This is a genomic window from Amycolatopsis sp. WAC 04197 (assembly GCF_003947475.1).
GTDB lineage: Bacteria > Actinomycetota > Actinomycetes > Mycobacteriales > Pseudonocardiaceae > Amycolatopsis > Amycolatopsis japonica.
Map to the genome: position 1 here is coordinate 57,407 of NZ_QHJK01000004.1, position 54,827 is coordinate 112,233.

The 54,827-nt window shown below is 68.8% G+C and carries 57 protein-coding genes (2 of these 57 running past the window's edge); 25 read left to right on the forward strand and 32 right to left on the reverse strand.

Features of this window, described 5'->3' with window-relative positions:
• Positions 1-331 carry the 5' end (the start) of a BTAD domain-containing putative transcriptional regulator gene (locus DMC64_RS17020; RefSeq protein ID WP_125734807.1) on the reverse strand. Its footprint begins 2,633 nt before the window's first position, so 331 of the gene's 2,964 nt are visible here — the first part of the coding sequence; the start codon lies at positions 329-331; the stop codon falls past the left edge of the window.
• A gap of 173 nt (positions 332-504) precedes the next feature.
• On the opposite strand from DMC64_RS17020, the gene DMC64_RS17025 reads away from it, so the two are divergent.
• Positions 505-1,491 (forward strand): hypothetical protein, encoded by a 987-nt coding sequence (locus DMC64_RS17025; RefSeq protein ID WP_125734329.1) that lies wholly within the window; start codon positions 505-507, stop codon positions 1,489-1,491.
• A gap of 59 nt (positions 1,492-1,550) precedes the next feature.
• Here DMC64_RS17025 and DMC64_RS17030 read toward each other — a convergent pair whose 3' ends face one another.
• Together DMC64_RS17030 and DMC64_RS17035 are read right to left on the reverse strand one after the other, a co-directional pair.
• Complete coding sequence (locus DMC64_RS17030) at positions 1,551-2,048, reverse strand: DUF3830 family protein (protein WP_007033814.1); 498 nt, start codon at positions 2,046-2,048, stop codon at positions 1,551-1,553.
• Positions 2,048-3,298, reverse strand: coding sequence for an aspartate aminotransferase family protein (locus DMC64_RS17035; RefSeq protein ID WP_125734330.1), 1,251 nt, complete (start codon positions 3,296-3,298; stop codon positions 2,048-2,050). Before DMC64_RS17035 ends, DMC64_RS17030 begins: the two co-directional genes overlap by 1 nt.
• A gap of 88 nt (positions 3,299-3,386) precedes the next feature.
• On the opposite strand from DMC64_RS17035, the gene DMC64_RS17040 reads away from it, so the two are divergent.
• The 3 genes from DMC64_RS17040 (at position 3,387) to DMC64_RS17050 (ending at position 6,816) form a co-directional block, all read left to right on the forward strand.
• A complete protein-coding gene (locus tag DMC64_RS17040) occupies positions 3,387-4,850 on the forward strand; it encodes an NAD-dependent succinate-semialdehyde dehydrogenase (RefSeq protein WP_125734331.1) in 1,464 nt (487 codons plus the stop codon).
• On the forward strand, positions 4,847-5,908 hold the full coding sequence (locus DMC64_RS17045) for a tartrate dehydrogenase (RefSeq protein WP_037341203.1): 1,062 nt from the start codon (positions 4,847-4,849) through the stop codon (positions 5,906-5,908). The genes DMC64_RS17040 and DMC64_RS17045 overlap by 4 nt, the downstream gene beginning before the upstream one ends.
• Before the next feature lie 431 nt (positions 5,909-6,339).
• Positions 6,340-6,816: a DUF4262 domain-containing protein gene (locus tag DMC64_RS17050; protein ID WP_037341205.1), complete on the forward strand. Its 477-nt coding sequence runs from the start codon at positions 6,340-6,342 to the stop codon at positions 6,814-6,816.
• 4 nt (positions 6,817-6,820) lie between these two features.
• Here the strand turns inward: DMC64_RS17050 and DMC64_RS17055 are convergent, their stop codons facing one another.
• From DMC64_RS17055 to DMC64_RS17065, 3 genes are read right to left on the reverse strand one after another with little or no spacing between them, the layout of a single operon-like run.
• Positions 6,821-7,513: a GntR family transcriptional regulator gene (locus DMC64_RS17055; RefSeq protein WP_125734332.1), complete on the reverse strand. Its 693-nt coding sequence runs from the start codon at positions 7,511-7,513 to the stop codon at positions 6,821-6,823.
• A 3-nt stretch (positions 7,514-7,516) separates the two neighbouring features.
• Entirely contained in the window at positions 7,517-8,287 is a 771-nt protein-coding gene (locus tag DMC64_RS17060) for a maleate cis-trans isomerase (protein WP_051972349.1), read from the reverse strand.
• A gap of 44 nt (positions 8,288-8,331) precedes the next feature.
• Positions 8,332-9,072: a maleate isomerase gene (locus DMC64_RS17065; protein ID WP_016336992.1), complete on the reverse strand. Its 741-nt coding sequence runs from the start codon at positions 9,070-9,072 to the stop codon at positions 8,332-8,334.
• 100 nt (positions 9,073-9,172) lie between these two features.
• Here DMC64_RS17065 and DMC64_RS17070 point away from each other — a divergent pair, with 100 nt between their 5' ends.
• Together DMC64_RS17070 and DMC64_RS17075 are read left to right on the forward strand one after the other, a co-directional pair.
• Positions 9,173-10,162 carry a D-2-hydroxyacid dehydrogenase gene (locus DMC64_RS17070; protein WP_125734333.1) on the forward strand — a complete coding sequence of 330 codons (990 nt, stop codon included), beginning with the start codon at positions 9,173-9,175 and terminating at the stop codon, positions 10,160-10,162.
• 8 nt (positions 10,163-10,170) lie between these two features.
• Entirely contained in the window at positions 10,171-11,547 is a 1,377-nt protein-coding gene (locus DMC64_RS17075) for an amidase (protein ID WP_073848335.1), read from the forward strand.
• A gap of 48 nt (positions 11,548-11,595) precedes the next feature.
• On the opposite strand, the gene DMC64_RS17080 is transcribed toward DMC64_RS17075, so the two are convergent.
• The gene (locus DMC64_RS17080; protein WP_125734334.1) at positions 11,596-12,816 is read right to left on the reverse strand and encodes an MFS transporter; all 1,221 of its coding nucleotides are present in this window, start codon (positions 12,814-12,816) and stop codon (positions 11,596-11,598) included.
• The gene (locus DMC64_RS17085; RefSeq protein WP_125734335.1) at positions 12,813-13,331 is read right to left on the reverse strand and encodes a helix-turn-helix domain-containing protein; all 519 of its coding nucleotides are present in this window, start codon (positions 13,329-13,331) and stop codon (positions 12,813-12,815) included. Before DMC64_RS17085 ends, DMC64_RS17080 begins: the two co-directional genes overlap by 4 nt.
• A gap of 107 nt (positions 13,332-13,438) precedes the next feature.
• On the opposite strand from DMC64_RS17085, the gene DMC64_RS17090 reads away from it, so the two are divergent.
• Positions 13,439-14,413: an aldo/keto reductase gene (locus tag DMC64_RS17090; protein WP_199755002.1), complete on the forward strand. Its 975-nt coding sequence runs from the start codon at positions 13,439-13,441 to the stop codon at positions 14,411-14,413.
• Here the strand turns inward: DMC64_RS17090 and pqqB are convergent.
• From pqqB to pqqA, 5 genes are all read right to left on the reverse strand, one after another.
• On the reverse strand, positions 14,410-15,273 hold the full coding sequence (pqqB, locus tag DMC64_RS17095) for a pyrroloquinoline quinone biosynthesis protein PqqB (protein WP_125734336.1): 864 nt from the start codon (positions 15,271-15,273) through the stop codon (positions 14,410-14,412). The genes DMC64_RS17090 and pqqB overlap by 4 nt on opposite strands.
• Positions 15,270-16,349 carry a pyrroloquinoline quinone biosynthesis protein PqqE gene (gene pqqE, locus DMC64_RS17100; RefSeq protein ID WP_199755003.1) on the reverse strand — a complete coding sequence of 360 codons (1,080 nt, stop codon included), beginning with the start codon at positions 16,347-16,349 and terminating at the stop codon, positions 15,270-15,272. The genes pqqB and pqqE overlap by 4 nt, the downstream gene beginning before the upstream one ends.
• Positions 16,340-16,612, reverse strand: a complete 273-nt coding sequence (gene pqqD / locus DMC64_RS17105; protein ID WP_125734337.1) for a pyrroloquinoline quinone biosynthesis peptide chaperone PqqD — start codon at positions 16,610-16,612, stop codon at positions 16,340-16,342. The genes pqqE and pqqD overlap by 10 nt, the downstream gene beginning before the upstream one ends.
• Positions 16,613-16,614: 2 nt before the next feature.
• A complete protein-coding gene (gene pqqC, locus DMC64_RS17110) occupies positions 16,615-17,295 on the reverse strand; it encodes a pyrroloquinoline-quinone synthase PqqC (RefSeq protein ID WP_125734810.1) in 681 nt (226 codons plus the stop codon).
• Positions 17,296-17,379: 84 nt separating this feature from the next.
• Positions 17,380-17,475, reverse strand: a complete 96-nt coding sequence (gene pqqA / locus DMC64_RS17115; protein ID WP_007033797.1) for a pyrroloquinoline quinone precursor peptide PqqA — start codon at positions 17,473-17,475, stop codon at positions 17,380-17,382.
• 253 nt (positions 17,476-17,728) lie between these two features.
• Here pqqA and DMC64_RS17120 point away from each other — a divergent pair, with 253 nt between their 5' ends.
• Positions 17,729-18,715, forward strand: a complete 987-nt coding sequence (locus tag DMC64_RS17120) for a sorbosone dehydrogenase family protein (RefSeq protein WP_125734338.1) — start codon at positions 17,729-17,731, stop codon at positions 18,713-18,715.
• 51 nt (positions 18,716-18,766) lie between these two features.
• Here DMC64_RS17120 and DMC64_RS17125 read toward each other — a convergent pair whose 3' ends face one another.
• Complete coding sequence (locus tag DMC64_RS17125; protein WP_037342488.1) at positions 18,767-20,143, reverse strand: wax ester/triacylglycerol synthase family O-acyltransferase; 1,377 nt, start codon at positions 20,141-20,143, stop codon at positions 18,767-18,769.
• A gap of 96 nt (positions 20,144-20,239) precedes the next feature.
• Here DMC64_RS17125 and DMC64_RS17130 point away from each other — a divergent pair, with 96 nt between their 5' ends.
• Genes DMC64_RS17130 through DMC64_RS17165 form a run of 8 tightly spaced genes read left to right on the forward strand, consistent with a single transcriptional unit; the run spans position 20,240 to position 29,919 of the window.
• The gene (locus DMC64_RS17130; protein ID WP_125734339.1) at positions 20,240-21,253 is read left to right on the forward strand and encodes a glutathione S-transferase family protein; all 1,014 of its coding nucleotides are present in this window, start codon (positions 20,240-20,242) and stop codon (positions 21,251-21,253) included.
• A complete protein-coding gene (locus DMC64_RS17135; RefSeq protein ID WP_125734340.1) occupies positions 21,237-22,394 on the forward strand; it encodes an FAD-binding oxidoreductase in 1,158 nt (385 codons plus the stop codon). Before DMC64_RS17130 ends, DMC64_RS17135 begins: the two co-directional genes overlap by 17 nt.
• A complete protein-coding gene (locus tag DMC64_RS17140; RefSeq protein ID WP_125734341.1) occupies positions 22,387-23,010 on the forward strand; it encodes a pyridoxamine 5'-phosphate oxidase family protein in 624 nt (207 codons plus the stop codon). Before DMC64_RS17135 ends, DMC64_RS17140 begins: the two co-directional genes overlap by 8 nt.
• Before the next feature lie 47 nt (positions 23,011-23,057).
• A complete protein-coding gene (locus DMC64_RS17145) occupies positions 23,058-24,689 on the forward strand; it encodes a thiamine pyrophosphate-binding protein (RefSeq protein ID WP_125734342.1) in 1,632 nt (543 codons plus the stop codon).
• Positions 24,686-26,740: a hydantoinase/oxoprolinase family protein gene (locus DMC64_RS17150; protein ID WP_125734343.1), complete on the forward strand. Its 2,055-nt coding sequence runs from the start codon at positions 24,686-24,688 to the stop codon at positions 26,738-26,740. Before DMC64_RS17145 ends, DMC64_RS17150 begins: the two co-directional genes overlap by 4 nt.
• On the forward strand, positions 26,737-28,434 hold the full coding sequence (locus DMC64_RS17155; protein ID WP_125734344.1) for a hydantoinase B/oxoprolinase family protein: 1,698 nt from the start codon (positions 26,737-26,739) through the stop codon (positions 28,432-28,434). The genes DMC64_RS17150 and DMC64_RS17155 overlap by 4 nt, the downstream gene beginning before the upstream one ends.
• Before the next feature lie 2 nt (positions 28,435-28,436).
• On the forward strand, positions 28,437-29,222 hold the full coding sequence (locus DMC64_RS17160; RefSeq protein ID WP_199755004.1) for an SDR family NAD(P)-dependent oxidoreductase: 786 nt from the start codon (positions 28,437-28,439) through the stop codon (positions 29,220-29,222).
• 4 nt (positions 29,223-29,226) lie between these two features.
• Entirely contained in the window at positions 29,227-29,919 is a 693-nt protein-coding gene (locus tag DMC64_RS17165) for a GntR family transcriptional regulator (protein WP_125734346.1), read from the forward strand.
• 192 nt (positions 29,920-30,111) lie between these two features.
• On the opposite strand, the gene DMC64_RS17170 is transcribed toward DMC64_RS17165, so the two are convergent.
• Complete coding sequence (locus DMC64_RS17170) at positions 30,112-32,064, reverse strand: NPCBM/NEW2 domain-containing protein (RefSeq protein ID WP_125734347.1); 1,953 nt, start codon at positions 32,062-32,064, stop codon at positions 30,112-30,114.
• 216 nt (positions 32,065-32,280) lie between these two features.
• Between DMC64_RS17170 and DMC64_RS17175 the strand changes: the two genes are divergently transcribed.
• Entirely contained in the window at positions 32,281-33,552 is a 1,272-nt protein-coding gene (locus DMC64_RS17175) for an aspartate aminotransferase family protein (RefSeq protein ID WP_125734348.1), read from the forward strand.
• Here the strand turns inward: DMC64_RS17175 and DMC64_RS17180 are convergent.
• Entirely contained in the window at positions 33,549-34,730 is a 1,182-nt protein-coding gene (locus DMC64_RS17180; protein ID WP_125734349.1) for an alpha/beta hydrolase fold domain-containing protein, read from the reverse strand. The genes DMC64_RS17175 and DMC64_RS17180 overlap by 4 nt on opposite strands.
• A gap of 107 nt (positions 34,731-34,837) precedes the next feature.
• Between DMC64_RS17180 and DMC64_RS17185 the strand changes: the two genes are divergently transcribed.
• From DMC64_RS17185 to DMC64_RS17195, 3 genes are read left to right on the forward strand one after another with little or no spacing between them, the layout of a single operon-like run.
• The gene (locus DMC64_RS17185) at positions 34,838-35,248 is read left to right on the forward strand and encodes an alpha/beta hydrolase fold domain-containing protein (RefSeq protein WP_233629686.1); all 411 of its coding nucleotides are present in this window, start codon (positions 34,838-34,840) and stop codon (positions 35,246-35,248) included.
• A gap of 1 nt (position 35,249) precedes the next feature.
• Complete coding sequence (locus tag DMC64_RS17190) at positions 35,250-35,855, forward strand: dihydrofolate reductase family protein (protein ID WP_125734350.1); 606 nt, start codon at positions 35,250-35,252, stop codon at positions 35,853-35,855.
• Positions 35,852-36,760, forward strand: coding sequence for an NAD(P)-dependent oxidoreductase (locus DMC64_RS17195; RefSeq protein WP_125734351.1), 909 nt, complete (start codon positions 35,852-35,854; stop codon positions 36,758-36,760). The genes DMC64_RS17190 and DMC64_RS17195 overlap by 4 nt, the downstream gene beginning before the upstream one ends.
• Positions 36,761-36,911: 151 nt before the next feature.
• Here the strand turns inward: DMC64_RS17195 and DMC64_RS17200 are convergent, their stop codons facing one another.
• The 4 genes from DMC64_RS17200 to DMC64_RS17215 form a co-directional block, all read right to left on the reverse strand.
• Positions 36,912-37,334: a VOC family protein gene (locus tag DMC64_RS17200; RefSeq protein ID WP_037341249.1), complete on the reverse strand. Its 423-nt coding sequence runs from the start codon at positions 37,332-37,334 to the stop codon at positions 36,912-36,914.
• Entirely contained in the window at positions 37,313-37,507 is a 195-nt protein-coding gene (locus DMC64_RS17205; protein ID WP_007028443.1) for a hypothetical protein, read from the reverse strand. The genes DMC64_RS17200 and DMC64_RS17205 overlap by 22 nt, the downstream gene beginning before the upstream one ends.
• A gap of 111 nt (positions 37,508-37,618) precedes the next feature.
• Positions 37,619-38,113, reverse strand: a complete 495-nt coding sequence (locus tag DMC64_RS17210; RefSeq protein ID WP_125734352.1) for a GNAT family N-acetyltransferase — start codon at positions 38,111-38,113, stop codon at positions 37,619-37,621.
• A 108-nt stretch (positions 38,114-38,221) separates the two neighbouring features.
• Positions 38,222-39,001 (reverse strand): IclR family transcriptional regulator, encoded by a 780-nt coding sequence (locus DMC64_RS17215; RefSeq protein ID WP_037341254.1) that lies wholly within the window; start codon positions 38,999-39,001, stop codon positions 38,222-38,224.
• 111 nt (positions 39,002-39,112) lie between these two features.
• Between DMC64_RS17215 and DMC64_RS17220 the strand changes: the two genes are divergently transcribed.
• Positions 39,113-40,021: an SDR family oxidoreductase gene (locus DMC64_RS17220; protein WP_125734353.1), complete on the forward strand. Its 909-nt coding sequence runs from the start codon at positions 39,113-39,115 to the stop codon at positions 40,019-40,021.
• On the opposite strand, the gene DMC64_RS17225 is transcribed toward DMC64_RS17220, so the two are convergent.
• Both DMC64_RS17225 and DMC64_RS17230 read right to left on the reverse strand, forming a co-directional pair.
• On the reverse strand, positions 40,012-41,532 hold the full coding sequence (locus DMC64_RS17225; RefSeq protein ID WP_125734354.1) for a PH domain-containing protein: 1,521 nt from the start codon (positions 41,530-41,532) through the stop codon (positions 40,012-40,014). The two genes, DMC64_RS17220 and DMC64_RS17225, sit on opposite strands and share 10 nt — an antisense overlap.
• Complete coding sequence (locus tag DMC64_RS17230) at positions 41,529-42,068, reverse strand: PH domain-containing protein (RefSeq protein ID WP_199755005.1); 540 nt, start codon at positions 42,066-42,068, stop codon at positions 41,529-41,531. The genes DMC64_RS17225 and DMC64_RS17230 overlap by 4 nt, the downstream gene beginning before the upstream one ends.
• Positions 42,069-42,173: 105 nt before the next feature.
• Here DMC64_RS17230 and DMC64_RS17235 point away from each other — a divergent pair, with 105 nt between their 5' ends.
• Positions 42,174-43,094 carry a proteasome assembly chaperone family protein gene (locus DMC64_RS17235; RefSeq protein WP_125734812.1) on the forward strand — a complete coding sequence of 307 codons (921 nt, stop codon included), beginning with the start codon at positions 42,174-42,176 and terminating at the stop codon, positions 43,092-43,094.
• Positions 43,095-43,176: 82 nt separating this feature from the next.
• On the opposite strand, the gene DMC64_RS17240 is transcribed toward DMC64_RS17235, so the two are convergent.
• Positions 43,177-43,830, reverse strand: coding sequence for an NAD(P)-dependent oxidoreductase (locus DMC64_RS17240; protein ID WP_125734356.1), 654 nt, complete (start codon positions 43,828-43,830; stop codon positions 43,177-43,179).
• A 141-nt stretch (positions 43,831-43,971) separates the two neighbouring features.
• On the opposite strand from DMC64_RS17240, the gene DMC64_RS17245 reads away from it, so the two are divergent.
• Positions 43,972-44,796 carry a class I SAM-dependent methyltransferase gene (locus tag DMC64_RS17245; protein WP_233629687.1) on the forward strand — a complete coding sequence of 275 codons (825 nt, stop codon included), beginning with the start codon at positions 43,972-43,974 and terminating at the stop codon, positions 44,794-44,796.
• Here the strand turns inward: DMC64_RS17245 and DMC64_RS17250 are convergent.
• Entirely contained in the window at positions 44,793-45,119 is a 327-nt protein-coding gene (locus DMC64_RS17250; RefSeq protein ID WP_125734357.1) for a YciI family protein, read from the reverse strand. The two genes, DMC64_RS17245 and DMC64_RS17250, sit on opposite strands and share 4 nt — an antisense overlap.
• Positions 45,120-45,127: 8 nt before the next feature.
• Complete coding sequence (locus tag DMC64_RS17255; RefSeq protein ID WP_038508825.1) at positions 45,128-45,562, reverse strand: MarR family winged helix-turn-helix transcriptional regulator; 435 nt, start codon at positions 45,560-45,562, stop codon at positions 45,128-45,130.
• Between the two features lie 110 nt (positions 45,563-45,672).
• Between DMC64_RS17255 and DMC64_RS17260 the strand changes: the two genes are divergently transcribed.
• Both DMC64_RS17260 and DMC64_RS17265 read left to right on the forward strand, forming a co-directional pair.
• Positions 45,673-46,338, forward strand: a complete 666-nt coding sequence (locus tag DMC64_RS17260; protein ID WP_125734358.1) for a nitroreductase/quinone reductase family protein — start codon at positions 45,673-45,675, stop codon at positions 46,336-46,338.
• A gap of 113 nt (positions 46,339-46,451) precedes the next feature.
• A complete protein-coding gene (locus DMC64_RS17265; protein ID WP_125734359.1) occupies positions 46,452-47,309 on the forward strand; it encodes a DUF11 domain-containing protein in 858 nt (285 codons plus the stop codon).
• A gap of 44 nt (positions 47,310-47,353) precedes the next feature.
• On the opposite strand, the gene DMC64_RS17270 is transcribed toward DMC64_RS17265, so the two are convergent.
• From DMC64_RS17270 to DMC64_RS17300, 7 genes are all read right to left on the reverse strand, one after another.
• Positions 47,354-48,550, reverse strand: a complete 1,197-nt coding sequence (locus DMC64_RS17270; RefSeq protein WP_125734360.1) for an RNA polymerase sigma factor — start codon at positions 48,548-48,550, stop codon at positions 47,354-47,356.
• Complete coding sequence (locus tag DMC64_RS17275) at positions 48,551-48,946, reverse strand: YciI family protein (RefSeq protein ID WP_233629737.1); 396 nt, start codon at positions 48,944-48,946, stop codon at positions 48,551-48,553.
• Positions 48,947-49,051: 105 nt separating this feature from the next.
• Positions 49,052-50,044 (reverse strand): isopenicillin N synthase family oxygenase, encoded by a 993-nt coding sequence (locus tag DMC64_RS17280; protein WP_125734362.1) that lies wholly within the window; start codon positions 50,042-50,044, stop codon positions 49,052-49,054.
• Between the two features lie 31 nt (positions 50,045-50,075).
• The gene (locus tag DMC64_RS17285; RefSeq protein ID WP_125734363.1) at positions 50,076-51,644 is read right to left on the reverse strand and encodes a DHA2 family efflux MFS transporter permease subunit; all 1,569 of its coding nucleotides are present in this window, start codon (positions 51,642-51,644) and stop codon (positions 50,076-50,078) included.
• Positions 51,645-51,713: 69 nt separating this feature from the next.
• The gene (locus DMC64_RS17290; RefSeq protein ID WP_125734364.1) at positions 51,714-53,063 is read right to left on the reverse strand and encodes a UDP-glucose/GDP-mannose dehydrogenase family protein; all 1,350 of its coding nucleotides are present in this window, start codon (positions 53,061-53,063) and stop codon (positions 51,714-51,716) included.
• A gap of 101 nt (positions 53,064-53,164) precedes the next feature.
• Positions 53,165-54,355 carry a hypothetical protein gene (locus tag DMC64_RS17295; RefSeq protein ID WP_125734365.1) on the reverse strand — a complete coding sequence of 397 codons (1,191 nt, stop codon included), beginning with the start codon at positions 54,353-54,355 and terminating at the stop codon, positions 53,165-53,167.
• Positions 54,352-54,827, reverse strand: partial view of a Gfo/Idh/MocA family oxidoreductase gene (locus tag DMC64_RS17300; RefSeq protein WP_125734366.1) — the end only. The gene runs 622 nt beyond the window's last position; only the last 476 of its 1,098 coding nucleotides appear in the window; its start codon lies off the right edge, out of view; its stop codon occupies positions 54,352-54,354. The genes DMC64_RS17295 and DMC64_RS17300 overlap by 4 nt, the downstream gene beginning before the upstream one ends.

Below are 54,827 nucleotides of genomic sequence, written 5' to 3' on the forward strand. Positions count from 1 at the left end.
GATTACTCCGCTTGGCGGCACGAAGTTCTTCCTCGAAGCGAAGAGCGTCGACAGAGGACGGTGCGACCGTCAGGACGTACCCGGGTTTGCGCGTCTGCAGGACCAGCGGGAACCCGCAGTCCTCCAATGCCTGCCGGATCCGTGCGACATGGCTGTGCAGGGTCTTCACCGCTGTGCGCGGCGGATCTTCACCCCAGAGCACATCGACCAGCCGGGGGATCGGGACGACCGAACCCGCGTGCAGGGCGAGAACGCCGAGCACGGCTCGCTGGCGGGCGCCGTGCAACTCCGCCCGCCCGGTGGGGCCGATCGCTTCGACCGGGCCCAGCACCCGCAATTCCCCTGGCCCGGGCACCCTGCTCCCTCCGGCATCTGACCTCGGTGAGCGTATCCGGGCGAAGACCCACCGAAATCGGCCAATTAGGGCACACGATCTCGACAACCCCGCCACAACCGGCCTGACCGACGGTCAACGGGTCGAACGTTTCGCCCTAGGAGGGGAACATGATCAGCAGGAATCCGCGGCGCGGGCGAGCACTGCTCGCCTCGGCCATCTTGGCCGCCGCGACGCTGTTCGCGGGGGTCACACCGGCGGTGCAGGCCGCACCAGGGGACCGGAGCGACGTCTTCATCCGCGACAACACGTCCGATGTCGGGTTCGAACCCTCGACCGGTTCGCTCTACTCCAGCCCCGACATCCGGGTGTGCGCCGGGCCCACCTACTGCCTCACCGACGACCCGGTCACCCAGGGAAGCACCGCCTACATCCACGTCACTCTGAACAACCCGGGCCCGTACGGGGACAAGCTCGAGAAGGGGACGCTGCAGGTCTACTACACGAAGCAAGGCACCGTGGCCCAATGGGCGAGCCAATGGAACTACATCGGCTCGCTCTCCAATGTGAGCGTGCCCTACGGCACCAAACGGGTCGTCATCCCGTGGAAGGTCCCGTTCGGCTCGCACTTCTGCCTGCTGGCACGGTGGCTTTCGCCGACCGACCTGCCGACCGAAGGCTTGAGCACGTCCACCAACGCGCGCAAGAACAACAACATCGGCTGGCACAACGTGAACGTCCTGCCGTTCAAGATCAAGGTCCCCGAGTACCGGCCGATCGTGTTCGGCTGGGACGGTCCCGACCCCACCGCGGTCGGCGACATCGTCTTCACCCAGCCGGGCAGGCCGTTCACCGGCCCGGGGCGGATCACCATCGACCTCGGTCCCGATCTCGCCGCACGCTGGCGGGCAGCCGGAGCGAAGGGTGAGGGTGTCGAACGGATCGGCGAGACCGAGCTGGCCATCGTGAACCCGCAGCGGGCCCGGATCAGTGGTCTGACGTTCAAGTCCGGCGAACAGGTGGACGCCAGGCTGAGCTTCACCGCCGGAGCGGAGGCGGCCGGGGGACAGCAGTACACCGTCCACGTGACTCAGGTCGACCAGCGCGGCGAAGAGGTCGGTGGCGTCGAGTACCGGCTCTCCGAAGCGCGACAGTAAGCCAGGAGGGGTGCCGGCCCGTGGGCGGTGAGGGTGGAAACCCGCACCGCCCACGGGTTTCACGCACGGGCGAACGAAAGCGTCTCGCCCTCGACACCGCGCAGCCACAGATCCTGCGCGGCTTCCGCCATTTCGGCCAGCCCCTCTTCGATCGTCGCGAACACGTTGCCGGGCACCCAGCCCGCGTCGCCGTTGATCAGCAGGTTGTTGCGGCCGTAGAAGATCGCGAGATCCGTCGCGCCCTGGTCACTGTGCGCCTCACTGCCCTCGTCGTAGCCGTACGCCGGGTTGCCGATCTCCCAGGCTTCGAACCCGAAGTACACGACATCCCCCGGAATCGGGGTCACCGTGGGGTTTTCGCGGCCCGGTTTCGGTTCGGCGAAGGGCGGCACGAGCGTGTAGACCTCGTTGCGCGCGTACTTCGCGTGGTAGGCCGAACCGCTCTGCGGCAACGCGTCCCACACCGCGCGGCAGGTCCGCGGGGCTTCGGCGTCGAGCAGCCGGGCGCGACAGGACACCCCGCGCTTGTCCAGGGTGATCGTGATGTAGCGGGCCATCACTCGACCCCCGCCACGACGTCGCCCCAGATCCGCAGTGCCTCGTCGACCTGTTCGGAGTCGACGATCAGCGGCGGCACCATCCGGACGACGTTCATGTACGCCCCGCAGGTCAGCAGCAGCAACCCGTTGGAGGACGCGGCTTTCTGCGCCGCCTGGGCCTTCGCCGTGTCCGGCTCGCCGTCCGGCGTGGTGAATTCGGATCCGACCAGCAGCCCCAGCCCCCGTACGTCACCGATCGACGGCGACTTGTCCGCGATCACCCGCGCGCCTTCCAGGAGCTGGCGTCCTCGTTCGGCGGCGTTCTCGACCAGACCTTCGCGCTGGATCACTTCGAGCGTGGCGATCGCCGCGGCGCAGGCCACCGCGTTGCCGCCGTAGGTGCCGCCCTGGGAGCCGGGGAGCGCCTTCGCCATCAGCTCCTCCGACGCGGCGATGCCCGAGATCGGGAAGCCGCTCGCGAGCCCCTTCGCGATGAGAACGATGTCCGGGCGCACCCCGAAGTGCTCGTGACCCCAGAACCGGCCCGTGCGGCCGAAACCGGTCTGGATCTCGTCCATCACCAGCAGGATCCCGTGCTTGTCGGCGCGCTCCCGCAGCCCGGCGAGGAACTCGGGGTTCGCCGGGACGTATCCGCCCTCGCCGAGTACCGGCTCGATGAAGAACGCGGCCGTCTCGTTCGGCGCGCAGACCGTCGCGAACAGGTAGTCGAGCTCGCGCAGGGCGAACTTCGTCGCCGTCTCCTCGTCCCAGCCGTAGTGGAAGGCGTACGGGAAGGGCGCGACGTGCACCCCGGACATGAGCGGCGAGATCCCGGCGCTGAACCGGGTGCCCGACGTCGTCATCGTCGCCGCCGCGACGGTCCGGCCGTGGAACCCGCCCTGGAAGACGATGACGTTGGGCCGCTTGGTCGCCTGCCGTGACAGCCGGAGCGCCGCCTCGACCGCCTCACTGCCGGAGTTCGCGTAGAAGAGTGAATCCAGCCCCTCCGGCAGGACACCGCCCAGCTTCTCGGTCAGCTCCAGCATCGGCTTGTGCATGACCGTCGTGTACTGCCCGTGGATGAGTTTGCCGATCTGCTCCTGCGCCGCGCTCACCACGTGCGGGTGGCAGTGGCCGGTGCTGGTCACGCCGATACCGGCGGTGAAATCCAGGTGACGTTTGCCATCGGTGTCGTAGAGGTAAACCCCTTCACCGTGGTCGACCACGACCGGCGTTGCCTGCTTGAGCAGCGGTGATAGCTGGGCCATGGGCTGCGCTCCTAGGTCGGCTGAGCTGTTGTCGATTGTTGACAATATCCATAGCATGGCGTTCGGGACAACATGGAGGAGCGTTGGGATGAGCTCGATCAGTGAGGCCGGCGTGGTCACGTCGGTCGACAAGGAACTGTTCATCGGCGGCAAGTGGGTGCCCGCCGCCGACGGGAAGACCTTCCCCGTTCTCGACCCCTCGACAGGCGAAGCCCTGTGCGAGGTGGCCGACGCGTCACCGGCGGACGGTGTCAGCGCACTCGACGCGGCCGTCGCCGCGCAGGCCGACTGGGCGAACGTCGCCCCGCGTGAACGCGGTGAGATCCTGCGCCGCGCCTACGAACTGCTGATCGAGCGCGCCGACGAGCTCGCCTTGCTGATGACCCTCGAGATGGGCAAGCCGCTCGCGGAGTCGAAGGGCGAGATCACCTACGCGGCCGAGTTCTTCCGCTGGTTCGCGGAGGAAGCTGTCCGGATCGACGGTGGCTACGCCGTCGCTCCCAACGGGACAGGCCGGTTCCTCGTGACCAAACAGCCGGTCGGCCCGTGTCTGCTGATCACGCCGTGGAACTTCCCCATGGCGATGGGCACCCGCAAGATCGGGCCCGCGGTCGCGGCAGGCTGCACGATGGTCATCAAGCCCGCTGCTCAGACCCCCCTTTCGATGTTGGCCCTCGCGGCCATCCTCGCCGAAGCGGGATTGCCGGAAGGCGTGCTGAACGTGCTGACGACGTCGGACTCCGGCGGCGTGATGGAGCCGTTGATCCGGGACGGTCGTGCCCGCAAGCTGTCCTTCACCGGCTCGACCGGCGTCGGCCGGAAACTGCTGGAACAGTGCGCGGACAAGGTGCTCCGCACCTCGATGGAACTCGGTGGCAACGCCCCCTTCCTCGTCTTCGAAGACGCCGACCTCGACGCGGCGGTCGAAGGCGCCATGACCGCGAAGATGCGCAACATCGGTGAGGCCTGCACGGCCGCGAACCGCTTCTACGTCCAGCGGGGCATCGTCGACGAGTTCTCCCGGCGCCTCACCGAGCGCATGGAGGCCCTGCCCATGGGGCGCGGTACCGAGGAGGGTGTCGTGGTCGGCCCCCTCATCGACGAAGCCGCCGTCGAGAAGGTCAGTGGCCTGGTCTCCGACGCCACCGAGCGAGGAGCGCGCGTCCTCACCGGTGGATCCACTGTGGACGGTCCGGGTAACTTCTATCAGGCCACGGTGCTCACCGACGTGCCCAAGGACGCCCGGCTAGCGTCGGAAGAGATCTTCGGGCCGGTCGCCCCGATCACCCCGTTCGACAGCGAGGACGAGGCCATCGCGGCGGCGAACGACACCGAATTCGGTCTCGTGTCCTATGTGTACACCTCCGATCTCAAGCGGGCATTGCGGGTTTCGGAACGACTGGAGGCCGGCATGATCGGTCTCAACCAAGGGCTGGTTTCGAATCCGGCGGCGCCGTTCGGCGGGATCAAGCAATCCGGCCTCGGCCGCGAAGGCGGCACCGTCGGCATCGACGAGTTCCTCGAGACCAAGTACATCGCGGTGGCTCTGTGACTTCTTCGTATCGGATCGCGAGCATCCCCGGCGACGGGATCGGTGTCGACGTGACGGTCGAGGCCCGCAAGGTCCTCGACCGCGCGGCGGCGTCGCACGGCTTTTCCTTGTCATGGCAGGAGTTCGACTGGAGTTGTGAGCGGTACACCAAGACCGGCTCGATGATGCCGGACGACGGTATCGAGCAACTCTCCCGGTTCGACGGGATCTTTCTCGGTGCCGTCGGCTTCCCTGGCGTCCCGGATCATGTTTCCCTGTGGGGCCTCCTCATTCCGGTTCGGCGTGCGTTCGGGCAGTACGTCAATCTCCGGCCGGTCCGGCTGCTGCCGGGGACGACGTCGGCACTGGCCGGCCGGAGCGCCGACGAACTGGAGATGGTGATCGTCCGGGAGAACTCCGAGGGCGAGTACTCGGAGATCGGCGGCAGGCACAATCGCGGTCTCGGCAACGAGTTCGTCTTACAGGAATCCGTGTTCACGCGGGTGGGGGTGGAGCGGATCATCCGCTATGCCTTCGAACTGGCGAAGACGCGGACGGGGCGGGTCTGCTCGGCGACCAAATCCAACGGGCTCATTCACTCGATGCCGTTCTGGGACGAGATCTTCGCCGAGATCTCTTCGGAGTATCCGGACGTGCACGCCGAACAATGTCATGTCGACGCGCTCGCCGCGCGGATGGTGCAGGCGCCGGACCGGCTCGACGTCGTGGTCGCTTCCAATCTGTTCGGCGACATCCTGAGCGACCTGGCGGCGGCCGTGACGGGCGGGCTCGGGATGGCGCCTTCGGGCAATATCAATCCGACCGGTGAGCTCCCTTCCATGTTCGAGGCGGTGCACGGCAGCGCTCCCGACATCGCCGGACAGGGCATCGCGAATCCGGTGGCGCAGATCCTGGCGGGGGCGATGCTGCTCGAACACCTCGGGGAAACCGTTGCGGCACAAGACGTACGCGCCGCGGTGGAAAAGGTTCTCGAGGAGGGGACCGTGCAGACCCCTGACCTCGGTGGGAAGTCCACCACCGCCGAACTCGGGTCCGCGGTGGTCGCCGCTCTATCTTGAACCATCCGACCGGTGACGTGTCAAGTCCCGGATGCCATGAATGGTCCATTCATGGTTTCGGTAGTACGTGAAGGCCCCCTTCACTGCGTTAGGCGCAGTGAAGGGGGCCTTCACGTACTTGAGTGGCTTCGGATGGGGGCCACTCGACGCCGCCGTGGTCGCTGAAGGTTGCGAAAGTGGCTTTCGCAACACGTCACCTTTCCCAACCTTCAGATAGTGCCGACCCGCCGTTGAACTTCGCGGATTCGTTCCTCTCGGCAACCCGCAGATTTTCTCGAAGTGACGAAAAACGTTGCCACGAAAGGGAATCTCGGCGCGAACTCCGGTATGAAAGCCCGTTCGTCGCACGCGCGCCGATCCGGGGCGCGAGTTTTTGTCGGTGCCCCGGTGCACAGTGTCGATCATTGGATTCGACGACTGGAGGAGTGCCGATGTGCTGGCATTGCGACAACCCCGGAAAGACCCGCGCCGACTACCTCACCGAGGAGGTCCGTCCGCTGATCCGGAAGTACGGCTGGATGGTGCAGACGGTCGAGCGCGGAATCGTGCAACCAGGCTTCGCGTATACGGTCGGGCTCACCGACGCCGGGCTTCCGGAACTGGTCGTCACCGGCCTGAGAGAACGAAGATCCGGTCAGCTGCTGAACTATTTCGCCCAGCAGGTGGTCCGGTCGGGGCCGCCGGAGCCGGGCGAGGTGCTGCCCGCGGAGGTGGGCTGGCCGTCATTGGAGGTCGTCCCGCTCAGTTCGCCGTCGGCGCATCTGCTCACCGCCGTCCTGCTGTACGGCGAGGACTTCCGTGCCCTGCAACTGGTCTACGAGGACGAGCACGGAAATTGGCCATGGGACAGGGAGTTCCGTGGCGGGACCGGTGGGCAGCCGGTGCTGGGGGCGCGGGGCCGTGGCTGAATCCCTAGGGCACCGCGGGAGCTTCGCCCTCCCGCAGGCTGGTTCCCGGTGCCAGTCGCTGGACGGCGTCCTCCATATGGGCTTCCAGCAGCGAAAGCGCGGTCTCTTCGTCGCCCGCCCGCAGGGCCTCGATGATCCTGGTGTGCTCGGTGACCCGTTCTTCGACCCGTTGATAGGTCCCCTGCAGAGCGGTGAGGCACATCCGGGTCTCGATCAGCAGCGTCCGCGCCATGCGCACGAGCCGTTTGCTGCCGGAGGCGGCGATCAGCGCCTCGTGGAACCGGAGATCCGCCCAGGAGAGCGCGGTCGGGTCGTCGTCGTCCGCGGCGGTGGCCATGGCGCGGACGGACTCTTCGAGTTCGGTGGCGACCCGTTCCCGGTCCCCGCGCAAGGCGCGCAGCATCGCGGCGCGTTCGATGGCCGAGCGCGCCGAGTAGATGTCGTAGACGTCGCCGGGTTCGAGGTCGATCACGAACAGCCCACGGTGGCGCTCGCTGCGCAGGAGCCCCTCGGAGACGAGGTGCTGCATCGCCTCGCGCAGCGGCCCCCGCGAAACCTGGAACCGGGAGGCCAGATCCGTTTCACCGAGCTGGGTGCCGGGAGGGAGGGCGCCGGTCATGATCGCGTCCCGCAGCTGGCGCGCGATGATCCCGGCGGTCGACTCCCGGCTGACCGGCTCGATTTCCGGCAAGGACATGGTTCAGCTGCTCCTCAGTCCGAACAGCGCGCCCAAGGTGCGGACGAGCGGGGCCTTGCCGGTGAGTCGCAGGCCCTCCCAGACAGTGACCTGGTTGGCGGTCAGCACCGGCTTGCGCAGCCTGGTTTCGAGCGTGTTGATCTCGCCGAGCGTCCGCATGGCGGTGTCGGGGACGAGCAGCGCGTCGGCGGCCGGGTGGTCGCGGCTCACCGCGAGTTCGACGACGGCTTCCGGGGCGAGTTCGCCGACCTCGGCGGCGGTGTCGATGTCCGCGCTGCCCATCGAGACCACTTCGATCCCGCCCGCGCCGAGGAATTCGACGAACAGGCGGGCGACGTCGTCGGGGTAGCTGGCGGCGACCGCGACCCGCCGGACGCCGAGGGCCTGTGCGGCGTTGACGAAGGCGAAGGAGGTGCTCGACGCCGGGACACCGGCGACGGCGGCCAGCCGGTCGGCCTGGTCGCGGGCGCCTTCCCAGCCGTAGACGAAACTGCCGCTCGTGCACGCCCAGACCACCGCGTCCGGTTCGTGTTTGGCCAGCAGCGCGGCGCCGTCGGCGAGCCGGCTTTCGCTGCCGAGGTCCAGGAGCTCGGGCACGGCGTGCAGATCGGTCCCGTAGATGTGCTCGACCGGCAGTTTGATCCCGGCCATGTCCCCGCCGAGGAGCTGTTCCGCGAGCGGGTAGTCGTCTTCGGCCGCGTGATCGGGGTAGATGAACCCGATGGTGGTCGTCTCGGACGGCGGCTCGGGTGGGGCGAACGGCGTGATGGGCACGGAACCTCCGGAGGGCAGATTGTCGACAATCGTAAGGGAAGAGGTCAGTCGACCTCCCGGAGCCACTTGCCGGGCCCGACGATCGGCAGGTTCATCCGCCGGAGGCAGGCCCACATCGTGAGCTGATTCGCGGTGAGGACCGGTTTGCCGAGCGCGCTTTCGAGTGGCTCGATCAGATCGTAGGTGGGGAGGTTGGTGCAGCTGACGAAGATGGCTTCGGCGTCGGCGTGGTCGGCGGCGAGGATGCGTTCGGCGATGGTTCGGTAGCTGACCTTCCAGATGCCGCCGCCCAGGCCGAGATGGTCGCTCGAAACGGTGCGGACGCCGAGTTCGGCCAGGAAGTCGTGCAGCTTCCCGGTCAGGTCGCCGTCGTAGGGCGTCAGCACCGAGACGCGGTGGAGGTCGAGCTGATGCAAGACCTCCGCCAGTGCTCCGGACGTGGTGACGGCGTCCGTCGCGCCCGCGTCGCAGATCGCCTTGGTCAGAGAACGTTCGTAGTCCACACCGTTGACGAAACTGCCGGAGGTGCACAGATAGGCGACGACTTCGGGCTCCACGTGGAGCACGTCCCTCGTGGCGGCGGCGAGATGCCTGCTGTCGCTGACGAGCTGGGCCATCTCCATGCTGACGGGCACTGGCTCGTACGGTGTGCGCGCCAGATGGAGGGAGACCTCCATGGGCACCCAGCGCCACAGCTCGCGTTCCAGGGCGAGGTCGAAGGGGGCGATCACGCCGATACCGCGCTGCGCCAACGGGCCTTCGAACTCCAGTAAGTCGAAATCCAAGTCTCAGCCTCCGGAAAGCTTCTGCTGTCACAGGTCCGGTGCTCCGGGGGTCGTTCCTCGGATTGTTGACAATCATACGAGCCACTTTTACGGTGTCAACGTGATCGCCTCGGAGACCCCTGTGCTGGCGGTGCTCTGCGGAGACACGCGCCCACCGGACATGCGCGCTATCGAAGCCGAAGCGGTGGTTCGTTACACCGACGCGGCCGGGTTGGCCGACGCGTTATCCGGCGCCGACGCGTTCTTCGTCTACGACTTCCTGTCCACCGCCGTCCCGGGCGCGTGGCACGCGGCCGACCGGCTGCGCTGGCTGCACATCGCCAGCGCGGGCGTCGACCCGGTGCTGTTCCCGGGGCTGCAGGAGAGCGACGTCGTGCTCACCAATTCGCGTGGGGTGTTCGACGGGGCGATAGCCGAGTACGTGCTCGGCGTCGTCCTCGCGTTCGCCAAGGACTTCGCCCGGTCGTGGGACCTGCAGAAGCAGCGGCAGTGGAAGCACCGGGAAAGTGAACGGATCTCCGGCCGCCGGGTACTGGTGGTCGGCACCGGGCCGATCGGCCGGTCGATCGCGCGGATGCTGCGGGCGGCCGGGATGTCGGTGGCGGGTGTCGGACGTCGTCCTCGTGAGGGCGATCCCGACTTCGGCGACGTATACGCGTCTTCGGAGCTGTCTCGTCATCTTCCCGGGGCGGACTACGTCGTCGCGGTCGCGCCGCTGACCGAGCAGACCAAGGGCATGTTCGACGCGGAGGCCTTCGCCGCGATGAAACCCGGCTCCCGGTTCGTCAACGTCGGCCGCGGTGAACTGGTCGTCACCTCGGATCTGATCGCCGCGCTGCGGGACGGTTCGCTCGGTGGTGCGGCGCTCGACGTCTTCGACACCGAGCCGCTCCCCGTCGACAGTCCTTTGTGGACTATGGAGAACGTGCTGATCTCGCCGCATATGTCGGGTGACTTCGTCGGCTGGCGTAATACTCTGGTAGAGGTGTTCGCGGACAACTTCCGTCGCTGGCGCGCGGGGGAGCCACTGCGCAACGTCGTGGACAAGCAGCTCGGATACGTGCCGTCGGAGACGCTTCGCCAAGGTTAGGGGCCGGATTGAACGACACCAAGTTGACCGCGAGTGAGCTCGTCGCCGCGTATGCCACCGGAGAGCTGTCGCCGGTGGAGGCCACTCAGAACGCGTTGCGTGTCATCGAGGAACGCGACGGTGAGACCAACGCCTTCTGTCTGGTCGATGCCGACGGCGCGCTCGAACAGGCGAAAGCGTCCGAGGTTCGGTGGCGGGACGGTAATCCGATCGGCTGGCTCGACGGTGTCCCGGCCTCGATCAAGGACATGTTCCTGACGCAGGGCTGGCCGACGCTGCGCGGTTCGCGCTGCATCGACCCCGACCAGCCGTGGGACGTCGACAGCCCAGTCACCGCGCGACTGCGCGAGAACGGCTTGGTACTGCTGGGAAAGACCACGACGCCGGAACTGGCGTGGAAGGGCGTCACCGACAACACGCTGACCGGGATCACCCGCAACCCGGTCGACCCCTCGACGACGGCGGGCGGCTCCAGCGGGGGCAGTGCCGCGGCCGTCGCGGCGGGGATGGGTGAGCTCTCCGTCGGCACCGACGGTGGCGGCTCGATCCGGATTCCGGCTTCGTTCTGCGGAATCGTCGGTCTCAAACCGACACACGGCCGGATTCCGCTGTTCCCGGCGAGCCCGTTCGGGCCGCTCTCGCACGCCGGTCCGATGGCGCGTTCGGTGGACGACACGGCGCTGCTTCTCGATGTTCTCGCGATGCCCGACTACCGTGACCCGGCCGCGCTCGCCCCGCCGGTCTCGACCTACCGCGAGGCCGTCCGCCGGGACGTGCGCGGGCTGATCGCCGCGTACTCGCCGACACTCGGCTATGTCGACGTCGATCCGGAGGTCGCGGAGATCGTCAAGTCGGCGGTCCAGTCGCTCGGGGACGCGGGCCTGCACATCGAAGAGGCCGATCCCGGGTTCACGGATCCCAAGCCCGCCTTCGACATTCTGTGGTCGACAGGGGCGGCCAAGTGGCTGGACACCTTCCCCGCCGGTTCGGAGAACAAGGTCGATCCCGGGCTGCGGAAGGTCTGGGAATTCGGCAAGACCTTCTCGGCGAGCGACTACCTCGGCGCCAACGCCGAGCGGGCCGCGCTGGGCATCCTGATGGGCGAGTTCCACACGCGCTACGACGTGCTGATCACGCCGACGCTGCCGATCCCCGCCTTCGAAGCCGGACACGAGGTGCCGCCGGGCAGCGGGCTGAGCGGCTGGCCGGACTGGACGCCGTTCACCTATCCGTTCAACATGACCCAGCAGCCCGCCATCAGCGTGCCGGCCGGCCGCACCTCCAGCGGCCTCCCGGTCGGCCTGCAGATCGTCGGCCCTCGGCACTCCGACGACCTGGTGCTCGCGGTCGCGAAGCTCCTCGAGGAGGTCCGTCCCTGGCCGTGACCTGCGGAAAGGGAGCAAGGGACCTTTGCTACCACTTTCGCGGGGCGGTCAGGGCAGGGCGGCGTGGGTCTTCCGGACCAGTCCGCGCACCTGGCCGCTGCACAGGGCGAGACAGGTGGCGGCCACGACCAGGGCGGCGCACGCGAGCAGGGTCGTGCCGACCCCGAAGTGCTGCGCGGCCGGTCCGGCCGCCATCTGGCCGAGCGGCAGGGCGATGAAGGAACCGAGCATGTCGTAGGAGTAGACGCGCGCGAGCTTGTCCTCGGGAACGTTCTCCTGCAGCGACAAGTCCCACGCGACCACGAACTGCTCGATCGCCAGTCCGGAGACGAACATGGCCGCGAGCAGCAACGGGAGCAAGGGCGCCTGGCCCAGGAGGATCAGGGGCGGCGCTTCGAAGAGGATCACCGCGACCCCGACGAACAGCGCGCGCCGCGGCTGCCATCGGGCCACGAGGATCCCGCCGACGAGTGAGCCGATCGTCTGCGCGGCGAGGGCGAAACCCCAGCCGGAGCGCCCGAAGCTGCTGTCGGCGACGACGGGGCCGAGCACCGCGATCCCGCCGGCGATGACGGCGTTCACCACCATGAACTGCACGACCACGACCCACACCCAGGTCCGTGACCGGAATTCGCGCCAGCCTTCGGCGAGTTCCGCCAGTGGACGGCTGCCGGGCACGCGTTCCCGGCGGTCGAGGCGGATGCGCCGGTAGGACAGGGCGGAGCCCAGGAACAGGAGCGCGTTGCCGCCGAGCGCCCAGCCGGGGCCGACCGCGGTGACCAGGATGCCGCCGAGTCCGGCGCCGGCGATCCGGCCGGAGTTCGACAGCAGCCTGGCCAGCGCGTTCGCCTGCGCGAGCTGGGTGGCGGGCACCGTCAGCGGGGTGAGTGACGCCGAGGCGGGGGCCGAGATCGCGGCCACCGCGCCGTTGACCACGCTCAGGCCGACCAGCAGCGGGATCGACGCGAATCCACAAAGGACACTCGCGGCGATGACGGCCTGGGTCAGGGTCGCGGCGACTTCGGTGCCTTGCAGGATCACCGAACGCGGCAGCCGGTCCGCGAGCACTCCGCCGAACAGCAGCAGGACCACGCTCGCCACCGAGCGGGCGCCGACGACGATGCCGATGTCGACGGCGGAACCGGTCAGGTCGATCACGGCGAACGCGAGCGCGAGCGGGGCGACGGCGTTGCCGAACTCCCCGAACGTGCGGCCGCCGATCAGCCAGCGGAAGTTGTGCTGGCGCAACGGTTCGCGCAGGGACGTCACGGACGCCTCATCTCGAACATCGCGACCGTCGCGCTGACCGGGATCGTGCCCCGGGTACGGGGCGGTTTCGCGGCCGAGTGCAGCAGATCGCTCAGTTCGCGAGCGTGTTCGAGCGCCTTCTCCCAGGTCTCGCGGTCGACCCACATCTCCGCGTCGCTGATCGACCCGCGTTCGTCCGGCAACCGGAATTCGCTGCGGCGCTTGAGTTCTTCGACCATCGCCGCGATGAGCAGCTGTTCCTCGTCCGGGTGCTTCGAGGTGAACCGCATACCGGACTCCGGGTCGTGGCGGTAGCGTTTCGCCAGCCCGCCCCGGATCCGGACTTCCTCGGCGACGTCGAGCAGCCCGGCCTCGTGCAGCCGCCGCAGGTGATAGCTGACATTCGCTTGGGTCTCGCCGAGTTCGCGTGCGGCTTCGGCCGCGCTCATCGCGACACCGGTCAAAAGCGACAGAATGCGCAGCCGCACGGGATGGGCCAGGACGCGCAGCCCATCGAGGCTGGGGGACTCGGGCATGGCACGAGTATCGACTGCCGGGACGTCAACCGTCAAACAGTTATTTGGGGGTTTCGTTGGCCGGGAGAACCGGTGCGGTGATCCGATGTCTGTGCTCTGCTGGAGTCATGCGTACGACGACATTGGGCAGGAGCGGTCTCGAGGTGTCGAGGATCGCCTTCGGCACCTGGCAGCTCGGTGGGGACTGGGGTTCGTTCGACGAGGACACGGCGATCGCCGCGATCCACCACGCCCGCGAACTCGGGGTCAACCTCTTCGACACCGCGCAGGCCTACGGTTTCGGGAAATCCGAAGCCATGCTGGGGAAGGCGTTGCGCGAGGAACTCAAGCGCGACCGCGACAGCCTCGTCATCGCCACGAAGGGTGGCATCAAGCCGCGCTCCGAACGGCCACGCGACTCCCGGCGCGAGTGGCTGACGCAAGGCATCGAGGACAGTCTTCGCTTCCTCGACGTCGACCACATCGACCTCTACCAGATCCACTGGCCCGACTCCGCCGCCCCGGCCGAGGAGACCGCGGGGATCCTGCAGGAGTTCGTCGACGCCGGGAAGATCCGGCACGTCGGCGTCTCGAACTACGACACCGCAGGGCTCGCCGCCTTCGACAAGACCCGTCCGGTGGAAACCCTGCAGCCGCCGTATCACCTGTTCCGCCGCGACATCGAGATCGATCCTCTGCCGTACGCGCGGGAGAACGACATCGGCGTCCTGGTGTACAGCCCGCTAGGCAGCGGCCTGCTGACCGGAGCCTTCACACCCGAGACGACGTTCGAGAAGACCGACTGGCGGTCTCGGTCGTCGGCGTTCACCGGAGACACCTTCCTGCGCAACCTCGCCGTGGTCGACAGGCTCAAGGAATTCGCCGCGGGCAAGGGGATCTCGGTCAGCCAGCTCGCGATCGCGTGGACACTCGCCCAGCCGGGCGTGCACGTCGCGATCGTGGGCGCGCGCAAGGCCGCCAACATCGAAGCCAGCCTCGCCGCCGCCGACATCGACCTGTCCGCGGACGAGCTCGCGGAGATCGATCGGCTCACCGCCGACGCAGTTCCTGTTTCAGGCGCGAGCCCCGAAGGCGTTGCCTAGAGTTTGAATTCCGTACCGTCCAACGGAAGGGAGGCGCCGCCGGCCAGTACGGCGGCGTGCTCCGGCGAAGCCGGGTCGATCACCGGGTTCGTGTTGTTCAGATGCGTGTACGCCCACTGCGGGCCGGGCCGGAGCTTCGCGAGGCTGCCGGTGATCGGCAGATGCCCCATCGCCAGCTGTGTGCCGTCGCCGACCTCGGCCGCGGTGGCACCCGACATCTCGTCCGGCGCGTAGAAGGTTCCGTCCAGCAACACCAGGCCCGCGTCGCGGGTGAAGTCGTCGAATCCGTCCGGCCAGCTCTTCAGGCAAGGCGCGTAGACGAAGACGCCGCCGGTCCGGACGTCTTCGATCCGGTACGCCACCACCCACGGTCCGTCCTCAGTGGACGAGCGGGCGTACTTCGGCCGCTTGTCGCTCACGGGAAGCATGCTCACGCGGAGACCGTCGATGGAGACATCCGACGACGGCAGCCACTGCCAGCCACCGTAGCCGTCGATGATCGCCCGCGCCGGAAACTGTTCGGACAAGGCACCCAGAACGGCTTCCGGTGCCCACACGGGAAGGCCGCCCGCTTCCCGCAACAGGAGCAGGCCGAGGGAATGGTCGAGTTCGGCGTCGGTCAGCAGCACCCCGCGCAGCGGGATTTCCCGTGGTCCCGGCCCGGCGCGCAACGGCGGCGTGGCGAGGATCTGCGCGCGGATGTCCGGTGACACGTTGAGCAGGTACCAGCCCTCGCCGTCCGCGCTCACCGCGACACAGTCCTGGGTCCGCGGCGGCGCGTCCGAGACGCACAGCGCGCACGCGCAGTTCCACTGCGGGAAGCCACCGCCCGCCGCGGTGCCGAGCAGGATCACCCTCATCGCGGCGCCCGCATCACGAGTTCGTCCGTTTTCGCCTGCGTGGACAGAATGAGGTCGACGACGCCGCGGTGCGGTGAACGCGAGCACACCGGGTCAGTCGCGGCGGCGTCACCGGTGAGCTGGAACGCCTGGCACCGGCAGCCGCCGAAGTCGATCGCGCGCCGCTCGCAGGTGCCGCAGGTGTCCGGCATCCAGTCCTCGCCGCGATAAGCGTTGAAGGAATCGGATTCGTACCAGATCCAGGCCAGCGGCTTGTCCCGCACGTTGTCGAATTCCAGTGTCCCGATCGCCGTCGACGCGGGACACGGCAGCACGTTCCCGTCGGGCGCCACCGTCAGTTGCCGTGCGCCCCAGCCGTACATGCACGGCTTCGGGTACTGCTCGTAGTAGTCGGCGACGACGTAGATGATCTCCATCCGGCCGCGCAGCCGTTCGGTGGCCGCGCGCACGATCGGCTCGGCCTCGTCGAGTTGCCGCCGGGACGGCATCAGGGCGTCGCGGTTGCGCAGGGCCCAGCCGTAGTACTGCGTATTGGCCAGTTCGAGCCGGTCCGCGCCCATTTCCTCGGCGAGGTCGATGATCCCGGCGAGCTGGTCGTGGTTCTGCCGGTGCAGCACGACATTGACCGAAAGCGGCAGCCCGGCCTTCTTGATCAGTTCGGCGGCGACCAGTTTCCGGTCATGGGCCCGCGCGCCGGCGAGCCGGTCCGCGCGGTCGGCGGTCGCGCCCTGGACGGAGAGCTGGACATGCGCGATACCGCGTTCGACGAGATCGTCCAATCTGGACTCCGTCAGGCCGAGCCCGGACGTCACCAGGTTGACGTAGCACCCCAGTTTCGTGGCGTGCTCGACCAGGATGGGCAGATCCGGTCTGGCGAGCGGCTCGCCGCCGGACATGTGCACCTGGAGCACGCCGAGTTCCCGCGCCTGCGAGAGCACGGAGAGCCATTCCTCTGTGGACAGTTCGCCGTCACGCGCGATCAGCTCCACCGGATTCGAGCAATACGGGCAATGCAGCGGGCAGCGATGGGTCAACTCGGCCAGCATGCCCAGCGGTGCCGCGGTGTTCAGGTCCATTCGACGATCCGCCGATCTCCGAGCCGGGACAGGACGTCCAGGATTTCTTCCTCGCGAACACCGGCGTAGCGCTTGCGCAACGCCGAGGCGATCCCAGCGACGTCTTCGATGCCATCACAAAGGGAAAGTACGGCCGCCGCCGTGGCGTTGGGGACAAGCACGCCTTCGGGGAATAGGAGGACATGCGTTTCCCTGGTCTGGTCGTAGCTCAGCCGGACTCCGCGCCGCAGCCGGGGCACCGAGCCCCTTTCGAGGGTGGTCATGGCTACTCCTTGGCCGCCGCGCGCTCGATGGCGTCGAGCATCGACCACAGCACGTCGGTTTTGAACGACAGCGCGGCGATCGCCTTCTCCTGCTGCTCACGGGTGACGGCGTGCCGCACCACGATGTCGAGCGTTCCCTTGCCCTCGCCGGAGACCTTGTCGATGCGATTGGTGAAGTAGGCGAGGTCTTCCGGGGCGATCCACGAATAGTTCGCCAGCATGTCGGCGACCCGCCGCTGCATGAGATGGCCGGCGAACATTTCGGTCAGCCCCGAAGCGACCGCTTCGAGCCAAGGTTTCGTGCGGGCGAAAGTCACGTAGGCGTCGACGGCGAACCGTACGCCGGGCGCGACGTGCCGCTGATCGAGAACCTCTTCGCGGTCGAGCCCGACCGCCGTGCACAAACGGAGCCATCGCTCGATTCCACCGTCCCCGGGCCGCGTCCCGTCGTGGTAGACGATGCGGTCGAGCCATTCACGGCGGATCTCCGGCAGCGGGCAGTTGCTGATGATGGCCGCGTCCTTCTGCGGCAGCACGCACTGGTAGTACCAGCGGTTCGCGGCCCAGATCTTCAGCTCGTACTCGGACAGGTCGCCTTCGTGCATCCGCACGTGGAACGGGTGCGTTCCCCAGTAGCGATGCGAAAGACCGCGCAGAGCCGCGATGAACTCCGACGACGACATGACGGACACCGGCTGCCTCCAACGGCTCGCTGATCGGGACGGCGGCGCGGTGGTGGGGGACGTCCCCCACCACCGGTTGCGGATTCAGTCCTCCATGCGGGCCGCGTAAGCGGTGACCTCCATGGGGGTTTCGTACTCGACGAAGTCGGGCGTGGTCCATACCTCGATGGTTTCGATCATTTCCGCTCCTAACGTCCACATGGGATCGAACCGGGCCGAGCCCCGCCACCCTAGAAGCGCGCAGCCGATTTCCGGAGCTATTTTGTAAAGTTTCCTACCTATGGCGGATCGCACCGCCCGATTCGTCACGCTCGGCGCACACAACGGTTAACAGCCCGCGCGCCCGATAGCCCGTCCAGTGGTGTCCGTTTCGTTATGTTGTGTGTTTCTATCCAACTCACGGGGCTCCAGGGGTAGTTGAAGGAGGCGTCCCATGTCCTTACGTCGCATTCTCGCCGCCACGTTCGCCGCGGCGACGGCCGTGTCGATCGCGGCCATCCCGGCCACGGCCGCCGAAGCGCCGTCCGTCCAGGCGATCAGACAGCTGGCGAGCGGCCTGAACCAGGCATGGTCGATCGACTTCCTGCCCGACGGCACCGGCCTTTTCACGCAGAAGGACGCCAAGACGATCAGCAAGATCGACAAGGCGGGCAAGGTCACCACGGTCCAGACCATCCCCGGCGTGAGCGTCACCGCGGAGGCGGGCCTGCTCGGCATCGCCGTCTCGCCGAAGTACGCCACCGACGAGACGGTCTTCATCTACTACACCACCAGTTCCGACAACCGCATCGCCAAGCTGAAGCTGGGCCAGCCGCCGACGCCGATCGTCACCGGCATCCCGCGTGGCTCGCAGTACCACCACGGCGGGCGGATCCGGTTCGGGCCGGACGGCTACCTCTACGCGGGGACCGGCGACGGCCAGAACGGCGCCAACGCGCAGAACAAAAATTCCCTCGGCGGCAAGGTCCTGCGCGTCACCACCGACGGCGCCGCCGCGCCCGGCAACCCGTTCAACAGCCGCGTCTACTCCTACGGCCACCGCAACGTCCAGGGGCTGACCTGGGCGAACGGCCAGCTGTACATCTCCGACATCGGCGCGAACAAGCTCGACGAGCTGAACAAGATCGAGCCCGGCAAGAACTACGGCTGGCCGACCTGCGAAGGCCCTTGCAACACGGCGGGGATGACCAACCCGGTCAAGTCCTGGCCGACGTCCTCGGCGACGCCGAGCGGGCTCGCGGCCTACAAGGGCTCGCTGTACATGGCGTCGCTCAAGGGCGGCACGTACAAGCTCGACCTGAACGGCAACGGCGGCAAGCTCTGGACCAACCTCGGCCGCACGCGTGACGCGACCGCCGGCCCGGACGGCCAGCTGTACACGATCACCCCGGGCGGCCTGTACGTCTCCGACGGCAGCTAGCCCCCGGCGCGTTTAGTCCTCTGGATGCGGTGGACCACCGCATCCAGAGGACTAAACGCGGGGCAGGGAGACCGCGTGTTCCAGTTCGGCGAGCGCGGTGTCCAGGTGGGTCAGGATGCGCTGCAGATGCGGGACGCTGCGGCGGCAACCGGTGACCCCGAAGTCCAGGTTGTCGCCGTTGCTGGTCAGCGTGATGTTCAGCGCCTGCCCGTCCAGCAGCACCGACGCCGGGTAGATGCCGTCGAGCGACGCGCCGTTCCAGTACATCTGCTTGCGCGGCCCCGGCACATTGGAGATCACCAGGTTGAACGGCGGTTTCGTGTTGTTCACGAAACCGGGGATCGGGGACACGCCGAGCTGGGCGACGTTGATCCCGGACAACAGCAGCGTCTGCAGCGGGGTCAGCTCCGAGAACAGCTTCTTGCCGTTCCGCATGGACGCGTTGATCGTCGCGAGCCGCGCGGCCGGATCGGTCAGATGGGTGGCGAGGTTGCACAGCAGCGCGCCGATGTTGTTGCCCGCCGCGTCCCCGCTGTCCTTGCGCCGCAAGGAAACCGGGACCATCGCGGTGAGCGGCGCGTCGGGGAGCGCGTTCTGTTCGATCAGGTAGTCCCGCAGCGCGCCCGAGCACATCGCGAGGACGACGTCGTTACGCGACACCCCGGCGGCGGTCGCCACCTTGCGCACCCGGTCCAGCGACCACGACTGCGCGGCGAACCGCCGTGCCCCGCCGATCGGCACGTTCAGCATCGTCTTCGGCGCCTGCGCCGGCAGCGTGAGCGTGTGCTCCTGGAACGCCTCTCGCGCCACCTTCATCGCGGCGGGCGCGATCCCGGCGAGCTGGTTGACGGTCTTGCCGAAGGTGCTGAGCATCGAGGGCGACGCCTTGCCGTTGCGGCCGCCGTCCGGTTTGGCGCGGCGCCCCCACGGCGGCGGGCAATCGAGGTCGGCCGGGTCGTCCGACAGGGTGCCCTGCAGATGCCGCAGCGCCGAGACGCCGTCCATCAGCGCGTGGTGGATCTTGCTGTAGATCGCGAACCGGCCGTCCTGCAGGCCCTCGACCAGGTGGATCTCCCACAGCGGGCGGTGCCGGTCGAGCAGGGTGCTGTGCCAGCGTCCGGTCAGCTCCAGCAGTTCGCGGATGCGGCCGGGCTGGGGCAGCGCGGAATGCCGGAAGTGGTAGTCGAGTTCGAGGTCGGTGTCGGTCGACCAGGCGAGGTGGCCGGCGGTGTTGACCGGCCGGGCGGGACGGCGCCGGAACACCGAGCGCATGTTGTCGGACTCGAGCATGCTCTTGCGGATGTCGCGAAGATAGTCGGGACCGGCGCCCTCGGGTTTCTTGAACAACTGCAGACCGCCGACGTGCATCGGATGTTCGCGAGTCTCCACGAGAAGGAACATCGAATCGGTCACGGGCATGAACGGCATCGTCGGGACCACCTTCCGCGCGGCGGCGTGCGAACACGCCGGGTGCCAGAGTCTACGCACACCGAAACCACCATCTCACGCTTTAGGGTGGCTCACATGACGATCCCGACCGATCCGCAGACGGGTGAGTTCCGTCGGTCCGCCAACCATTTCGACGCGCGTATCACCGCCGACGGCCGCGACGGCTGGCCGGTGGAGGCGGGGAGATACCGGCTGGTGGTCAGCCGGGCCTGTCCCTGGGCGAGCCGCGGGCTGGTCGTCCGGCGGCTGCTCGGTCTCGAGTCCGCGCTGAGCGTGGCCGTGGCCGACCCGATCCAGGACGACAAGAGCTGGCGGTTCACCCTCGATCCCGGCGACCGGGATCCGGTACTCGGGATCAAGTACCTCGCCGAGGCCTATCACGCGGCCGATCCGCACTACATGGGCGGGATCAGCGTTCCGGCCATTGTGGACATTCCGAGCAAACGGCTGGTGAGTAACGACTATCCCCAGATCACCCTCGATCTGTCCACCGAATGGACCAGCCTCCACCGGCCCGGCGCGCCCGAACTCTACCCAGAGCGACTGCGCGACGAGATCGACGCCGTCAACGCGGGGGTCTACGCCGACGTCAACGCCGCCGTGTACCAAGCCGGTTTCGCGACCAAGCAGGCCGCGTACGAGGACGCCTACACCCGTCTCTTCACCATGCTGGACGTGCTTTCCGAACGGCTTGAAAAGCAGCGGTACCTCGTCGGTGACACGATCACCGAAGCGGACATCCGGTTGTTCACCACGCTCGTCCGCTTCGACGCCGTCTATCACGGGCACTTCAAATGCAACCGGAACAAGCTGGCCGAGCTGCCGGTGCTGTGGGCCTACGCCCGCGACCTCTTCCAAACGCCGGGCTTCGGTGACACCGTCGACTTCGACCACATCAAGCGGCACTACTACGCGGTGCACGAGCAGGTGAACCCGACGCGGATCGTCCCCTTGGGACCGGACCTGTCCGGCTGGACGACGCCGCACCACCGGGAGCAGCTGGGCGGGCGCCCGTTCGGCGACGGCACGCCGCCGGGACCGCCGCCCGAGGACGAACGGATCGGGGACACGGATGGAGTCACTGCCTGAGCGCACCGACGTCGTCGTGATCGGCGGCGGCATCATCGGGGTCGCCTGCGCGTACCGGCTCGCCGCCGCCGGGGTCTCGGTGCTGCTGCTCGAACGCGACACCCTCGGTGCGGGCTCGACGGCGAAGGCGGCGGGCGGGATCCGGTCGTCGTTCACCACCCGGGTCAACATCGAGATCGGGCTGCGGGGGCTGGCCGAGTACGCGTCCTTCGCCGAGACGTACGGGACCGAGATCGACTTCCGCCGCGACGGCTACCTGTACCTGGTCACCGACCCCGCCGACCTGCCCGAATTCGAGCGTTGTGCCGAACTGCAGAACTCCTACGGCGTCCGCAGCCGTCTGGTCGAGCCCGCCGAAGCGCGGCGGTTCTCCCCGCTGATCGACACCGAGGGCGTGGTCGCGGCGCTGTGGTCGCCGGACGACGCCAAGGCGACTCCGGACTCCGCGGTCCAGGGCTACGCGCGGGCGGCCCGCGGGCACGGCGCGGTGCTGAAGACCGGCGTCGAGGTCGTCGGCATCGAACGAGACGGCGACGAGATCACCGGTGTCCGGACGTCGGCCGGTTTCGTGCGGACGGGCGCGGTGGTCTGCGCCGCGGGCGCGTGGTCGGGACGGATCGGCGAGCTGGCCGGGGTCGAACTCCCGGTGCGGCCGTACCGGCGGCAGGTCGTGTTCACCGGCCCGGTCGCGGATCTGCCCGGGCGAGTGCCGCTGACCATCGAGATGCCCTCGGCGTTCTACTTCCACCGTGAGGGCCCCGGCCTGGCGATGTCCTTCTGCGACGGTGACGGCGACCCCGGCTTCGACACCCGGTATCAGCCGGGCGAGTGGCTGCCGAAACTCGCCGAAATCGCCGCGCGCCGGGTGCCCGCCGTGCTCGGCGCCGGGATCCGCGGCGGCTGGGCCGGGCTGTACGAGGTGACCCCCGACCGCAACCAGATCGTGGGGGAAAGCGTCCACCTGTCACGGTTCTTCTACGCGACGGGGTTTTCGGGACACGGGTTCCAGATGGGCCCGGCCGTGGGGGAGCTCGTGCGGGACCTCTACCTGGGGCGGGTCCCGGCCATCGACATCACCGGGCTCGACGTCCGCCGGTTCGCCGGCGACCGGGCCGTGACGAGGGAGCACAACATTGTCTGAGTTCGTCGAAGTCACCACCGAGGCCGAGCTGCGCGAGATCCTGCCGCCGCCGCTGGAGCGGACCGCGAACAAGGCGCGCCCGAAGCTGCACGAGATGGACCGGCAGTGGCTCGCGGAGTCGCCGTTCGTGCTGATCGCGACCTCGGCGGCGGACGGCACCTGCGACGTCTCGCCGAAGGGCGACCCGGCCGGATTCACGCTGGTGCTGAGCGACACGCGGATCGCCATCCCGGAGCGGCCGGGCAACCGGCGCGCCGACGGCTTCCACAACGTGCTGTCGAATCCGCACGTCGGGCTGATCTATCTCATCCCGGGCCGCGGCGACACGCTGCGGATCAACGGCCGCGCGCGGCTCGTGCGGGAGGCGCCGTTCTTCGACGACATGATCGTGAAGGGCAGCAGGCCGAAGCTCGCGCTGGTCGTCGACATCGACGAGATCTTCCACCACTGCCAGAAGGCGTTCATGCGGTCGAAGCTGTGGTCGCCGGAGACCTGGACGCCCGACGCGATGCCGTCGCGGGCGGCGATCGCGAAGACCTTCGAGCGGCCGGAGGAGAGCATGGCCGACCTCGAGGCGTACTACGAGCCGGGGCGATACGCGGCCGGTCTGTACTGAGGCTGGTTGGTTGCTGGATCGTTGAACGATCTGGCACTATCGGCGGGGTGCCTGCACCCACCGGAGCCCAGCATCTCGCCGACGCGCTGACCGCTCTGGGGACCGAAGTCGTCTTCGGTCTCCCCGGGGTGCACAACCTGCCGTTATGGGAGGCGCTGGCCGATACGGACATCCGGCTCGTCGGGGTCCGGCACGAGCAGACGGCCGGGTACGCGGCCGACGGGTACGCCCGCGCCACGGGGAAGCTCGGGGTCGCGCTGGTGACCACCGGACCGGGCGCGGCGAACACGCTCGCCGCGGTCGGCGAGGCCATGGCGTCGGCGGCGCCGGTGCTGATCATCGCGACCGACATCCCGTCCACGCTGCGGCGGCCCGGCGTGGTCCGCGGCGTCCTGCACGAGACGTCGGATCAGCAGGCGATGTTCGCGCCGGTCACCAAGGCCGGGTTCACCGTCACGAGTGCCGACCAGGTCGCCGCCACCCTCCACCGCGCGGCCCGGCTCGCGCTCCAGCCGCAGAGCGGGCCGGTCTACCTCGGCATCCCCACCGACTTCCTGTCCGAGCGGACGCCCGCGCGCCGTCCGCCGCGTTCGCACGCCCGGCCGTCCGAGATCCCGGATCTCAGCGAGGCCGAGGCCCTGCTCGCCGCCGCCGACCGGCCGCTGATCTGGGCGGGCGGCGGCGCGTTGCGCGCCGAGGCGGGTGAGGCGATCGGGAAACTCGCCGAACGGCTGGCCGCGCCGGTGCTCACCACGTTCGGCGCCCGCGGGCTCCTGTCGGTCGATCATCCTTGTCTCGCCCCGAACCCGGTGCACGCGCCCGAGGTCGGCGCGCTGTGGGACGAGGCCGACGTCGTCCTCGCCATCGGCACCGACTTCGACGGACTGATGACACAGAACTGGCTGATGCCGAAGCCGAAGAAGCTCATCGCGATCAACGTCGACCCGGACGACGCGGCCAAGAACTACCAGCCGGACATCACGCTGGTCGGCGACGCCCGGGTGCTCGTCGAGGCGCTGAAGGTCGAGGAACGGTCCGGGATCGCGGCGCTCGTCGGCAGGCTGGCCAAGGTCTCCGCCCGGGTCCGGCAGCGGATCAAGGAGGAAGAGCCGCAGGCCGCGGACCTTCTGTCCACTTTGGACGAGGTGCTGCCGCCCGACGCGGTCGTGGTCGCGGACATGTGCGTGGCGGGGTACTGGATCGGCGGGTTCCACCGGGTCCGCGCGCCGCGCAAGCTCGCGTATCCGATGGGCTGGGGCACGCTCGGCTACGGTTTCCCCGCCGCGCTCGGTGCCGCTGCCGCGAGCGGCGGGCGCGCGATCTGTGTCACCGGTGACGGCGGCTTCCTCTTCGGCTGCGGTGATCTCCACACGTTGGCGCAGGAACAGTTGCCGGTCACGACGATCGTCGTCGACGACGGCGGGTACGGGATGCTTCGCTACGACCAGGATCGCGCCGGGCTGCCGCGGCGCGGCGTCGACTGGGACAGCCCCGATTTCGTCGTCCTGGCGAGGTCTTTCGGTGTGCACGCGGATCGCGTCTCCGGGTTCGGGCGGGCGTTCCGGCGGCTGCTCGGCGAGTTCGTCGAGTCCGACGAACCGAACGTGCTGGTCGTCCGCGCGAAGATGGCGCCGCCGCTCAACACCTCGCCTCGCTGGTACCGCAAGGAATCCCTGTGACCGGGCTTCGGGTCGGCGTGGACATCGGGGGTACGTTCACCGATCTCTGCGTGCTCGACGAAACCGGGGTCGTCGCCGTCGGCAAGGTGCTGACCACGCACGACGAGCCCGCCCGCGCGGTGGAGGAAGGTCTCAAAAGGACACTCGCCGACGCCGGGCTGGACGCGGCCGACGTCGAGCAGTTCGTGCACGGCACCACGCTGGTCACGAACGCGTTGATCGAGCGCAAGGGAGCCCGCACCGCGTTGCTGGCGACCGCCGGCTTCCGTGACGTGCTGGAGATGCGCCGCGAGCACCGCTACGAGTTGTACGACCTGCTCATCGAACTTCCCGCCCCGTTGGTTCCGCGTCATCTGCGATTCGACGTGCCCGAGCGGATCCTCGCCGACGGAACCGTCCATACAGAACTCGATGAGGAGTACGTCGCGCGGCTCGGCCGAGAGCTCGACGCTCGTGGGATCGACGCCGTGGCGATCTGTTTCCTGCACGCCTTCACGAATCCCGCGCACGAACGACGCGCCGCCGAAGTGCTCGCGGAGGTGGCGCCCCGGTTGCGGGTCGCGCTGTCGAGCGAGGTCGTGCCCGAGATCCGCGAGTTCGAGCGCGCGTCCACCACGGTCGCGAATGTCTATGTCCAGGACCTCACCGAACGCTATCTGCGCGACCTGGAACGGCGCCTGCACGAGGCAGGGGTGCGGCCGTCGCCGCACATCATGCTGTCCAACGGCGGGATCGCGACCGTCGACACCGCCGCCCGCTATCCGATCCGCATCCTCGAATCCGGCCCGGCCGGTGGCGCGCTGGCCGCGTCCGCGATCGGTGCCGCGGCCGGTGTCGAGGATCTGCTGGCCTTCGACATGGGCGGCACGACGGCGAAGCTGTGCATGATCTCCGGTGGCGCGCCGGTGGTGACGCACGAGTTCGAAGTGGACCGGAAGTACCGGCTGCTGCCGGGATCCGGGCTGCCGGTCAAGGTGCCGGTCACCGACATGATCGAGATCGGCGTCGGCGGCGGCTCGATCGCGCGTATCGACGCGCTCGGCCTGCTCACCGTCGGCCCGGATTCGGCGGGGTCCGAGCCCGGGCCTGTCTGCTACGGCCGAGGCGGCACCGAGCCGACCGTGACCGACGCCGACCTCGTGCTCGGCTACCTGGATCCGGGCTATTTCCTCGGCGGCGGAATGACTTTGGACGCCGAGGGCGCACGCGAGGCGATCCGCTCGAAGATCGCGGGCCCGCTCGGCGTCAGTGTCGAGGAGGCCGCTTGGGGCATCCACACCAGCGTCAACGAGGACATGGCCAACGCCGCCCGCGTCCACGCCGTCGAGCGCGGCAAGGATCCGGCGAAGCTGCCGATGTTCACCTTCGGCGGCGCCGGGCCGGTGCACGGCGTCGGCGTGGCGCGGGCGCTCGGCGCACCCGAGGTGGTCGCGCCGCCCGCCGCCGGGGTGCTGAGCGCGGCGGGATTCCTCACCGCGCCACTGGCGTTCGATTTCGTCCGTTCGGCGCGCTCGGCAGTGCTCGATCTTTCCTGGGCGCAGGTCGACGCGTTGTTCGCCGAGATGGAGACCGAGGGCGCGGAACTCCTGCGGAAGTCCGGTGTGGACAGTGTGATGCATCGCCGGATCGCCGAGATGCGCTACTCCGGGCAGGGATACGAGATCCGCGTGCCGGTCGAGCCGGGGAACTGGCCGGAGTCGCTCATCGGCGCGTTCACCGAGACGTATCGGACGTTGTACCGGCGGACCGGGCCGGACGTCGCCATCGAGGTGCTCAACTGGCGGGTCGTCTCCAGCGGGCCGGTGCCCGAGGTCACGCTGAAACTCGCGGGCGCCGAGGCCGAGGGCGACGCGCGTAAGGGAAGCCGTCCGGCCTACTTTCCCGCCGAAGGTGGATTTGTCGACACGGCGGTGTTCGACCGGTACCGGCTCGAACCGGGCGATCGGGTCGACGGGCCGGCTATCGTGGAGGAACGGGAGTCCACTGTGGTCGTTCCGCCCGGGGCTCGCTGTGTCGTCGGCGAAGACGCCAGCCTGGTGGTGACGGTATGAGCGTCGACCCGATCCTGGTGGGATTGCTGGGAAACCGGCTGCATTCGATTCTGGCGGAGCAGCAGAACGCGCTCGTCAACACGGCGTTCTCGTCCGTGGTGCGGGAGTCACTCGACCTCGCCTGTGCGGTGTTCGACTCGCGTGGCGAGATGATCGGCCAGTCCGTGGGCGGGACCCCCGGCCACATCAACGCGATGGCGACCGGGATGCACCACTTCGTCGCCGCGTACCCGCCGGAGACGTTGGTGCCGGGCGACGTCCTGCTCACCAACGACCCGTGGCAGACCGCCGGGCAGATCAACGACATCACCGTCGCGACGCCGGTGTTCCTGCGAGGCAGGCTGGTCGCCTGGTTCGCTTCCTGTTGCCACGCCCCGGACATCGGCGGGCGGCTGGTCTCCGCCGAGGCGCACGAGGTCTTCGAAGAGGGACTGCGCCTGCCGATCATGAAGTTCCTCCGCGCGGGCGAGGTCAACGCGGATCTCGAACTGCTGATCCGCGCGAACGTCCGCACCCAGGAGGAGACCATCGGCGATCTGTACGCCCAGGTCACCGGGAACGAGGTCGGCGCCGCCAGCCTGGTGCGGCTGCTGGAGGAATTCGGTCTCGATTCGCTGGACGAAGTCGCCGCGGAGATCATGAACCGCTCCGAACGCGCACTGCGCGACGCGCTGGCGAAACTGCCGGACGGCACGTACACCAGCGAATTGGCGACAGACGGCTTCGACGACGAAGAGGTCGTCCTGAAGGTCGCGGTGACCATCGACGGCGAGGACATCCACCTCGACTTCGCGGGATCGTCGCCGCAGAGCCGCCGCGGGATCAACGTCGTCCTGAACTACACCAGGGCGTATGCGTCGTTCGCGGTCAAGGCGGCCATTTCGCCGGAGGTGCCGCACAACGCGGGCTCGTTCCGGCCGGTGCACGTCACCGCGCCGGAGGGATCGGTGCTCAACTGCACGCCGCCCGCGCCGGTCGCGTCGCGGCATCTGATCGGGCATTTCCTGCCGTCGCTGCTGATGACCGCCTTGCCCGGTAACGCCATGGCGCACAGCGCGGACGCCTTGTGGATGACGATTTGGCGCGGGACCGACACCGAGGGCCGTGAGTTCATGCTCAACGTCTTCCAGACGGGCGGGATCGGTGCTCGGTCCACAAAGGATGGACTGAACACCACGGGATTCCCGAGCGGCCTGCGCTCGACGCCGACGGAGGTCATCGAGACGATGGCTCCGCTGATCCAGCGCGAACGGGTGCTGCGCACGGACTCGGGCGGCGCCGGAAAGTGGCGCGGCGGCCTCGGCCAGTGCACGACCATGGCCGCCCGCGGCGAGATCTCGTGGAGTGTCAACGGGAACGTCGACCGGGTGCGTCGTCCGGCGTCCGGTGTGGACTCCGGGCACGACGGGGCGGCCGGCCGGTTCGAGCTGGCCCGCGGCGCCCTGCCGTCGAAGAGCCGGGTGAACCTGCGGCCGGACGACGTGGTGAACGTGGACCTGCCGGGCGGTGGCGGTTACGGCGACCCGGGGGAGCGGGCCGTCGACGCCGTGCTCGCCGACGTCGTCGACGGCTACGTCTCGGCGGAAGCGGCGCGCGAACTGTACGGCGTCGAGGTCACCTATCACGGAGATCCTGAGGCGCTGGTGCGTCTTCCGGAGGACTACACAGCGGTTTCGCTACGAGGGAGGAAATGAGCATGGGTCGGCTGGCAGGCAAGGTCGCGGTGGTCTTCGGGGGAGCGAGGGGTATCGGGCTCGCCACCGTGAAGGAGTTCGTCGCCGAGGGTGCGACCGTGTTCTCCAGCGACATCCGCGAGCCCGCGGAATCCGTCGAAGGGGCGCGACACTCCCTTGTGGACGCGACCGACGAAGGACAGGTCGACGCGTTCGTGCGCGGCGTGGTCGCCGAAACCGGCCGGGTCGACGTACTGTTCAACAACGTCGGCATCCACCTCGGGAAACCCTTGGCAGACACCACGTTGGCGGAATTCGACAACATCTTCGCGCTGAACGTGCGGGCCGCCTTCCTCGGCACGCGGGCCGTACTGCCGCATATGATCGCGAACAAGGCGGGCAGCATCGTCACGACGTCCTCCAACGGCGGCGTGATGGGCCGCCCCGGCGACCCGGTGTACAACGCCACCAAACACGCGCTGGTCGGCATGATGAAATCGATCGCGGTCGCGCACGCGCACCAGGGGATCCGGGCGAACACGATCAACCCGGGCGCGATCGACACGGACATGCTGCGCGGCACGCTCGCGTCGCCGGAGGACTTCGAGGCCAAACAACACCAGTTGGTCGCGAGCACACCCGCCGGGCGGGTCGGCGAGGCGTGGGAGGTCGCGAAGGCCGTGGTCTTCCTGGCGAGCGACGAATCCCGGTTCGTCAACGGGGTCGCGCTCCCGATCGACGGCGCGAAGGCCGCCGGTGCCATGCCGGGCAACCGGTACAGTCTCGACTTCGAACTCGGCGTCAGGTAACGCCGTGTCCACCTCCGCCGAGGAGACGCTGGCCCGCGACAGACCCTTGCTCGAACGAAGCGGGACCGCGGAACGGGTCGCCGAGATCCTGCGTCAGCGCATCACCGAAGGCGTCTTCCCGCCGGGGTCGAGGCTGTCCGAACCGTCGATCAGCGCCGCGCTGGGCGTCTCACGCAACACCCTGCGCGAGTCCTTCCAGCTGCTGGCGCACGAACGGCTCGCGGTGCACGAGCTCAACCGCGGCGTGTTCGTCCGCGAGCTGACCGCGCAGGACATCTCGGATCTGTACGTGATGCGGCGGGTCACCGAATGCGGTGCGCTGCGGCGCGCGTCGGAACTGTCCACTGTGGATCTTTCGGCCGTCGCGGCCGCCGTGCGGGACGGCCGTGCCGCGGCCGACGAAGGCGACTGGCAGGCCGTCGGGACCGCGAGCATCGCGTTCCACCAGGCGGTGGGCGATCTGGCGGGCAGCGAGCGGGTCAGCACGACGATGCGCCAGGTGCTGGCGGAGACGCGGCTCTTCTTCGTGCTGGCCGAGAACACGCGCGCGTTCTTCGAGCCGTTCCTGGAGCGGCACGAGCGGATCCTGCGGGACCTGGAGCGAGGACGTTTCGGGCCCGCCGAGACCGCGCTGGAGAAGTACTTGCGGGAGGCGGAGAAGCAGCTGCTGGCCGCTTATGAGCGCCGGGACGCGTGAGCGGCAGGAACGCTAGGAAAGGACCGTTCCTTGCGAAATTTGCAAGGAACGGTCCTTTCCTAGCACGCGGAGGGGCCGAGGCTGCCATAAGTACCTACTGAACGCGGTGGCGGTTGGCCGAAGGTCCGTGAAGGCCTCCTTGCCTACCCTGAAGGTAGGGAAGGAGGCCTTCACGTACTGCAGGGGCGAGCCTTAGCAGCGCAGCGTGGCGCCCGCCCAGTCCGCGTGGTCGGAGTCGACCCCGTCACCGCCGTCCGTCACGACCAGATCGAGCACCTGAACCCCGCTCAGCGGCACGGAAAGCTTCTCCGCCGCCTGACCGCGCTTGAGTACACCGGTGTTCGCCAGTCGCTTGCCGTCGCCGACGACCTCGAAAGCCACACTGCCGCCGGCCTTCTCGTCGTCGACCCCGACGGACGACGTGAACGACGCGCATCCGCCGCCGAGGTAGACCCGGACCTTCGACGGCGCGTGGACGCCCAGCCCGTCGTCGTAGGTCACCCCGCCGATGCTCATGCGATGGCCGTCGCCCGCTTTCGATTCACCGTTGCTGGTCCCGCGTTCCACCGGGCCGTAGCCGTTGTCCGCCGTCATGAACACCGCCTTCGACAGCGCGTTCGTCCCGGCGGCGGGCGGTTTCACGACGGGGGCGCTTCCGTCCACGGACAACGACCGCGTGCCCCAGGACGTCCGGTAGCCGAACCGGCCGGAGACCTCGACCCGGTCGCCGCCGGGGGACGACGGCCGCACCGTCCACGTCCGTTCCCATGACTTCCCTGGCGCGACAGCGGGAATGCGTGCTTCGGTGGCCCCGTCGGGCTTCCAGCCCGCGCCGACCGCCAGCTTCACCACGCCCGACCGGACCGGTGTCCGGCCGTCGTTGAACACCCGCAGTGTCGTGGTGAACGGCTTGTCGACGGCCGCGTATTCGGGCGAGGTCAAGGAAAGCGTCGTATGCGGCGCGGCGTTCGGCTGGTTCGACGGCCAGACGCGGAACACCGCGGAGCCGTGGCTCGGCAGCCCGGCACGCAAGGTACCGGCGGATTCGGTCTCCGCGCCGGTCCACAGATCCCGGACCCGGTAGCCCGACGCCGCCGGGGCGCCGATCTCGGTGGCGGTGGCGGACAGGGTCGCCGGGGCGCCGCCGCGATTGAACAGCACGACGACGTTCGAGCCGTCGGACATCGGTTTGGCCCAGACCTCGGTGTCACCGTCGTCGCGGATCTTGCGGCCCTGCTTGCCGCCCCAGTCCTGATCGACGGCGAGAAGATCCTTGTTCGTCAAGATCTTCTTGGTCGCCTCGGACATCGAGCGCAGGTCGTTGCCCGCCAGCAGCGGCGCGTTGAGCAGCGACCAGAGCGCGAAGTGGGAGCGGTATTCCGTGTCGGTCATGCCGCCGTTGCCCACTTCGAGCATGTCCGGATCGTTCCAACCACCCGGTCCGGCATAGCCTTCCAAGCCGACCTGCTGGTCGAGGAGGTTGGTCATACTCGACCAGGAGTCGCTGATGTCGCCGGTGGTGCGCCACAACTGCGCCCCCGCGCTCTTGCCCCACTCCCACGGCTTGTTCTCACCCCATTCGCACAGGGCGTAGACGATCGGACGGCCGGTCTTCTTCAATGCCTCGCCCATTTTCGTATATCGCTCCAGCGCGGGGCGGCCCTGGTTGTGGCAGTTGTCGTATTTGAGGTAGTCGACTCCCCAGTCCGCGAACGTCTGCGCGTCGACCTCTTCGTGGTCGAGCGAACCGGGCATGGTCCGCGCGCAGGTTTCCGTGCCGGCGCTGGTGTAGATGCCGAGTTTCAGGCCCTTCCCGTGGACGTAGTCGGCCAATGCCTTGATGCCGCTGGGAAAGCGCGTCCGGTGTGGTGCGTACTTCCCGTCGGGGGTGCGGTTCTTCTCGGCCCAGCAGTCGTCGATGTTGACGTACTGGTACCCCGCCGCCTTCATCCCGGACGAGACCATCGCGTCCGCGGTCTCCCGGATCAGCTCTTCGGTGATGTCGCAGCCGAACTTGTTCCAGCTGTTCCATCCCATCGGCGGGGTCGCGACCGGTGGTGGGCTCTCGGCGGCGGCCGCCGCCGGAACGACGCAGAGGGCGGTGAGCGTGCAGGCGGCGACGAACGTGCCGGCGAGACGACGCATAAGTTCCTCCCGGAATGCTCAACTTTGAACAAACTCACTCATCAAACAACAGGATCGCTCGACGCCGGTCAAGAGCCGAAGGGATGGTGTTGGAGATTCACCGGCGGCCGCCGCGACAAGCCGGACAGATCCGGAGCGCGAACTGTGCACGATGGAGTGTTCGCGTCCCGGCCGGATCCGGGTGAGGATGGGGGCACGAGCACGAGGAGGAAGATCATGGTTTCGTCGGCGTCCGCGCGCAATCCGCTGTGGCACCCCTTCGCGGACATGGGAGCGGTCGACGGCGACCGGCTCGTCATCACCCGCGGTGAGGGTTCCTACGTCTGGGACGACGAGGGCAAGCGGTATTTCGACGCGACCGCGTCACTCTGGTACGCGAACTTCGGGCACGGCCGCGAGGAGATCGCGCAGGCCGTCGCGGACCAGTTGCGGACGCTCGATTCGTACAACCTGTTCGGCTACAACGCCAACGAGCCCGCGCTGAAGCTCGCCGAGCGTGTTTCCGCGCTCGCACCCGAACCGGGTTCGAAGGTCTTCTTCGGATCGGGCGGCGGTGACGTGATCGACACCGCGGTCAAGATCGCCCGTTCGTATTTCGCGCACACCGGGCGGCCGGAGAAGGTGCACGTCATCGGCCGGGTGCAGGGCTACCACGGCACGCACGGTTTCGGCACGGCCGTCGGCGGTATCGCGGCCAACGCGGCGGGCTTCGGGCCGCTGCCCGGCGACATCTCGCACGTGCCGTACGACAGCGCCGAAGCGCTCGAAGCGGAGATCCTGCGGGTCGGCGCGGAGCGGGTCGCGGCCTTCTTCTGCGAACCGGTGATCGGCGCGGGCGGCGTCCTGCTTCCGCCGGACGGGTACATCGAGACGGTCGCCGAAATCTGCCGCAAACACGACGTGCTGTTCGTCGCGGACTGCGTGATCGCCGCGTTCGGGCGGCTCGGCACCTGGTTCGGGATCGACCGGTGGGCCGTGAAACCGGACATGATCACGACCGCGAAGGGCATCACCGGCGGGACGATCCCGCTGGGCGCCCTGGTCGTCGCGCCCCGGGTGGCCGAGCCGTTCTTCACCGGCGCGCCGGGTGCGCCGGTGCTGCGGCACGGCGCGACCTACGCCGGGCATCCGGTGGCCTGCGCCGCGGGGAACGCGACGCTGGACATCTACGAGCGCGACGGGCTCATCCCGCGCGGGCGGGAACTGGAGAAGCCGTTGGCGGACGCGCTTTCCGGGCTGGCCTCGCATCCGTTGGTCGAAGAGGTGCGGGCCGGGCTGGGCTTCCTCGGCGCGCTCGAACTGAAGGCGGACCTCGTCGCGGCGAACCCCGGCGCGGCGAACCGGCTGCAGCGGCTGGCGCGGGACGAAGGCGTCCTCGTGCGGAACCTGGCCAAGGGGATCGCGGTGTCGCCGCCGCTGATCGCCGGGGAGACCGAGCTCGACCTGCTCGCGACGGCCTTGCCTCGCGCACTGGACAAGCTCGCCTAACCGGCTTCGGCCGCGGAACCGTTCTCGTCCGTACGGAGGAAGCCGGCGACCTGTTCGAGGGCGTCGGCCGCCTCCGGCAGGAACGACCAGAACAGATGGAACACGTGCGTGCTGACCGGGTACAGGTCGAAGCGCACGTCGAGCCCCTGCCCGCGGGCGTGGTCGACGAACCGGCGCGTCTCGGGCAGGGTCACGTCTTCGGTACCGCACTGGACGAGCAACGGCGGCAGCACGGACAGATCGGCCTCGAAGATGTTCAGCAGAGGATCCGTCGCCGGATGGTCGCGGACGTAGAGCGAGAACCACCGGGCGACCGGGCCGTCGCCGCCGGGCGGATCCACCACGTCCAAAGCCGGGCACAGCAGTACCGCCCTGCCCGGCTGGGGAAGTCCTTCCTTCGCCAGCCTGAGCATGAGGGAAACGGCCAGTCCGCCGCCGGCCGAATCGCCGGTGATGGTCAGCTGTCCCGGGTCCGTGCCCTGGCCGAGCAGCCAGCGGTACGCGCGGAGCGCGTCGTCCACCGCGGCGGGGAAGGGATGCTCCGGCGCGAGCCGGTAATCCGGCACCAGGACGGCGGCGCCGGTCGCCGCCGCCAGCGCACCGGCCAGCGGGCGGTAACCGAACGCGGAGCCCGCGATGTACCCGCCGCCGTGCAGATGCAGCACGGTCGGCCGGGGACCCTGCCCGGGCGCGACCACCAGTGAGGACACCCCGTCCGCCTGGACCGGCCTCACCACGGTGCCCTCCGGGATGGGCAGCTGCGCGTTGAACGCTTCGAAGGCTTCGCGCATCGCCGCGAGACCGTTCGCGCCGTCCTCCACGACCGAATTCCACAGCAGCGTGACCCGCGCGTTCACCTCGCCACCGACCGAGCGGGTGAGGGCGATGGCGTCGTCCATGTCGGACAACAGCGGGAGCGTGGCGCCGAGCAGGGCCTCACCGGCGAGGGTGAGTTCGACGCGATGGGTCGAACGGCGCAGCAGCTGACAACCGATCAGGCTTTCCAGCGCCTTGATCTGGCGGCTGAGGGCGGGCTGGGAGACGAACAGCCGGTTCGCGGCGCGGCTGAAGTTGAGTTCGTCGGCGACCGCGACGAACGCCCGGAGATGCTTGAGCTCGATCGCGTCGGCGGCCGAAGGCATACCCAGCAGCCGCGGCCCGGCGGGACGTTCGGACATGGCGTCGAGTATCCCCGCCGGTACGCGCGGGGGTGATGCGTTCCGCGCAAGACGGCGATGCGGGATCGGTCTTTCCCTTCCCCGCCTCACCCGTGACAGGGTTGTTCATGGCCGAAAGAGCAGGTCAGCGCGTTGCGGAGCTGCGCATGCGGGGCGGTGTGGCGCGGGTGCACTGGCCTTCCGCACGGCGTGCCGCCCCGCCGTTGGTGCTCTGGTTCGCCCCTGGCGGAGCCGGGGCCGAACGGGTCGCGGCCTGCGGGGCGGTGGTCATCGCCGCCGGAGTGCCCGCGTTCCCGGCGGCGCGGGCGGTGCTGGAGTGGGCCGCGGCCCATCCCCGGAGCCTGGGGGCCGATCCGGGTCCGGTGGTGGTCGCGGGGGACGGACCGGGGGCCGAACTGGCCGCGCGGGTCGCGGAATACGCACGGGAACAGGGCTGGCCGCCGGTCCGTGAGGTCGGCGGCGGCCCGGGCGGGATCGCCGCCCACCTCGAAGGAGCGAAACGAAGCGTGGAGGAATGACATGAGCAAGGTCTTCACCGGCCTCGCCGTCTCGGTGGACGGCTACATCAGCGGGAAGCGGCCCGAGGGCGCCGACGAGTTCGGGAGCGGTCTCGGCGACGCGCCGACACTGTTCGACTGGTACTTCGACGGCGACACCCCGAGCCAGGTGTTCGACGGGTTCAAGCTGAGCGAACCGAGCGCGCGGTTCTTCGACTCCATCGCGAGCCGGGTCGGTGCGATCGTCGTCGGGCACACCACCTACGAGCACTCCAGCCGGTTCGGCGGCGGGAGCCCGCATCCGACCGCGCCGATGGTCCTGCTCAGCAACCGGCTCGTGCCCGAAGCGGGTGACGGACAGACCGTGATCACCACCGGTGTCGAGGACGCCATCGCCGCGGCGCGGGACATCGCCGGGAGCAAGGACGTCGGCCTGATGGGCGGCGGACTGGTCAGCTCCGCGCTGGCGGCCGGGCTGGTCGACGAGGTGATCCTCCACCAGGTGCCCATCCTGCTCGGCGGGGGCAGGAGGTTCTTCCACGAGCTCCCGGAACACGTGGAACTCCGCCTGCTGCAAGCGGTCCCGGCTCCCGGCGTGACCCACCTGCACTACGGCGTCGGCCGATGATCCTCGTCACCGGAGGGCTGGGCATGATCGGCGCCCACACCGCCCGCGCGCTCACCGACCTCGGTCACGACGTCGTGGTCACCGCCCATCGCCGCACCGGCGTCCCCTCGTTCCTCGAAGGCCGGGTCATCGTCGAATCCCTCGACGTCACCGACCGGGACGCGTTCCTGGCGCTGGCCGATCGCCACGACATCGGCGACATCGTCCATCTCGCCGGAAGCATCCCCGGCGACGACCCGTCCGGCTTCTTCCGCGAAGACACCACGGCCCTGCTCAACGCCCTGGACGCCGCCCGCGCGTGGGGCGTCCGCAGGTTCGCCGTCGCCAGTAGTCTCGGCGTCTACATCGGACAGACCGTTTCGCCGTGGCACGAGGAACTCGCCCTGCCCACCGTGGAGCTGCCGCATCCGATCGTCGCCTTCAAGAAGGCCGTGGAGCCGATCACCACCCACGCTCTGGCCGGCAGCGGCGTGCAGCCGGTGGTGCTCCGGATCGGGAGTATCTGGGGTCCGCTGATGGATCCCGAATCGCCGTTCAACCCCCTCCCGCCGTACATCAGCGCTGTGCTGCGCGGCGAGCGGCCGTCGCCGCTGAACGCGGACGACGGGGGCGACAGCTGCTACGCGCCCGACGCGGGGCGCGCGATCGCTTCGCTGATGGACGCGGAAACCTTGCGGTACACCACGTACAACGTGTCCCGTGGACGGCCGTTCGTGCATCGCGAGCTCGTGGACGCGCTGGAGGCGATCACGCCGGGACTCCGGCTCGATCTCCGGCCGGGTGGGCTGACGGGGCCATATCTCGACATCTCGCGGCTGGTCGAGGACACCGGCTTCGAACCGGGCTTCGACGTCGCGGCCGCTGTCGCCGACTATGTCGCTTGGCGGGGGAGTAACCCGCGGTGACCATCGGGCCTCGTGAGTGGCAAGGACGGTTCCTTGCCACTCACGAGGGCCTTGACGCGCACGAGGGCCGCGCGCTCGGTCATGAAGGGCACAGCCGACGGGACCAGGTCCCTTCATGACACCCCCAGTGGCGGGCCCTCGTGGGCCCGCCTCAGGAGAGGCAGAGTTCGTTGCCTTCCGGGTCCGCGATCGTGATCCACTCGGCGGGACCCTGCTTGCCGCGGTGCAGGAACGTCGCACCGCGCGCGGTCAGCCGCTCGAGCTCGGCCTCGATCTTGTCCGCCCCCATCCGGATGTCGAGGTGCAGGCGGTTCTTGACCGTCTTCCCCTCCGGCACCAGCTGGAAGAGGAACCGCTGCTTCGTCTCGGGATGGACGATCGCCGCGCCGTCCTTCCAGACCAGGACACCGTTGTGCGTGGTGGTCGCCTCTTCCGGGGCATACCCCTTGGCGACCATCTCGCGGATGAACTCCTCGTTGCTCGCCTCGACCTGCCAGCCGAGCATCTCGGCCCACCAGTCGGCGAGGTCGTGCGGTCGAGCGGAGTCCACGGTCACCTGGAAGTCATACGCCATACCGGCACATTAACGACCCGCCCCGACAATTCCGGGCGCTCATGCCCGCTGACCACGGTGAACCGCCATTTGTCGACCCCGCCGCCGATGATCTCGGCGTAGCGGCGGGCGCCGTCCGCGTTCGCGAAGCGCACCTGCTGCCCGTTGGTGAGATGGGTGATCTTGACCGCCATCCGTGCCTCCCTGAAGTCCGGTGCCGGCCCGCGGAGCTTCCCCCTCCGGGGCCGGCGCGGACAGTAGAACACATGTTCGACGACCGTCGCCAACCCAACCCCCCGCGCGGGTCAGCGCCGCATGGTCACCCGAGGCCACGCGTCCAGGCCGCGGGCGATTTCGTGGGCGCGGACGGCCCGAAGGCCCTCCGTGAGGCTCTCTTCGTCGAGTGTCGTGAAGCCGAGCCGGGTGTAGTACGGCGCGTTCCACGGCACCTCGGCGTACGTCGTCAGCGTCAGTCCGGCGAGGCCTTCTCGCGAGGCCCACTCCGCGGCGTGCTCGATCAGCCGCCGCCCGAGACCCCGGCGCGCGTGATCGGGATGGACGGACACCTGCTCGATATGCCCGTGACCGTCGACGACCTCGGCGAGCAGGTACGCCACCGGGCCGTCGCCGGCGTCCCAGACCCAGGCCCGGCCGTCACGCTGGAAGGCCGTGAGGTCCGCGATCGACGGCGGATCGTCGTCGGCGATCGCGGCCATGCCGAGCGCGCGGAACGGTTCGCCCGCGGCGCGTTCGATGTCCTGGAGCGCGGGCAGGTCTTCGGGAGTGGCGAGTCGGATCACGGATCGAGTTGTACCCGCCGGGCTGAGCGGCCGCGCGCGAATTACCGCGAGGGGGGACTCGCGTGATTGAACGGCGAACTCGCGTGATTGGAGGGCGAACTCGCGTGATCAGAGGGCGAACGACGAAACGGCGCGGTGGATCCGGCTCGCGTACGACTGGAGTGCGACGATGGCGGCCCGTTTCGCGTCGTCGCCGATCCGGGTCGCGGGGGCGGCCAAGGTGAGCACCGCGGGCCGGTGCCCGGTGCTCGGGATCGGCACCGAACACGACCAGACGCCGTCGTCCAGTTCGCCCCAGCTCACCGAATACCGGTTCGCCCCGGCGCGTTTGACCTCTTCCCGGACGCTCGGGCCGCGACGCTGGACGATCGACGAAAGCCGTCTTTCGCGTTCGCCCTCCGGCAGCATCGCGAGCAGCATCTTGCCCGAGGCGCCGGTGCCGAGCGGGACGGAATGCCCCGGCTGGAAGGTGAACCGCATCGCGCGTTCGCATTCGACCCGGTCCGCGCAGACCGCGGAATCGCCGAAATGCTGGAACAGCAGCACCGTCTCGCCGAGGTCGCGGGCCGCCTCCTCCATCGACGGCCGGGCGAGGCGGGCGAGATCGTTGGCCAGTTGCGCGGCCCGCGCGAGCGGCATCACCTGGCTCGTCACGTGATAGCGCCCCGTCTTGCCCTCCTCCAGGAGCTGGAGTTCCTTCAGCAGCGCCACATAGCGGTACGTCGTGGCGACCGGGGTGCCGATCCTCGCGGCCAGTTCGGCGACGCTCGCGTCCCAGCGGCGTTCGGAAAAGGAGAGCAGCAGCTGCAGTACCTTGCGTGAACTACTGGCGCCGGGGGTGCGTTTCGGCGGGGCGGTGGTGTCCAGGGATCGTGCGGCAGGCGTCATCTCGACCTCTCGCCGGAGAATCACGAAGAGTCAAGAAAGTAGCACATTGTGTGAATTGCGGACCAGGGACTTTGGTCCACGAACAAGCGGACTTCTTGCTAGGTTCGGACCATGGAAAAGCCATTGACGGGCAAGATCGCGTTGGTCGCCGGGGCGACTCGCGGGGCCGGTCGGGGAATAGCGGTCCAGCTGGGTGCCGCGGGCGCGACCGTTTACGTGACCGGACGCAGTACCCGTTCCCGGCGCTCGGAAATGAATCGCCCGGAGACGATCGAGGAGACGGCGGCGCTCGTCGACGAGGCGGGCGGGCACGGGATCGCGATCGGTGTGGACCATTTGGAGGCGGACCAGGTCCGCGAACTGGTGGAACGGATCGACGCCGAGCAGGGCGCGCTGCACGTGCTGGTCAACGACATCTACGGCGCGCCCATCGAATGGGGCAAGACGGTCTGGGAGTCCACTTTGGACGTGGGGCTGCGGACGCTGCGGCTCGCCGTCGACACGCACGCGATCACCAGTCATTTCGCGCTTCCGCTCATGATCAGGAATCCGGGCGCGCTGGTCGTCGAGGTCAACGACGGCACCACCGAGTACAACTCGGAGAACTACCGTGTTTCGTTCTTCTACGATCTCGCCAAGACCGCGGTGAACCGGATGGCGTTCGCGCTCGGGCACGAATTGGCACCGCATGGCGGTACCGCGGTGGCCGTCACGCCGGGCTGGTTGCGTTCCGAAGCGATGCTCGACGCTTATCGGGTGACGGAAGAGAATTGGCGCGACGCGACGAAGGTGCAACCGCACTTCGCCATTTCTGAAAGTCCCGCGTTCGTCGGGAGGGCGGTCGCGGCGCTGGCCGGTGACGCGGAAGTCGCCCGCTGGAACGGGAAATCGATGTCCAGTGGCGAATTGGCGAAGGAATACGGATTCACCGACCTCGACGGCAGCAGGCCCGACTGCTGGCGTTATCTCGTCGAAGTCCAGGATCCCGGTCTGCCCGCGGACGTCACCGGCTATCGCTGAGCATCACGGCGAAGGAAAGGCGTGAGCAGACCGGGCGCGGCGCGCTCCGCCATCGCCAGTCCGGCCGATTCGCCGACGTCGACCACCTGGTAGCCGCCCTTGCCGGCCGCGATCGGGGCCGTCACGGTGATCAATCCGGCGCGGCGCTGGAAGAACGAGCGGCTGACGACGATGCCGGTGACGCCCTCACGCCGGATCGCCACCGTCGCCCGCGCGAGCGAACCGGACCGGCTGACCAGGTACCGGCCGACGATCGCGTGGCCGAGGTTGCGGTAGCGGTCCCAGCCCACCAGCGCGGCGAACGGCACCAGTCCGAGCGCGACCTGCCACATCCACGACGGCAGGAAATCGATCCACGCCAGCCCGAACAGCGCAGCCGCGAGCAGCAGCACGCCGCCGATCGCGCGCGTGAGCCGCCTCGTCAGCGCCCGTCGCGGATGCCGGTTCAGCGGCACGGTGGCCGGGTCGAAGTTCTCGCGCAGCACCTCGGCGGCGACCTCGTGGACCCGGCCGACGGGCGCGGGCGGCAGCAGGAGCCCGCCGCCCTTGTCCCCGCCCTTGCCCTCGCGCAGCCCGCCCGCGATCGCGGTGAGCCGCGCCCCGCCCGCGATCCGCAACGGCAGAGGCTCCTTCACCTCGACGCCGCGAAGCCGTTCTTCTTCGATGGACACCGAACGCGTGGTGATCAGCCCGCGGCGGACGTGCAGGGTGCCCTCGGATTCCCTGGTGAGCTTGAAGTTCCAGAACGAGAGCACGTAGCCGCCGACGGACAGCAGCGAGACGACCACGAGCAGGCCGACCGCCGCCACGACCACGATCAGCCACACCGCCGTGTTCGCCAGATCGTCCAGGAGATCCCGCAGCGGTCCGACGTTCTCCGGGGCGATGTCCAGCTGATGCGCGAAATGCCAGACCGCGGCGAACACCGCGCCCACCACGGCGAGGCCGGACAGCGTGAACGGCGCGTACCGCACCCACTTCCGGTCGACCTCCGCCACGACCTGTTCCGGGGGTGCCGCCTCGGCTTCCGGAGAGATTTCCTTGCGGTGCAACAGAACCGTGCGCAGGCGGTGCGCCTCGGCCTGGCTGACCGCGTCGAGCACCAGCTGGTCGTTGCCCGAGCCCTGCGCCACCGAATGCCGTCCGGTGCCGATGCGCACGGCGCTGAGGGAGAACAAGCGGTGCTTCGGTTCCGACGTGACGTCGACCGTGCGGATCCGGTCCAGCGGGATCGCGCGATGTTTGCGCAGCAGCAGCCCCGTGGTCCATTCCACCTGGCCGTCCGCGACGCGGTACCGCGACGTGAGGACATGCGAGACACCGACGAACACGGTCAGCGCGGTGACGCCCAGCCCGAACCATTCCCAGCCGTTGCCCCGGCCGAGGATCACCGTCCCGATCAGCACCGGCAGCGATTTGACGACGTCGAGGACGGGGCGGATCAGCAGCATCCGCCGGTCGAGCCGGTGCCACTGGCCGACCTCGGTGTCCGGCGGTGCCTCCGTGCTCATGTCGCGTCACCCGGCGTGGCCTGCGTGGTCCTGGTGAGTTCCGCGGCCAGCGCGAGCGCCTGGGTGTGGTCGAGACCGGAGATCTTGACCGGGCCCGCGGCCGACGCCGTCGTCACGGTGATCTTCGCCAGCCGGAACAGCTGCTCGACCGGGTCGCGTTCGATGTCGACGGTCTGGATCCGCGAGATCGGCGCGATCCGCCAGTCCTGTTTGAGCCAGCCTTCCTGCGTGTACACGGCCTCGCCGGTGACCTCCCAGCGGTGGATCCGGTACCGCCACTGCGGCATGACCAGCAGATGCAGGGGCGCGAGCACGCACGAGATCGTCAGCGTCACCGTGAGCCACGTCGGCGCGTCGTCGCTCGTGATCACGAACACGGCTTGCGCCGCGACGAGGATCACCCAGCCGACCGCGGCCCACACCGTCCAGTAGCCGATGGCGCGCCTGCTCACCCGATTGGCGGGTGGGCGCAGGCCGAGGGTCTCTTCCGTCACCCCTCCACCCTGCCCCACCTCGGTGCGGACCGCCCACGACACCTGTCACGGACCGATAGGATTTCGGCCACGGCCGGCGGAATGGATACCCCCTATCGGGGCGTTGCCACCCGTAGACGGTTGCAAGCACGAAACCTGGAGGATCTGGTGGCGCTGGACCCGGAAGACCTGTACGAGGTGGACTCGGACGTCCCTGACCTCGGCGGGGCCGTGCTCCTGCACTACTTCGACGGCTTCATGGACGCGGGTTCGGCGGGCAAACTCGTCGCCGAGCAGCTCCTGAACTCCTCCGAGCACCGCGTGATCGCGCGATTCGACGTCGACCGGCTCATCGACTACCGCTCGCGGCGCCCGGCGATGACCTACTCCATCGACCACTGGGAGGCCTACGACGCCCCCGAACTGGTCGTCCACCTGCTGCACGACGCCGACGGCGTGCCGTTCCTGCTGCTCACCGGGCCGGAACCGGACCACGACTGGGAGCGGTTCTGCGCGGCCGTGCGCGGACTGGTCGAGCGCTGGGACGTCCGGCTCACCACCGGTTTCCACGGCATCCCGATGGGTGCGCCGCACACCCGCCCGCTCGGCGTGACCGCGCACGCGACGCGGAACGAGCTGGTCGGCGAACATCGCCCGCTGCCCAACCGGATGCAGGTGCCGGGCAGCATCGCCGGGCTGCTGGAGTTCCGTCTCGGCGAATGGGGACACGACGCGTCCGGTTTCGCCGCGCACGTGCCGCCCTATCTGGAGGACTCGACGTACCCGAGTGCCGCGCTGAACCTGCTCGGCGCCATCGCCGCGGCGACGGGGTTGAACCTGCCGGACGAGGAACTGCGGGAGGCGTCGCACGCCGCGGAAGCCGAGATCGCCCGCCAGGTCGCCGGCTCGGAGAAGGTCGCCGACCTCGTGCGGGCGCTGGAGCAGCAGTACGACACGTTCATGGAGGCGTCGGGCAAGGAAAGCCTGCTCGCGGAGTCGGTCGAGCACATGCCGACCGCCGAGGAGCTGGGCAACCAGTTCGAGCGGTTCCTGGCCGAGCAGAACGGCGGGGACTCGCCGGAGCGCTGAGTCACGCTCGAGAAGTCCGTGAAGGCCTCCTTGCCTACCTTCAGGGTAGGGAAGTAGGCCTTCACGGACTTGCGGCCAACGGTCAGTAGTCGACGGCGACCATCGCCCTCGAATGCGCCGGTCGCTCGATCTCGTCGACCAGCGCGACCGCGAGATCCGCGTACGAGAACGGCTTCGCGTCCTCCGCGCGCGGCAGCACCCGGTGGTCCCCGCTGCGGTACTCGCCAGTGCGCTCGGCGTGTTCGTCGAGGAACACCGGCGGTGGCGCGACGATCACCCAGTCGAGCCCGCCACCGGACGTACGGAAGACCTCCAGCTCCGCCGTGTGCCCGAGCGAGAACTCGCGGTGCTCGGGCGGCACACCCGGCTGGTCGTGCAGGGCGACACCCGGCTCGATCTCCAGCGCCGTTCCGATGCCGACGACGACCAGTCTCGCGACCCCGGCGCGCCCGAGGCCGTCGATCAGCGCGTGCGCGGCGGCCGGGTAGTACTCGCGTGACGGGAGATCCGCGCGGTAGACGGAACTGATCGCGGCGTCGTGTCCGGCGGCGGCCTTCGCGACGTCGTCCGCGACGGTGACGTCGGCGGCGATCAGGGTGACGTTGTCCCCGGCGAGATCCGCGTGGCGGCCGGGATCCCGGACGGCGGCGGTGACCTGGTGCCCGCGGCTCACGGCTTCGGCGACGGCACGGCGCCCTCCGCGCCCACCCGCCCCGAAGATGACGATGCTGCTCATCGCGCTCCTTTTCTCGTGCCGGTACCCGGGTACCGGCGGCGAACGCGATGCTAGGAGCGGACCCCTCGGTTACCGCAACGAAACCGGGCGCGGGATGTTCTGGTCCCGTTCACTCGAACGGTGCTGGTGTATCGTCCCGGAATGCGTCACCTGGTACCCCATTCAGCCCTGAAGACCTTGGGCCGTTCGGCCCGCGGAACGTTCGGCCGGGGCCTGCACCGGCTCGCCCGCCGATTCCATGATCCCTATACGGCGGAACTGGAACGGGTCGCCGCGGAATTGCGGGCGGAGATCGTCCGGCAGGGGGACCGCTGTTTCGACCGGATCGTCGAGTTCGAAATCCGGAGCCGTCGCGACATCATCTACGCGGGCGATCAGGACGCGGCCCGCGACAGCAACCGGTTCGCCCGCGAGCACCTGACCGGGACCAAACACTTCGCCCGTCCACAGGAGACTCTCGCGTACGCGCTTTCCCTTGCCCCGTCAGGGGGAATGGCCCTCGAATTCGGCGTCGCGAGCGGGAACACGCTGCGCGTGATCGCCAAGGCCCGTGGCGGCGTCGAGACCTACGGGTTCGACTGGTTCCAGGGCCTGCCGGAGAACTGGCTCAATGGCATGCCGGCCGGTTCGTTCGCGCGCGACGACCTGCCGGACGTCCCCGGCGCCGAACTCGTCGTCGGCCTTTTCGCCGACACGCTTCCCGGCTTTCTCGAGCAGCATGAAGGCGTCGTCGATTTCCTTCACGTCGACGGTGATCTGTACAGCTCGGCGAAAACGGTGCTCGACCTGGTGGGGCCGCGTCTGCGGGCCGGCAGCATCGTGCACTTCGACGAGTTCTTCAATTACCCCGGCTGGCAGCGGCACGAGCACCGGGCGTGGCTGGAATACGTCGAACGCACCGGTGTCGAATTCGAATACGTGGCCTACACCTATGCCGACAATCAGGTCACCGTGCGGATCGCCTAAAGCATCTCGCGCACTTCGATCGTCCCGATCGCGGCCCACGGGTGGGTCTTCGCCGCATCGAGGGCTTGTTCGCGGCTCTCGCATTCGAGGATGGCGATGCCGCCGATCTGCTCCTTCGTCTCGGCGAAGGGGCCGTCGGTGAGCAGTGCCTCGCCTCCCCGGACGCGGACGGTCGTCGCCGACTCGGGCGGGTGCAGGCCCATCCCTTCGACGCGCAGGCCGCGCCGCGTCAGCTCCCCGGACCAGGCGCGGCAGGGTTCGGTGATGTCGGTGTCGAGCCCTTCGTCGCCGACGGTTCCGCCGAGCATGAGCAGGTAGCGCATCGGTCCTCCTAGTCGGTCAGTCCGTCTTCGTACGCGCGCAGGGTGTCGATGAACGTCCGGCGCTCGGCCGGGCTCAGCGGCGCGAGCGCCTTCTGCCAGGCGCGGGCACCCTGCGCGAGCCAGCCGTCGATCGCGGGCCGCATCCGTTCGGTGATGGCGACGATCCGGCGACGCCGGTCCGCTTCGTCCTCGCGCCGGTCGAGCACGTCCTTCTTGCTCAGTTCGCCGACCATCAGGCTCACCGTGGTCGGGGCGACCTCGAGCCGTTCGGCCAGTTCGTTCACCGTCATCGGCCCGTCGAAGAGCAGGTACGACAACAGCGAAAGGTGCCGCGGCGCCAGTGACAGCGACTGGAGTTCTTCGGGGATCTTGATCCGCTTCGCCCGCCCGACCATCCGCGGCATGAGCAGCAGCAAGGCCCGCACGGCGTCGTCGACTTCCATGTCCTCGGTTGACACCGGCCACCCTCCTGGATACCTTTGCGAACAAAGAGGCTTTGCTTGCAAAGCAAAATAGCTTTCCCGTTGATGCTACCTGGGGAGTTCCGTTGCTGATGACCACCGCGGACGCCGAATCGGGGCGTCCCCGCACCACTCGCGTCGCTTGCCGTCCGTCCGGAAGCCGGTATCTGGTGTACGCGCCCGACGACGCTTCGCCTTGGTATCAAGACCTCCTCGCCAGTCCACAAGCGACACTCGAGATCGACGGGGTGCCCCATGCCGCGCGTGCCGTGCCCCTCGAAGGCGGGGAACGCGGGTTCGCGTTGCACCTGCTGGAAGTCGATGCCGCCCGTGGCCGCGCGATCGCCGATCAGCTGCTCGTCCATCACGGCGAACTCAGGAAGACCTTGGCGGCCGCGCGGGCCGAACTCGACGGCGGGCCGGTCGCGGACCGGTCGGGCCTGCGGCGCGAACTGCTCGGCCATTGCGTGACCTTCTGCAACGACCTGCGCATGCACCATCTCCGCGAGGACGGCGCTTTCACCGCGATCGAGAAGGCTCATCCCGGGCTCGCGCCGGCGCTGAAGCGGTTGCGTCAGGAACACGAAACCGTGTCCCGCGCGTTGCTCGATCTCGACGCGTTGCTTCAGGGCGAGGGCGATCCCGGCAGCGTGCGCGAGAAGTTCGACCGGGTCGTGAGTGGACTTGAGGAGCATTTCGCCTACGAGGAGGCGAACCTGCTCCCCGCGCTCCGTGGCGAGGCTACTCCGTGCGGGTGAGCGCGTCAGGCCACCTGGCGGGAAACACCGGTAACGAATGTCCGTTCCTGGGCGACTGATCGTTGTCCGCTCCGATCGGCGCGACGCTCCTGACCCCGGGAATGTGAGATCCGATGAAGCTTCGAAGAACCACACTTCTGTCTCTTGCAGCCGCCGCGGCCACGATCGCGCTCGCCGTGCCGGCTCCCGCCTACGCGGAGACGCCCACCAGTTCGGTGGTGGTCTCCCCGACTACCGTCCAACGTGGACAGACGTTCACCGTCGAGCATTCGCTGTACAACGCCCTCACCGACGCGGCGATCGAAGGCGGCGCGGCGACGCTGTACGCCGCAGAAATCCCGCTCACCGAGATCGCCGAGGTCGTCTCCTGTCCCGGCGCGCTCAGCTGCAGTTCGCATGTCGTCAGCATTCGCGGCGGCGTCGGGGACGTGGCTCCCGGCGACAGTCGCAAGGTGACGTTCACCCTGCGCATCAAGGACACCGCCCCGCTCGGCCCGGTGACCCTGCGGCACCAGTTCCTCGGCGAGAACTACAGTTTCGAGACCTTCGACGGTCCCGTCCTGACCATCACCGGCGGCACCACCGCGGCCGATCTCGGAGTCTCGCTGACCGCGTCCCCGCGCGGGATCCTGACCTCGTCGATCGACTACACGGTCAAGGTCACGAACGCGGGCCCGGGCGCGGCGTCCGGGATCCGGGTGGTGTCGACCCTCGGCAACGGGCTGCGTTTCACCGGCTCGTCGGTCTGCTCGAACCCGAGCGGCACCAAGGTCGTCAATTGCGACTTCTCGTCGCTCGCGTCCGGAGCCAGTGCGACGGCGAAGTTCTCGGTGGCCGCGGGGCTGTTGAGCATCGGGCAGGTCAAGACGACCGCGAAGATCACGCAGAGTTCCGTCGCCGATCCGAACGCGGCCAACGACACCGCGTCGGCGACCTGCACGGCGGTCACCGGTCTTCTGCTCACCTGCTGAATCACTCCGTTCGGCACCCGCTCGCGAGCGGGTGCCGAACGGCGTCAGCGCAGGCGTTCGGCGCGAGCGTGGAGATAACGCTGGTGTGGCAGGCCGGTCGCCAGCCGTGCGGCGTCCACATAGGACTCGATGGCTTCGTCGATGTCCCCGGCCATCTCGAGCAGATGTGCGCGGGCGGCGTGGAACCGATGGTCGCCGGAGATCCGGTCGCCGAGTTCTTCCAACGCCGCCAGCCCTTCTCGTGGCCCGCGGGCCATCCCGACGGCCACGGCGTGATTCAGCGCCACCACTGGATTGTCGGAGAGCCGCAGCAGGACTTCGTACAGCGCCTCGATCTGCGGCCAGTCGGTCTCCTCCGCGCTCGGCGCCTCGTCGTGCAGCGCGGCGATCGCTGCCTGGAGCTGGAACTGCCCGGTCGGCCCGTTCGGCAGCGCTTCGGACAGCAGCGCGATGCCCTCGGCGACGTACCCGGCGTTCCACCGGCCCCGGTCCTGTTCGGACATCGGGATCGGCGCGCCGTCCGGCCCCGTCCTCGCCGGACGGCGCGCGTCGGTGAGCAGCATCAGCGCGAGCAGGCCGGTGGCCTCGGCGTCGTCCGGCACCAGCCGGTGGACGATCCTCGCCAGCCGGATGGCTTCGGCGGAAAGGTCGCTCCGCACCAGATCGGGGCCGGACGTGCTGGCGTAACCCTCGTTGAAGATCAGGTACAGCACGTGGAGCACCGCGTCGAGCCGTCCCGGTCCCGTCGGCAGCGCGAACGGGACGCCGCTCGCCTTGATACCCGCCTTCGCGCGGCTGATCCGCCGGGTCATCGTCGCCTCGGGGACCAGGAACGCGCGCGCGATCTCCGCCGTCGTGAGACCGCCGACCGCCCGCAGGGTCAGCGCGATCTGCGACGCGGGCGAAAGAGACGGGTGACAGCACAGGAAGAGCAGGACGAGCGTGTCGTCCGCGGACGTGACGTGCTCTTCCGGCAACCTCCACTGGAAGACGGTGTCCTCGCGACGACGCCGCGCCTGTTCGGCGCGGAGCAGATCGGTCAGCCGCCGTGAGGCGACGGTGATGAGCCACGCGCGCGGATCGTCGGGCCGCCCTTCGGCCGGCCATTGCGTCGCGGCCGCGAGAAGCGCCTCCTGGGTCGCGTCCTCCGCCAGGTCGAAGTGACCGTAGCGGCGGACGACGGCGCCGAGGACCTGCGGCGAAAGCTCGCGCAGCAGGTCTTCGACGCCGCTGTCCGGCACCTAGAGCTCCAGCTCTTCGAAGCTGTCGGCGCACGGCCGGATGTCGACGTACCAGTCGCGGCCGAGGTCGCTGCCCTCCGGATGCGGCGTGTTCGCCAGCTGGACCGCGATCTCGGTCGCGCGGTCGTAGCTCGCGCAGTCGACGGTCGTGTACCCGACCAGGACCTCCTGCGTCTCGGCATACGGCCCGTCCGTCACCACAGGGGCGCCGTCGCGCAGGGAGACGCGGCGGGCGTGCGCCGGCTGGGAGAGGCCCTGCGCGTCGACGAACTCACCGGATTCGACCAGGTCGTTGTTCCACTTGCCCATGAACTCGTGCAGGGCCTTGACCTCGTCGGCACTCCAGGTGCCCCCGATGTCGGCGAGGTCCTTCTGCGACCCGAACATCATGATCATGTACTTCACGGTTGTCTCCTCTCGGCCGGCACCGTTCCGGTGCCTTCTGCCGGGGACGTCGGACCCGCCGGACAGGACCGGACACCGTTCGCCAAGAATTCTCCCTCAACCGCGGTCGGCCGCCGTGTTCATCGCGTCGGCCGGTTCCAGGGTTCGCCCGCCGGTGATCTTGGCGTAGAGGTGCGCGCCGCCGAGGACCGGCGGATACTTCGGCGGGTTCGCGGCGGACTGGCAGGTCGGGAGGCATTCGAACCGGGCGTCGTGGTCGCCGTCGAAGAAGAACGCCACGCTGCGCCGTCGTGACGGCCCCGGCCCGGACGGCGGCACGACCCGGTGGAGGGTCGAGCGCCAGCGATCGTTCGTCCACTGCGCGGTGAGGTCACCGAGGTTCACGACGAGCGCGTCTTCGGCGGGGATCACGTCGTGCCAGGCGCCGTCGGGACCGTGGATCTGCAGGCCGGGGACGGGATCGGCGTAGAGCACGGTGACGATGCCGTAGTCGGTGTGCGCGCCGAGCCGCATCTGCCCGGGCAAGGGTTCGGGCGCTCCGGCGCGGCGCTCGAAGTGATTCACCCGCAAGGTGCGTGTCGGGTGCCGGGTGTACGCGCTGAGGTAGCCGTCGGGGAGGCCGAGCGCAGTCTCGAAGATCTCCAGCAGCACGCGCGCGACGCGGTGGGCTTCGTCGGCGTACTCGGTGAGCGCGGGACGCAGGTTCTCGGGCAGCTCGGGCCAGATATTGGGGACGAAGAAGCCGTACGGGTCTTCGCCGTCGATGTGCTCCGCGCCGATGACGAACGATTCCGACAGGTCGGGCGGCGTCGTCTCACCGAGGCTGTACGCCAGCCCTTCGGTGCCTTCGGCCGCGTACCCGCGATCCGAGGCACGGTCGGCGGGCGCGGAACGGAGCTTCTCCTCGACAGGGAGCGCGAAGAAGGCCGCGGTCGCTTCGCACATGGCATCGATCGTCGTCCGCGGGATGCCGTGCCCGACGACCTGCAGGAACCCCACCCGCGTCAACGCCTCGTCGACGGTGTGCGCGAGCTTCGCGCGGTCGCCGTCGTTCCAGCTGCTCAGATCGACCGTCGGTACGAGTGTCATGACGTGACGGTAGCCAGGGTGGCGCCGGTGATCACCGGGTCACGGTCATCCGATCGGGCGATCTGTCCTGCCCGATCGGCCCGCGCAGGCTCACCGCGCACACCACGCCGACGAGCAGCGCGCCCACGGGAAGCAGGAAAGCGGCCTTGACGGCGTCCGTGAGCGCGGCGCCGGTGACCTGGGCGACCAGTTCCCGTGCCTGGGCAGGCAGATCCACGGCGACCTCGGGAACGCCGCCGAACTCGCCCGCCGAACCGGCCTCCGCAGCGAATACGTCCACGAAACGCTGCCGGATCCCGGCGGGCAGCGTGGCCGCGGCCTCGTTCGCCCGGACCGCCATCGAGGAGCTGGTCCGAGCCTCCAGAAGGACTCCGACGGCCGCGCTGCCGAGCACCCCGCCCACCTGGCGCGCGGTGTTGAAGATGCCCGACGCGCTGCCGACCAGCGGCCGCTCGACGGAGTTGATGGTCACGTTGTTCATCGGGGAGAAGGTGAACCCGACGCCGAGCCCGCAGAGCAGCAGCCCGGGGAGCAGGGCCAACGGCTCACTCACCGGGATGAGCACGAGCGAGACGACGCAGAGGCCGCCGCTCAGGGCGAGCATCCCCGACATCAGCGGGTACTTGGGGTTAACCCGGTCCGACAGCCTGCCCGCGAACGGCGCCACACCGCCGGACACCACGGCGAGCGGCGCGATGAGCAGACCGGCGTCGGCCGGGGACAGGCCGAGCACCGACTGGAGGTAGATGACGAACACCAGGAGCAGGCTGGTCATCGCGAAGCCGACCATCACCGCGGACGCGGTACCGAGGGAGAAGTCGCGATGGCGGAAGATCCGCAGCGGCAGCAGTGGTTCGCGGCGGTTGGTTCGTTGCCACAGCACGAAACCGCCCAGCAGCAGCACACCGGCCCCGATGATGTCGAAGGCGGTTCCCCAGCCGTACGTCTGTCCATTTTGGATACCGAAGACGACGCAGACGAGCCCGGTGCCGAAGAGCAGGATCCCGGGAACGTCGAAGCGGTGCGAGTTCCCAGGCCGCCAGTCGGGGACGAGGACGACGGTGAGCGCCAGCGCGATCAACCCGACCGGGACGTTCGCGAAGAAGATCCACTCCCAGCCGAGGTGATCGACGAGCAGGCCGCCCAGCACAGGTCCGGCGATCATGGCGAGACCCGCGACACCGCCCCAGGCGCCCATCGCCGGGCCTCGTTCGTCCGGCGGGAACAGATGCGTGATGAAGGCCGTGGTCTGCGGGGTCATCAACGCGGCGCCGAAACCCTGCACCGCCCTGGCGACGATCAGCGTTTCCACGTCACCGGAAAGCCCGCACCACAGCGACGCCGCGGTGAACACGAGCAGCCCGGCCACGAAGACGCGCTTCGGCCCGAAGCGGTCGCCCAGCCTGCTGGCCGGCAGGATCGGGACGGCGTAGGCGAGCAGGTACACGCTGGTCACCCAGATCACCGCGGTCAGCTCGGTGCCGAGTTCGCGCACCATCGACGGCACCGCGATGTTCACGATGCTGATGTCCAGCATGACCATGAAGAAACCCAGGCACAGCGCGAAAAGCGCGGCCCAGGGCCTGGTTCGCTTCGGCATCCGTCCTCCTGTTCCGGCGCCCGGAAGGGTGGGACGACGAGCGCGACCACTCGCCGTCCACCCCGGGGGTCACCCTGCTCGCGCGGCCATGGCGACGGCGGGCGCCCGGGTGCCGCCCGGACGGCCGATGCCCTGATACGAGAGCCCGGTCCGGGCCACGGTGAGCGGGTCGAGCAGGTTCCGCGTGTCGATGACGGACCGGCCGTCGAGCCGGTCGGCGATCCGACCCCAGTCGAGGTCGCGGAACTCCGGCCATTCGGTCAGCAGCACGAGCGCCGCCGCGCCCTTCGCCGCGTGGTAGGCGGTCCCGGCGATCCGCACGTCGTCGGTCACACCCGGCACCGGCGCGTGGACGCTGGGGTCGTAGCCGGACAGCTCCGCGCCTTCGGCGGCCAGCCGGGCCGCGATCGCCAGCGAGGGGGAATCCCGCAGGTCGTCCGTTCCGGCCTTGAACGTCAGGCCGAGCAGGCCGATCCGGACCCCGGCCAGGTCGCCGCCGACGGCCTTGCGCACCTTGCCGACCACCAGTTCCTGCTGTTTGACGTTGGTGTCGATCGCCGCCCGCAGCAGGGCGAAATCGCTGCCGGCCGATTCCGCGGTACGCAGCAGCGCGAAAGTGTCCTTCGGCAGGCAGGAGCCACCCCAGCCCGGCCCCGGCCGCAGGAACGCCTTGCCGATGCGGTCGTCGTAACCCATCCCGGCCGTCACGTCGTCGATACTCGCGTCGAGGTACTCGCACAGCTCGGCGACCGTGTTCACAAAGGACAGACGCGTCGCGAGATAGCAGTTGGACGCGTACTTGATCAGCTCCGCGCTCGAAGAGTCGGTCACGAGGACCGCGGTGTCGAGGTGCTCGTACAGTGCCGCGACCCGCCTGGCGGGGACCGGGTCGCGATCCGCGGAGCCGACCACGATCCGGTCGGGATTCAGGAAGTCGTGGACGGCGAACCCTTCGCGCAGGAATTCGGGATTGGACACGACCGCGACGTCGGCCCGGTCGATCAGGTGCGCGACGTGGGCCGCCGTGCCGACGGGGACCGTCGACTTGTTCACGACGACACAGCCGTGCGGCAGCAGATCCCGCACCTCGGTCACGACGGATTCCAGTGCGGTCAGATCCGCCGCGCCGGTCGCGCCCATCGGCGTCGGCACGCAGAGGATCACGATATCCGCGCCCGCCACCGCCGCGCTCGCGCCGAGCACGAAGTCCAGCCGCCCGGACGCCAGCCCGTCCACCACGAGCTCGCAGATCCCGGGTTCCCTGATGGTCGTTTCGCCGCGCCGCAACGCGTCGAGCTTTTCCTGGTCCACGTCCGCGCAGACGACGCGGTGTCCCAAGGACGAAAGGCACGCGGCCGTGGTCAGCCCCACGTAGCCCGCGCCGATCACGGCGACCTCGACCCCCGATGTTGCACCCATTCTCTTACCCTCCAGTTTCGATGCCGCCGGGCGGCGCGGAGTCGCCCCGCCCGGCGGCATCGCGAGATACGGATTTCGTGTTCAGCCGGAAAAGGCTTGTGTCACTTGACGTGCGGGATCGCGCGGATCCCCTCGTACGGGGTCTCCTTGCCGAGGTAGTCCACCGTTTCGAACAGGCCGATCGCGTGCATCGGGTACCGCGCGCCCGCTTCCGCGGCGAAGACGCAAGGAAGGATCTGCTTCCGCTCGGAGGCGGCGGCCTGGCCGCCCTTGCGGATGTGCTTGTGGGTGTGGATCAGGATCGGCATGTAGCCGCCCCCGAGGAACGAACCCGACTGCAGGACCGCCCCGCCGACGCAGTCGATCACGCAGCCCTTGCCGAGGATCGCGTCGCGGCCCTGGTAGTAGTACGAAGGCGTGGCGAGCGTGCCGTGCTCCACATGGAACACACCCGCCGAGAGACCGATGATCGAGCGGCCGCAGGTGCGCAGCACCGACCGGTAGAAATCGACCAGGATCGGCCGGACGGTCGTGTCCGGAAGCGAGAATTCCCCGCACATCAAGGTGATGCGCACCAGTTCCGCGAGCGTGAGGCCGGAGCCGTGCTCACCGGGGAACTCCTGGTCCCACGGCACCAGGTAGTCCGACGGCGCCACCATCGTGGTTCCGACGTCTTCCAGGATCAGCCGTTCCGCGTCGCCGACCTCCTCCGCGGGCACGACGCCGTTCGCCAGGACGCGCACGGCGAGCAGATGCCTGCTCTCCAGCGTCTTCGCCCTGCTGGCCGCGATCAACAGGTTGAGCCTGCCAGTCACCGTTTCCGGGATGTCGAAGAGATGGTCGATACCGTCGGTGGGGACGGCTATCTTGGCCTGCAGGCCGCGTTTGGGCAGCGGCTCGTAGGAATCGACGACCTCCTGGAAGGCGCCGGTGAACTCGCCCGCCCCGACGTGGACGAGCCTTTCCGCGGCCATCGCGCGGTAATCGAACGGGATCGACGTCGACGTCGAGAGCACGACGTCGGCGAGCAGGGCGCGATAGCGGTCGTCGTCCAAAGAGGACGCGGCCAGTTCCAAGGACAGGTAAGGGGATTCGTCCCCGGGACCGTGGATCCAGCTCGCGGTGTAGGGCGCCTCGAACCGGCACGCCTTCGCGAACAACGCGCGGGCGTCGTCGTCGTTCTTGACCTGGCCGGTGACCTCGGCCAGCGCCACGTCGCGGTCGGCGACCTCGGGCAGCATGTCCTTGGCCGGCCGCAACAGTGTCGAAAGGTCCTCGATGCTTCGCGTCATGCTTCGCTCCCAATCCGTGCGTACTTCTCGTTTTCCGTTGTCTGCGGGAAGGTTCCGGTGAACATCGCCGAACCCAGCGCGGCGAGGAACCGGTGCTCCGCCGGGCGGACCACCGTGGTGCCCTCGTCGAGGTGCCGCAAAAGGTCCAGCTGCGTCAGAAGTGCCTCCTTGAAATGATTGACGGCGATGAGGAAATGGCCCTCCGGCACCGCGTCCCGGACGTGGACCGCGTGGATGTTCTTGTAGCCGGTGTCCGTGCCGAAGAAGGGCTCGAAGACCAAGGTGATGTGCTTCCCGGACAGCAGCTCGACGTCCGCGAAGCGGTATCGGAACTCGGAGCCGTACGGGATGCTCGACGGGACGACGAAGTCCTTCACGACGTCGTCGGGGAACGCGAATCCGGCCAGCTCGGGGAAGGCGATGGCCCCGGTCGACGACGTGTACAGCTCGACGTCGGGCAGGCCGGGAGCCG

What these genes read in the sequence shown, in the direction of transcription:
- DMC64_RS17245 (WP_233629687.1), top strand. Translation starts at nt 43,972, where the DNA reads ATGCGTCACCTGGTACCCCATTCAGCCCTGAAGACCTTGGGCCGTTCG.
- DMC64_RS17225 (WP_125734354.1), bottom strand. Translation starts at nt 41,532, where the DNA reads ATGAGCACGGAGGCACCGCCGGACACCGAGGTCGGCCAGTGGCACCGG.
- DMC64_RS17050 (WP_037341205.1), top strand. Translation starts at nt 6,340, where the DNA reads ATGTGCTGGCATTGCGACAACCCCGGAAAGACCCGCGCCGACTACCTC.
- DMC64_RS17025 (WP_125734329.1), top strand. Translation starts at nt 505, where the DNA reads ATGATCAGCAGGAATCCGCGGCGCGGGCGAGCACTGCTCGCCTCGGCC.
- DMC64_RS17190 (WP_125734350.1), top strand. Translation starts at nt 35,250, where the DNA reads ATGAGCAAGGTCTTCACCGGCCTCGCCGTCTCGGTGGACGGCTACATC.
- pqqC (WP_125734810.1), bottom strand. Translation starts at nt 17,295, where the DNA reads ATGTCGTCGTCGGAGTTCATCGCGGCTCTGCGCGGTCTTTCGCATCGC.
- DMC64_RS17170 (WP_125734347.1), bottom strand. Translation starts at nt 32,064, where the DNA reads ATGCGTCGTCTCGCCGGCACGTTCGTCGCCGCCTGCACGCTCACCGCC.
- DMC64_RS17180 (WP_125734349.1), bottom strand. Translation starts at nt 34,730, where the DNA reads ATGTCCGAACGTCCCGCCGGGCCGCGGCTGCTGGGTATGCCTTCGGCC.
- DMC64_RS17290 (WP_125734364.1), bottom strand. Translation starts at nt 53,063, where the DNA reads ATGGGTGCAACATCGGGGGTCGAGGTCGCCGTGATCGGCGCGGGCTAC.
- DMC64_RS17185 (WP_233629686.1), top strand. Translation starts at nt 34,838, where the DNA reads ATGGCCGAAAGAGCAGGTCAGCGCGTTGCGGAGCTGCGCATGCGGGGC.
- DMC64_RS17205 (WP_007028443.1), bottom strand. Translation starts at nt 37,507, where the DNA reads ATGGCGGTCAAGATCACCCATCTCACCAACGGGCAGCAGGTGCGCTTC.
- DMC64_RS17040 (WP_125734331.1), top strand. Translation starts at nt 3,387, where the DNA reads ATGAGCTCGATCAGTGAGGCCGGCGTGGTCACGTCGGTCGACAAGGAA.
- DMC64_RS17195 (WP_125734351.1), top strand. Translation starts at nt 35,852, where the DNA reads ATGATCCTCGTCACCGGAGGGCTGGGCATGATCGGCGCCCACACCGCC.
- DMC64_RS17295 (WP_125734365.1), bottom strand. Translation starts at nt 54,355, where the DNA reads ATGACGCGAAGCATCGAGGACCTTTCGACACTGTTGCGGCCGGCCAAG.
- DMC64_RS17135 (WP_125734340.1), top strand. Translation starts at nt 21,237, where the DNA reads ATGGAGTCACTGCCTGAGCGCACCGACGTCGTCGTGATCGGCGGCGGC.
- pqqA (WP_007033797.1), bottom strand. Translation starts at nt 17,475, where the DNA reads ATGATCGAAACCATCGAGGTATGGACCACGCCCGACTTCGTCGAGTAC.
- pqqE (WP_199755003.1), bottom strand. Translation starts at nt 16,349, where the DNA reads ATGGACCTGAACACCGCGGCACCGCTGGGCATGCTGGCCGAGTTGACC.
- DMC64_RS17125 (WP_037342488.1), bottom strand. Translation starts at nt 20,143, where the DNA reads ATGCCGTTCATGCCCGTGACCGATTCGATGTTCCTTCTCGTGGAGACT.
- pqqB (WP_125734336.1), bottom strand. Translation starts at nt 15,273, where the DNA reads ATGAGGGTGATCCTGCTCGGCACCGCGGCGGGCGGTGGCTTCCCGCAG.
- DMC64_RS17035 (WP_125734330.1), bottom strand. Translation starts at nt 3,298, where the DNA reads ATGGCCCAGCTATCACCGCTGCTCAAGCAGGCAACGCCGGTCGTGGTC.
- DMC64_RS17220 (WP_125734353.1), top strand. Translation starts at nt 39,113, where the DNA reads ATGGAAAAGCCATTGACGGGCAAGATCGCGTTGGTCGCCGGGGCGACT.
- DMC64_RS17055 (WP_125734332.1), bottom strand. Translation starts at nt 7,513, where the DNA reads ATGTCCTTGCCGGAAATCGAGCCGGTCAGCCGGGAGTCGACCGCCGGG.
- DMC64_RS17250 (WP_125734357.1), bottom strand. Translation starts at nt 45,119, where the DNA reads ATGCGCTACCTGCTCATGCTCGGCGGAACCGTCGGCGACGAAGGGCTC.
- DMC64_RS17090 (WP_199755002.1), top strand. Translation starts at nt 13,439, where the DNA reads ATGCGTACGACGACATTGGGCAGGAGCGGTCTCGAGGTGTCGAGGATC.
- DMC64_RS17255 (WP_038508825.1), bottom strand. Translation starts at nt 45,562, where the DNA reads ATGGAAGTCGACGACGCCGTGCGGGCCTTGCTGCTGCTCATGCCGCGG.
- DMC64_RS17030 (WP_007033814.1), bottom strand. Translation starts at nt 2,048, where the DNA reads ATGGCCCGCTACATCACGATCACCCTGGACAAGCGCGGGGTGTCCTGT.
- DMC64_RS17155 (WP_125734344.1), top strand. Translation starts at nt 26,737, where the DNA reads ATGAGCGTCGACCCGATCCTGGTGGGATTGCTGGGAAACCGGCTGCAT.
- DMC64_RS17285 (WP_125734363.1), bottom strand. Translation starts at nt 51,644, where the DNA reads ATGCCGAAGCGAACCAGGCCCTGGGCCGCGCTTTTCGCGCTGTGCCTG.
- DMC64_RS17275 (WP_233629737.1), bottom strand. Translation starts at nt 48,946, where the DNA reads ATGATCATGATGTTCGGGTCGCAGAAGGACCTCGCCGACATCGGGGGC.
- DMC64_RS17130 (WP_125734339.1), top strand. Translation starts at nt 20,240, where the DNA reads ATGACGATCCCGACCGATCCGCAGACGGGTGAGTTCCGTCGGTCCGCC.
- DMC64_RS17240 (WP_125734356.1), bottom strand. Translation starts at nt 43,830, where the DNA reads ATGAGCAGCATCGTCATCTTCGGGGCGGGTGGGCGCGGAGGGCGCCGT.
- DMC64_RS17265 (WP_125734359.1), top strand. Translation starts at nt 46,452, where the DNA reads ATGAAGCTTCGAAGAACCACACTTCTGTCTCTTGCAGCCGCCGCGGCC.
- DMC64_RS17160 (WP_199755004.1), top strand. Translation starts at nt 28,437, where the DNA reads ATGGGTCGGCTGGCAGGCAAGGTCGCGGTGGTCTTCGGGGGAGCGAGG.
- pqqD (WP_125734337.1), bottom strand. Translation starts at nt 16,612, where the DNA reads ATGACCACCCTCGAAAGGGGCTCGGTGCCCCGGCTGCGGCGCGGAGTC.
- DMC64_RS17215 (WP_037341254.1), bottom strand. Translation starts at nt 39,001, where the DNA reads ATGACGCCTGCCGCACGATCCCTGGACACCACCGCCCCGCCGAAACGC.
- DMC64_RS17085 (WP_125734335.1), bottom strand. Translation starts at nt 13,331, where the DNA reads ATGCCCGAGTCCCCCAGCCTCGATGGGCTGCGCGTCCTGGCCCATCCC.
- DMC64_RS17280 (WP_125734362.1), bottom strand. Translation starts at nt 50,044, where the DNA reads ATGACACTCGTACCGACGGTCGATCTGAGCAGCTGGAACGACGGCGAC.
- DMC64_RS17260 (WP_125734358.1), top strand. Translation starts at nt 45,673, where the DNA reads ATGACCACCGCGGACGCCGAATCGGGGCGTCCCCGCACCACTCGCGTC.
- DMC64_RS17175 (WP_125734348.1), top strand. Translation starts at nt 32,281, where the DNA reads ATGGTTTCGTCGGCGTCCGCGCGCAATCCGCTGTGGCACCCCTTCGCG.
- DMC64_RS17200 (WP_037341249.1), bottom strand. Translation starts at nt 37,334, where the DNA reads ATGGCGTATGACTTCCAGGTGACCGTGGACTCCGCTCGACCGCACGAC.
- DMC64_RS17120 (WP_125734338.1), top strand. Translation starts at nt 17,729, where the DNA reads ATGTCCTTACGTCGCATTCTCGCCGCCACGTTCGCCGCGGCGACGGCC.